This is a genomic window from Arthrobacter sp. Y-9 (genome assembly GCF_029690065.1).
GTDB lineage: Bacteria > Actinomycetota > Actinomycetes > Actinomycetales > Micrococcaceae > Arthrobacter_E.
Genome location: NZ_CP121463.1, coordinates 1,088,679 through 1,146,349, shown reverse-complemented (window position 1 = coordinate 1,146,349; position 57,671 = coordinate 1,088,679). Strand labels below are relative to the sequence as shown.

Sequence of the window (57,671 nt, the reverse complement as noted above, 5' to 3'; positions counted from 1 at the left end):
CATGTAGCGAACTCACACCACCGATAGCGGATTCAACCGGACGGACGGACGAGCGGACGAGCGAGCGATCGGCCCGACAGCTCCACGGACCCAGCCGGATCCCACCCCTCCCACGAGGCACCAACACTTCAGCGTTCCTTCATCGTCACTCTGGACGATTTAGGATGTACTCATGGATATCCGTCAGCTTCAGGTCCTGCGGGAACTCGGCGAACTCGGCAGCGTCAAGGCGGTCGCGGAGACCCTGATGGTCACGCCGTCGGCGGTGTCGCAGCAGCTCATGCTCCTGCAGCGCAGCGTGAAGGTGCCCCTCACGCGCAAGGACGGCCGCACCCTGGTGCTCACCGAGGCCGGGGAGGTGCTCGCCGACGCCGGGGCCGCCGTCGTCGCGGCGATGGCACAGGCCCGCGCGGCGATCGACGCGTTCCAGGAGGCGCCCGACGCGTCCGTGACCGTGAGCGGCTTCCACTCCGCGGGCCAGGCGCTGTTCGCCCCGCTGGCGCGGGCGCTGTCCGGCGAGGGCCAGCCTCGGGTCCGGTTCACCGACGAGGACGTGGCGCAGCAGGACTTCCCCGCTCTGACCGCCCGGCACGACCTGGTCCTGGCCCACCGCATGGAGCACAGTCCCCCGTGGCCGCGGGACCGGGTCGCGGTGATCGAGCTGACGCGTGAGCCCCTAGATGTCGCGCTGCCGGCGGGTCACTCTCTGGCCGGCCGTGCGGAGCTCACCGCCGCCGACGTGGCGGGGGAACCGTGGGTCACGAGTCGCCCGGGCTACTCCCCCGACGACGTCCTCACCGCCGTGGCGGCGCTGGCTAGCAAGCCCCTGGAGATCGTGCACCGCATCAACGACTACTCGACCGTCGCGGCCCTGGTCGCCGACGGCGGCGTGCTGGGCCTGCTCCCCCGGTACACCTCGCGCGCGGCGCTGGGGCAGTCGCTGCCGGAGGGCATCGTGCTGCGGCCATTGCAGGGCCTCGACACCCGGCGGTGCATCGATCTCCTGGCCCGGCCCGAAGCGCTGGAACGCCGCAGCGTCCGACGCGTGGCCGACGCGTTCCGCGAAGTCATGGGAGCGCTGGTCGGCTGAGGGCGGGCCGCGAACGAGCCGCCCACCCTCGAGAGCTTGCGTGCTCAGTTGTTGCGGGTGTTCAGGGAAAACACCCGCAACAACTGAGCACACAACGCCTCCAGGGAGAACGTCAGGCCGTCTGGCCCCGCTCGAAGTACTCCACCAGCTCGGGGTCGAGCGGCGGGACCGGCAACGCGGAACCGTCACCGCGCAGCGATTCGGCCGCGAGGATTCCCGCCGCCACCGCCTGACGTGCCGCCACCGGGGAGGTCTGCGTCTGACCGCCGTCGCGCACGAACCGCAGGAACTCCCCGATCAGGAGCGGATCCGCGCCGCCGTGGCCGCCGTCGCCGTCGAGGATCTCCACCTCGAGGTCCGGCTCCGCGAATCCATAGCTGGAGCGCGTGTTCCAGACCTTGATGGTCTCCCCCGGCCCGTCGCCGAAGTTCTCCAGGCGCCCCTCCGTGCCGATCACGGTGTAACTGCGCCAGTAGTCCGGCGTGAAGTGGCACTGCTCATAGGAGGCCAGCACGCCGTTGTCGAGCACCATGTTCATCATGGAGATGTCCTCGACGTCGATCTCCTCGGCGAGGTCCGTCTGCGCCGCGGGCGGCCAGTTGTCCACCGAGAACCAGTCCCCCATGCGCCGGTCCGAATTGTCCCGTCGGCTCGTGACCTCGCCGTAGACCGCGAGCTTGCCGATCGCCGACACCCGCGCGGTGTACCCGCCGGCGAGCCAGTGGATCACGTCCAGGTCATGGGCGCCCTTCTGGAGCAGGAGCGTGTTCACATTTCGGCGCTGGGCGTGCCAGTCCTTGAAGTAGTAATCGCCGCCGTTGCCCACGAAGTGCCGGCACCACACGGCCTTGACCTCGCCGATCAGACCCTGCTTGATGAGGTCCCGCATCTGCGTGACCACCGGCATGTGCCGCATGTTGTGGCCGACGTACAACCGGGTGCCGGTCTCACGCGCCGTCGTGAGGATCGAGTCGGCCGCCTCCAGCGAGATGTCCAGCGGCTTCTCGCAGAACGTCGCGATCCCGGCCTTCAGCGTCTGCACCGCGACGGCGGCATGCTGGCTGTCCGGGGTGAGGACCAGGACGGCGTCGACGCCGGAGTCCAGCACGTCCTGGAGGTCACCGGTCACCGTCACGTCGGGAAGCGCCTTGGCGGCGTCCGCCCGGCCACGTTCGCTCGTGTCGCAGACGAGGGTGACGCGCGATCCTTCGCCGGGCTTATGGGCGTGACGCCACAGGCCGGAGCGCAGACCGAAGCCGACGACGGCTACGGAGAGATCCATGAGGGTAGTTCCTTTGCTGTTGTCCCGCCGCCCTCAGGAGGCGGCGGGTGATGTCGCCGGTCCGTTCAGACCGGCTTTCCTGTTGATGCGCGTTCCCAGACTTCCCAGGGGAAGTCGTGCAGCTCCCCCACGGGGCGCTGATCCGTGGCGAGCTGCACCATGAGTTCGGCCACGCGGCCCAGCAGATTCCGGGGCCCCACGCTGGTGAGGGCCGGGCTGAGCCGTTCGCCGGCCAGGGTGTTGCCCACCCCGGCGATGGCGATGTCCTTGCCGACCACGAGTCCCAGGCTCTGGGCCGCGTGGACGGCGCTGATGGCGATGTAGTCACTGGTGGCGTAGACGGCGCGGGGCCGGTCCTCCGGAGTCAGGAGCTTCAAGGCTCCTGCGTACGCCGACTCCGGGGAGCCGTCGATGTCCGCCATCCGGTTCTCCGGCGCGGTCCTGCCGCGGTCCGCGAGCGCCGAGTGGAACGCGGCAGCACGGCCGCGGTCCGTTCGCGAGGCGCCGGGGCCGAGGCAGGCGACGTCGTCCCACCCGTCGAGCAGGTGGTCCACCAGCTCCCGACAGCCCTGCAGATCATCCGAGCGGACCACGTCGAACCCGTCCGGTTCCACGGTGCTGTCGAAGACCACGAGCTTGAGCCCGCGGCTCGCCAGACCGGCGAGTGCGCTGCGCTGAGCCGGCTTCACGGCGTCGATGAACACCGCGTCCGCCTGGGTGCGTTCCAGCGCGACGTTCCAGTCGTCGTCCGCCATGATGAGCGGCGTCAGACCGTGACTGCGCGCCTGGGCGCTGACCGCCTCGACGACTTCCAGCGACCACGGGTCCTGGAGCATCGTCATGGAGAGCAGCACCGTCTGCGTCTTGCCGGTCCGCACCGCCCGGGCCGCCTGATTGGGACGGTATCCGAGTTCCTCGGCCGCATCCCGCACCCGTCGGGTGGTCTCCTCCTTCACGCCCGGACCCTTGGAGCCGGAGCCCCTGCCGGAGAGGACGTAGGAGACGGTCGCCGTGGAGACACCGGCCAGATCGGCCACCATGCGGATGGTGGGGCGGACCGCCGTCTGCGGAGCGTTTCCGGTTCCCGAAGAGGTGTCCGTTCCTGCCGCTGTGCGTTCGCTCATGATCTGACCTCTTCCCCCGGATGTCCCGGAACCGACTCGCCCAGCCCGTGCGGTGGACCTGCGGCAACTCTAGCCACAGGGTCCACCGCCCGGGTGTCACGCCATGCCTAGCGCCGGAAGACCGGCACGTCGGACGGCAGCTGGGACTGGTACTCGTCCCGGATCTTGTCGCCGCCGTCGTTCTTCCAGCGCTTCACCGCGTCCTGCAGATCGCCCACCTTGGCGCGGCCGGTGATGATGTCCACCACCTTGTCCCGGAACTGCTTGGTGATCTTCGCACCCACCTTGGAGTTGGTGTCCGAGTAGGTCCCGTTGGTCGGGTTGCGCCAGGCCAGCTCCAGCAGCTTCTTCTCCTGCTGGTAGATGTACTTGGTGTCGTCGTCGAAGCCGGGGTTGAAGACCACGTTCTCCGGGCTGGACATGATGTTCAGCGCCGAGGCAAGCCCCGGGATGTTCGTGCTGCCGGACGACGTGAAGACCGGGTTGCCCTCGCCGTCGACCGTGAAGTCCTGGCCCTCGGTGCCGAAGTTCTTCTGCATGTACTCGGCCGTGCCGAACGGCGCGGACAGGTAGTTGATGAGGGAGAGCAGTTCGCGGATCTTTCCCTCGTCGGCCTTCTTGAACGGCGTGAAGCCCACGGTGCCGTAGCCCATGTCGTACGTCGGCTTGACCTTGCCGTCCGCGCTGAACGGCACCAGGATGTCGAACGCCTGGTCCTTGTTGAAGGCGCGGTAGGCCTTGAGATCGTGCGGCCCCACCAGGACCTGCGCGGCGACGCTGCCGTTGGCGACGCGGTTGCGGATGTCCGGGACGTTGACGTCCGGGTAGAAGACCCCGGCCGCGAACATCTTCGCCACGAACTCCACGCCGGCCTGGTACTCGTCCGTCTCATAGAGGTGGGTCAGGGTGCGGTCCTTGTTCACCGCCCAGCTGTTCGGAGCGCCGAACCACTCCGTGACCATGTGGAGCACGTTCACGTAGGCGGGTTCGAGGGCGTACTTCTTCTCGCCCGGACGGGTGAGCTCCTTGGCCTTCTCGAGGAATTCGTCCGCCGACGCCGCGGTCAGGCCGCCGACCTTGCCCCAGACGTCACGGCGGCCGGCCATGATCTGGCCGAAGGGGGTGCTGGGGATCGGAGCGCCCCAGATCTTGCCGTTGACGACGGCGGTCTTCCAGGAGTCCGGCTTGAGGGCCGCGAGATTGGGGTACTCGAGCACGGCGTCGCCGGAGAGGTACTTGGTGAGGTCCTGGAACTTCGCCTCGAGCATGGGGCCGACGTTCGGGATGCCCTGGTTCGGCGGGACCCACATCATGTCCGGCAGATCGTCGCTGGCCAGCACCGTGGCGAACTTGGCCGGGTACCCGTCGCCGATGTCCTCGGCGATCTGCAGTTCCAGCTCACCGCCCAGCGCCTGGTTGAGGCGCTGCCAGAACGCATTGTCCTTCATGCCGGGGCTCATGGTCTCGAAGGTTTCGGTGAGACCCGTGACCTTGCCCTTGAGAGGCTTGTCCTTCACGGACACCACGGACTTGGGCAGCTTGAAGAACGCCGCCTGCAGGCCCTTGGCGTCACCGGCCAGGTCGGGGGTGACACCGGTGAATTCCTTGTAGGTGGGGAGCTTGACCCCGGCGGAGGCGGCCGCGCCGCCGCTTCCGCTGGAGCTGCCGCCGCCACAGGCCGAGAGGCCCACGGTGGCGACGGCCAGGCCCGCCAGGCCCAGGAAGCCACGGCGGCTGACGCCGTGGGATGCGAGAGTGCTCATAGGAGTGCCTTTCATTGACAGGTGAGCTGGAGAGGGAGGTCGGTCAGCCCTTCACCGCGCCCGTGAGGACGCCCTTGGTGAAGTGCTTCTGCAGGAAGGGGTAGACCAGGAGGATGGGCACGAGCGCCACCACCACCACGGCCATCTGGATCGACTGGCTCGGCGGGACGGAGGAGACCCCCAGCCCGTCCGCGGCCCCGGACCCCTGGACCACGAAGTTGCGGAGCAGGAGCTGGATGGGCCACTTGGCGTGGTCGTTGATGTAGAGCAGGGCGTTGAAGAAGGAGTTCCAGAACGCCACCGCGTAGAAGAGCCCGACGACGGCGATCACGGCCTTCGAGAGCGGCAGCACGATGCGCCACAGGATCTGCCAGTCGCTCGCGCCGTCGATCCGCGCGCTTTCGATGAGTTCCGCGGGGATGTTCATGAAGAAGGAGCGCATCACCACGAAGTTGAAGGCGCCGAAGATGCCGGGCAGGATGAGCGACCACAGCGAGTCCAGCAGGCCCAGCTGCCGGATCATGAGGAAGCTCGGGATCAGGCCCGGGGCGAAGAGCAGGGTGAAGAGCACACCCAGGATCACCGGGCGGCCGAACAGGACGGAACGGCTCGTGGCGTAGGCCATGGTGATGGTCACGAAGAGCGCCAGCGCCGTGCCCACCACCGTGATGAACGCGCTGACTCCGAGCGAACCGATCACCATGGGTCCGGCGAAGATCGTCTCGTAGGCCTTGATGGTGGGGCGTTCGGGCCAGAGGACGAACCCTCCGGCCTGGGCCAGCTGCTGGTCATCGGCCAGGGACGTGGACACGACCAGCAGGATGGGGATCAGGATCGAGGCGCTGAACAGCACCAGGATGACGGCTTTGACGATCTGGTAGAGCGCCGAGGGGCGCTCCTTCCAGGCGGGGCGGCGGGTGTCGCGTTCCGCGGCGGCCCGTGAGCGGGCGGCACGGCGCACCGCGAGACTGCCGCGTGTCCCGGCGTCGTCCTGCGTCTCGGTCTTCTGCGAGGTGAGCGTGGTCATCAGCCGACCTTCCTGGCGAAGATCCCGTCCTCGCCGAACTTATGGGCCAGGGAGTTGGCGCCCCAGATGAGCAGGAGGCTGACCAGCCCCTTGGCGAGGCCCGCGGCGGCGCCGGAGCTCCAGCCGCCGCCCACCACGCCGGTGTAGTAGGTGAAGGTGTCCAGCACTTCGGCGGCGCCCGCGCCGACGGCGTCGCGCTGGAGGATGAACTGCTCGAAGCCGACCGAGAGGATGTCACCGATCCGGAGGATGAGCAGCAGGACGATCACGGGCCTGAGGCCCGGCAGCGTGATGTGCCACATCCGGCGCCACCGTCCGGCGCCGTCCGCAGCGGCCGCCTCGTAGAGGGAGACGTCGATGCTCGCGAGAGCCGCCAGGAAGATGATCATGGCCCAGCCGGCGTCCTTCCAGATCATCTGGGCGACCACCAGCACGGGGAACGTGTCCGGATTCGTCATGAACGGGATGGGGTCCATGCCGAACTGGCGCAGCGTGTTGTTCACGAAGCCCGCGCCACCCAGCATCTGCTGGAACAGGGCGATCACCAGGACCCAGGACAGGAAGTGCGGCAAGTACGCGATGCTCTGGAAGATGCGGCGGACCCTCATGCTCATGAGCGAGTCCACGATCAGCGCGAGCACGAGCGGCACCGGGAAGAGGAACACCAGCTGCCAGGCGGCGAGGTAGAGCGTGTTCCAGAGGGCGTGCAGGAAGTCCGGGTTGTGGAACAGGTCCACGAAGTTCTGCCAGCCGACCCACTCGCTGTCCGGGATGCCGAGATACGGCTGGTAGTCCTGGAAGGCGATCACGTTGCCGAAGATCGGGATGTAGAAGAACAGCAGCAGGAAGACGATGCCGGGCACCATCATCAGCAGCATCTGCCGGTCCTGCCGGAGGCGGACGCGGAACGGCTTCTTGCCGCCGCGGTCCGGGGTCGACGACGGCGGCGGACCCTTCCGCTGGGCTGCGAGTGTCATGGGGCTCCTCGTGAGTCCAGGGCTGCCGGGGGCGCAGCCTGCGCTCTCAAAACGTTGTTAATCGATTAAGTCCTTAATCGATTAACTGATCGTATGTGACGCAGGTCTCAGGCGCAAGAGATGCCGGGAAGAAGGTGGAAAAGACGCCGCAGCGCCTTGTAATCAGCTTGTGTGCTCAGCAGGTGCGGGTATCACAGGACAGCATCCGCACCTGCTGAGCACGCAAGGTGGGGAGGACCGGAATCACAGCCTCCCGGCGAGGTCCCGCCCGGCCTTCAGGCCCGTGAAAATGCAGCCGCCCAGGAAGGTGCCCTCGAGGGCGTTGTAGCCATGAGCGCCTCCACCTCCGAATCCGGCAGCCTCCCCCACGGCGTACAGGCCGGGCACGGGATGACCGTCCTCGCCGAGCACGCGGGAGGCGAGATCCGTCTGCAGCCCGCCCAGGCTCTTCCGGGTCAAAATGTGCAGCTTCACGGCCACGAGCCCGTCCCGCGGATGACCCGCCTCATCGAGGAAGAGATGCGGCCTGGCCACCCGGACCAGCCGGTCACCGAGGTACCGTCGCGCGTTGTGGACGCTCTGGGCCTGGGCATCCTTGGAGAACGCGTTGCGGAACTCCGCGTCGCGCTGCCGGATGACGTCCAGGAGCGCGTCCTCACGCACGGGCGCCTCGGGAGCGATCCGGTTCATGCCCCGCGCGAGCGCCGCCACCGAATCCGCGGACACGAAATCCGGCCCGTGGTCGACGAACGCCTGCACCGGGCCGGGGATCCCGCCACCCAGGCGGGTCTTGAGCAGCAGCTTGCGGTCCCGATGGGTGATGTCCGGGTTCTGCTCCGATCCGGACAGCGCGAATTCCTTCGCCAGGATGCTTCGGCTGACGATGAACCAGGAGTGGTCGTGCTCGGCGAGGTCCGGGGTGCTGCGCAACAAACGGAGCGTGCCGAGCGTGTCATGCCCGGGGAGGCCCGGCGCCGGGAGTCGGCGTCCGAGCGCGTCGAGCCAGAGCGGTGACGGCCCGGGCAGGATCCGGATGCCGTGAGCGGGCCACACCGGGTCCCAGTTCCGGATGCCCTCCGTGTAATGCCACATCCGGTCCCGGTTCACGAGGCGGGCCCCGGCGGCTTCGGCCGGCCCGTACATGCTGCCGTCCACATACGCGGGAACCCCCGTGATCATCTCGCGCGGCGGGGTGCCCAGCCGTGCGGGCCAGAACTGGCGCACCAGCCGGTGATTCCCGCCGATCCCGCCGCTCGCGAGCACGACCGCCTGCGCCCTCAGCTCGAAGGCCCCCCTCGTCCCGTCCGGGCTGACCGCCCCGCGCGGCCCGGCGTCGTCGGCCAGAAGATCCCCTTCCACCCCGACGACGGCGCCGCCCTCCACGAGCAGCCCGCGCACTTTGTGGCGGTGCAGCAGTGTCGTGGCGCCGTCCTCGACGGCGGCGTGGGCTGCCGCTGCGAACGGCGACACGATGCCGGTCCCCGTGCCCCAGGCGATGTGGAAGCGTGGCACGGAATTCCCGTGGCCTCCCACCCGGCCATCGCCCCGCTCGGCCCAGCCCACGACGGGGGTGAGCTCGATGCCGGCCTCACGGAGCCACGCGCGCTTCTCACCCGTGGCGAACTCGACGTAGGCGCGGCCCCAGCGCTGGGCCCAGGCATCCTGGTCGCCAGGACCGTCCGTCCTGTCCCACGCGGCACTCCCCTGCCAGTCCGCCCAGGCGAGATCGAAGGAGTCCTTGACGCGGAGTCTGCGCTGCTCGGGGCTGTCCACCAGGAAGAGACCGCCGAAGGACCACCAGGCCTGTCCCCCGAGGTCCTGTGGCCCTTGCTGGTCCAGGATGATCACGCGCTTCCCGGCCCGCGCGAGTTCCCGCGCCGCGACCAGTCCGGACAATCCGTGGCCCACCACGATGACGTCAGCGTCCATGCTGGCAGTCTACGCCGGGCCCACACCCCCGCGAAGGAACAGTTGGCGCCCCGAAACCGTGCGGAGGAGGGTCTGACGTGTTCCCTCGCGGCGGAAGGAGCGGGGCTCAGTCCAGGGCGGCCGGGCGAAGGACGAGGACCGTGGCGTCGTCCGCCACTTCGCCGATCCGGGCCTGTTCGCGCCGCAGTTCCGTCAGGAGTTCCAGCGCCTCGACGGGGGTGCTGACGCGGCGAAGGAACTCCTCCGCGGAATCCACGAGCCCCAGGTCGACGGCACGCCAGGCGCCGTCGCTGACGAGCGCCACGAGCGCGGGACGCGGCAGTCGCACCAGTTCGGCGTGCTGCGCGGCTTCCGGCTCACGCCGCGCCACCCAGAGATTGCCGTCGGTGTTGCGCAACTCCCGGTCACGGCGCAGCAGGCGGAGGCGGTCTTCGGGGTCCGGGTCCTGTGTGGCCAGCTCCGCGTCGACCCGGCGGTCCGCCTGCTCGGCGAGCACCACGGTCACGCCACCCTCCGGATCCTGGACCAGGACGCGGCAGTCGGCGAGGGAGGCGATCTGCACGCCGTCGTCGTCCAGATGGGCGAGCGAGACGGCCGCGCTCGGGAAGCGAAGCCGCTCCCCGCCGACGAGGGGCTGCGCGACGGCGTCGATCCTCCGCAGTGCCGCGGCGAGCCGGTCCCGGGCGCTCAGCGAGCCGGACATCTCCCCCGTCCCGACCCGGGCGAGTGCCGTGGTCAGGGCCTGCGTGAGCCATTGAGGATCGGTGGCGGCCGGCAGGCCGAGAGGTTCCAGGAGCGTGGTGGCGCCGTCGATGATCCAGGCGTCCGGCCCGGCGAATCCGCAGCCGTCCTCCTGGGGATGGGCGTCGCCCTCCGACTGGACGCGCGTCACGATCTCCCAGGAATGCCTCATGGGTCCATTAAAGGCCTGAGCGGCGCGGCCCCCAGGGGTGCCGCGCCGCTCAGGCCCGCATCAGCCGGCCCGCTTCCGCCGGCCCGCCTCAGCCCTTGACGAGGTCAGGGTGCTGGGCGGCGACGACGTTCGGGTGCGCCCGCACGCGGTAGCGCAGGGCGTTGTCGCCGTAGGTCTCGAGGATCGGGCTGTCGTTGGGGTCCACCGAGAGGCCGCGGGCCTTCTCCTGGAACTCGGGGCTGACGGCGAGCTGCGGCATCCGCGCGTCGAGCGCCGGGTTGTAGAAGAACGGCACCGAGATGCGGTCCGTCCCGCGCAGCGGCGAGATGACCCGGTGCAGCGTGGCCTTGAGGTAGCCGTTGGTGGCGAGCTCGAGCATTTCGCCGATGTTGACCACGAAGCTCCCCGGCACCTGCGGCGCGTCGATCCACGCGCCGTCGTGCTCCACCTGGAGACCGCCCTTGCCCGGCTCCACGAGCAGGAGGGTCAGCACACCGCCGTCGCGGTGGGAACCGACACCCTGCTTGGGGTCCGGGTCGGACTCGCCGGGGTAGCGGACGATCTTGAGGACCGGGAAGGCCCGGGAGGCGAAGGCCTCGTCGAAGGTGTCCTCGGGCGCGCCGAGGGAGAGTGCCAGGGCACGGAGGAGTTCGAGGGAGATCTCGCTCAGACGATCCATCCACTCGGTGACGATGCCGCGCATCTCGGGGAGTGCGTCGGGCCAGAGGTTCGGCCCTTCCAGTCGCCAGTAGTCGGCGACGCCCTCGCCCGCGGGGACCGCTTCACGGTCGACGCCGACGTCGATCTGCTCGCGCCAATCGACCTCGCCGGCGGTCAGTTCGCCGCCCATGCGGGTGTAGCCGCGGAACTGCGGGCTGTGGATGTTCTCCAGCGCGAGCTTCTGCTCTTCCGGCAGCTCGAAGAAACGCCGCGAGATGTCGAGGATGGCGTCCGTCAGCTCCTGCGGGACGCCGTGGCCGGAGAGGTAGAGGAATCCCACCTCATGCATCGCGTCGCGGAGGTCATCGCGGAAGCGGGCAGCCTCCTCCGGTCCAGCGCTCAGACGGGAGAAATCGAGGATGGGCAAAGTTTCGAGGGCCACCACATAATCCTTTTCGCGTTACATTGCAAGCCGAAGCTTGTATTGGCTCCAATATTACGCTCGCTCCAGAAGCCCGCCCATCGGCACGTCACGCAAGGTCATGAAGTTCGCCGCACTCCACCGAAGCTGATCTCGCCAGTTCTTGTTAAACGATTGACAAGCGAGTGACGCGCATGACGATAATTCCTCGACAGGCCGAGAACGGTCCGTCTCCTCGACAGCACACAGGGAGAAGACATGCGGTTACCCCTCCACCAACGTCTCAGTGCAGTGATCGCGATCGGCCTCACCGCCGTCGCCGCCGGCCCCGGAATCCCCGCCCACGCCCAGACCTTCGGCGGCAACGAGCTGCTGTCCTGGTCGGTCAGCTCGGCGCCGGCCGCGGGGCTGAGTTCCGTCACGTTCCCCATCACCGTGGCCCCGGCGACGGCCCGCCGCGCGGGCACCTATTTCGCCATGCAGTACGGTTTCACCGGCCAGAGCGACGTCGGCTACACCGGCCTGCAGCCCCGGCCGGACTCGCAGGGCTCGGGCCGCCTGCGCGGCGTCTTCTCCTCGTTCATCTCCGGGACGACGTCGACCGATCCCAACTGCACCCCCGGCGCCGACGGCGGCCCGGGAGTCAGCTGCGGACTGGAGTTCAACGCCGTCTACGGCCACACCTACAACATGGTGGTGCGTCAGACCGGCACTGACACCTGGAGCGGCACGGCCGTGGACACCACCACGGGGCAGAGCACCCACATCGGCAGTTACAAGCTTCCGGCGGGGTCCGGCAACCTCAAGCCGTCCCAGTCAGGTTTCGTGGAGTATTACGACGTGCCGAGCTGCACCCAGCAGCAGAAATATGACGTCACCTTCGGGGCGCCGTCCTCCGGATCCCTGAGCGGCAAGGTCGCGTGGGTCAAGGAATACGGCGACTGCCTCGGACAGGGCGACACCACGGTGACCACGGTCGGCACCGGCGTGCGGATCACCCGCGGCACGGTCGGCTGAGCGGACCGTTTGCGGGGAGGCGTCCCGGGCAGGCCAACAGTCCCGGGAACGCCGACAGCTGGGAACACCGGCGGCTGGGAACGCAAACGGCCGGTGGCCGGAGATCGGATCTCCGGCCACCGGCCGTCGGCGGTCAGGAAGGGACTAGCCCTCCACGCCCAGCTTCTCGAGGATCAGCTCGCGGACGCGGCCGGCGTCGGCCTGGCCACGAGTGGCCTTCATGACGCCGCCGACGATCGCGCCGATCGCCTGCACCTTGCCGCCACGGATCTTCTCCGCGACGTCGGGCTGAGCAGCCAGGGCGGCGTCGATGGCTTCCAGCAGGGGCCCGTCATCGGAGACCACGACCAGACCGCGGGCGGCCACGACCTCCTCCGGAGTGCCCTCGCCGGCCAGGACGCCGTCCAGGACCTGGGAGGCCATCTTGTTGTTGATCTTGCCGGCTTCGACCAGGCCGTTGACCTGCACGATCACCTCAGGGGTGATGCCCAGCTCGCCCGGGTCCACCTCGGCGGCCTTGGCACGGCCCACCACTTCGCCCATCCACCACTTACGGGCGGCGGCGGGCTTGAGGCCGGCGGCCACGGTCTCCTCGATCAGGTCCATGACGCCGGCGTTCACCACGTCGCGGAATTCGAGATCCGAGTAGCCCCAGGCGGTCTTGAGGCGCTTGCGGTGTTCGGCCGGGGGCTCCGGCAGGGTCGCACGCAGCTCCTCCACCCACTCACGGGACGCGACGACGGGAACGAGGTCGGGCTCCGGGAAGTAGCGGTAGTCGTCAGCGTCGCTCTTGGGGCGGCCCGACGTCGTCGTGCGCGTGTCCTCGTGCCAGTGGCGCGTCTCCTGCACGACCTTCTCGCCCGACTCCAGGACGGCGCCGTGGCGCTGGATCTCGAAGCGGACCGCGTGCTCGACGGCGCGCAGCGAGTTCACGTTCTTGGTCTCGGACCGCGTGCCGAACTTCTCCTGGCCGATCGGCTTGAGGGAGACGTTGGCGTCGCAGCGGACGTTGCCGCGCTCCATGCGGGCGTCGGAGACACCGAGGTTCTTCACGATCTCGCGGACGGCCGCCACATACGCCTTGGCCAGCTCCGGGGCGCGCTTGCCCGCACCGACGATCGGCTTGGTGACGATCTCCACGAGCGGCACACCGGCACGGTTGTAGTCCACGAGCGAGTAGTCGGCGCCCTGGATGCGGCCCGCCGCGCCACCCATGTGGGTCAGCTTGCCGGCGTCCTCCTCCATGTGTGCGCGCTCGATCTCCACGCGGAACACCTCGCCGTCCTCCAGCTCGATGTCGAGGTACCCGTCGAAGGCGATGGGCTCGTCATACTGCGAGGTCTGGAAGTTCTTGGGGGTGTCCGGGTAGAAGTAGTTCTTCCGGGCGAAGCGGCACGTCTCGGCGATCTGGCAGTTCAGGGCCAGGCCGATCTTGATGGAGGACTCCACGGCGGCCTTGTTGACCACGGGCAGGACGCCGGGCAGGCCCAGGTCCACCTCGTTGACGTTCGTGTTGGGATCGTCCCCGAACTCGTTGGGGGCGGAGGAGAACATCTTGGTCTTGGTGTTCAGCTCGACGTGCACTTCGAAGCCGAGCACGGGCTCGTACTTCTCGAAGACGGAGTCGTAGTCCAGGATCTCGTCGGCGGACATTACTTGGCACCTCCCAGTACCGGGGCCTGCGCCAGCAGCGGGCCGCCCCACTTCTCTTCCAGCAGCTTCTCCAGGGCGCCGGCGGCGCGGTACAGGCGGACGTCCTGACGGGCCGGGGCGAGGAACTGGATGCCCACGGGCAGGCCGTCCTCGTCCGCGAGACCACCGGGGATGGAGATGCCCGGGACACCGGCCATGTTCGCCGGGATCGTCGCGACGTCGTTGAGGTACATCGCCAGCGGGTCGTCGACCTTCTCACCGAGCTTGAACGCCGTCGTGGGCGCCGTCGGGGAGATCAGCACATCGGCCTGGGCGAACGCGGCGTCGAAGTCACGCTGGATGAGCGTGCGGACCTTCTGGGCCGAGCCGTAGTAGGCGTCGTAGTAGCCGGCGGACAGGGCGTAGGTGCCGAGGATGATGCGGCGCTTGACCTCGTCACCGAAGCCGGCGGCGCGGGTGGCGCCCATGACGCGCTCGATGGTCAGCGGGCCCTCTTCGGGGAGGACGCGCAGGCCGAAGCGCACGCCGTCGAACTTCGCCAGGTTGCTGGAGACCTCGGACGGCATGATCAGGTAGTAGGCGCCCAGCGCGTACTCGAAGTTGGGGCAGGAGACCTCGACGATCTCGGCGCCCGCGGCCTTGAGCAGCTCCAGGGACTCGTTGAAACGGTTCTCGACGCCGGCCTGGTAGCCCTCGCCGTGGAGTTCCTTGATGATGCCGATCCGCATGCCCTTGACGTCGCCGCTCGCAGCGGCGGCGGCCAGGCCGGTCCAGGATTCCTGCAGGGAGGTGGAGTCGTACGGGTCGTGCCCGCTGATGACCTCGTGCAGCAGTGCGGAGTCGAGCACGGTGCGGGACACCGGGCCGATCTGGTCCAGTGAGGACGCCATGGCGATGGCGCCGTAGCGGGACACACCACCGTAGGTGGGCTTCACGCCGACCGAACCGGTCACCGAGGCGGGCTGACGGATGGAGCCACCGGTGTCCGTGCCGAGGGCCAGCGGCGCCTCGAACGCGGAGACGGCGGCGGCGGAACCGCCACCGGAACCGCCGGGGATGCGGTCCAGGTCCCACGGGTTGCGGGTGGAACCGTACGCGGAGTGCTCCGTGGAGGAGCCCATGGCGAACTCGTCCAGGTTGGTCTTGCCGAGGATCGGCATCTTCGCGGCGCGCAGCTTCTTGATGACGGTGGCGTCATACGGGCTGTGCCAGCCTTCGAGGATCTTGGACCCGGCGGTGGTGGGCTGGCCCACGGTCACGATCAGGTCCTTGACGGCGATCGGCACACCGGCGAGCGCGTGGAGGTCCTCGCCGTTGGCGCGGGCGGAATCCACCTCGGCCGCGACGGAGAGCGCTTCCTCCGTGTTGACGTGCAGGAACGCGTTCACCTCGCCGTCGACGGCGGCGATGCGGTCCAGGTGAGCCTGAGTGACCTCGACGGCGGACAGTTCCTTGGCGGCGAGCTTCTCGGCGAGCTGCGCGGCGGTGGAGTGGATGATCTCCTGGGTCATGGCTTACTCCTCATCCAGGATTGCGGGGACCTTGAAACGGTTCTCGTCGGCGTCGGGCGCACCGGAGAGGGCCTGCTCCGCGGTCAGCACATGCCCCACCACGTCCTCGCGGAACACATTGCTCAGCGGGATGGGGTGCGAGGTGGCGGGCACATCGGCGCCGGCGACCTCACTGACGGACTTGACGGAGTCGACGATGACGGCCAGTTCGCCGGCCATACGATCGAGCTCCTCATTGCTCATCTCAATGTGAGCGAGACGCGCCAGATGCGCGACGTCGTCACGATTGATCGCAGCCATGGATCTCCCCTGCAATTGGTGAAAAGGTTTCTGGTCCAGTTTAGTCACTCCGCCGCGGCCCGTCCGACCGCGGCGGCGGTCCGGTGCGGGCGCGGCGTCGTCGTCGCGTCTGACCGCGCCCGAGTTCGCGTTCTGCGCCCCCCTTGAAGAGCAGAACGCGAACTCGGGCGCGGAACAGGGATGAGGAGCCCGGGATGGATCTGGCGCACCTAGGATGTGGACCATGCTGCCTGTGTCGGATGACATCACCCTCCGCGTCCCGACCTCGGACGACGTCGGCCGCGTCCATGAGCTCTACAGCGACCCGGCCGTCTGGCGGCACGCGCCCCACGGACGGCACGTCTCGCTGGAGACCACGCGACGGCTGGTCGCACGGTGGGTGTCGGACTGGGAGGACCACGGGCTCGGCTCGTGGCTGGTGGAGGACGCCGGGACCGGCGAATTGCTCGGCAACGCCGGCTGCTCACTGAGGAACGACGCTCACTGGAACCTCGGATACCGCTTCGCGCCCGCCGCCCAGGGCCGGGGGCTCGCGACCCGCGTGGCACGCCTCGCCCTGGAGGCGGCTTCGGAGAAGGACGCTTCACTCCCCCGGGTCGCGTCGATCTTGGAACACAACGCCGCTTCCGCGGCGGTGGCGGTCCGGGTGGGACTCACCCTCCGGTTCCGCGGTCCGGACACGGGGAATCCCGACCCGTCCGCGGTCCGTCTGCTGTTCGCCGACCGGCCGCTGGACCCGGTCTCGGTCGCCCTCATCCTGGGGCACTGAGCTGCTGCCTGGCTGGCTCGCCGGCGTCGTCACGTCTGACCGCGCCCGAATTCACGTTCTGCGCCCCACATGGGGCGCAGAACGTGAAAGTGAACGCAGAACCCGGGAGAAGCGCGGGCCGTCAGGCCCTCTGCGCGCGGCGGGACGTGCGCAGGACCACCAGCACGACGGCGGCCAGCGTGAGCGCCGTCGCCGCCCACTGCCCGGGCGACGGCCACGGTCCGAGTCCGGCGAGCGCCGCGGCGACCCCGACCACGGGCGGGACCGCGAGACCCAGCAGCGCCGAATAGGTGGCGCCGGCCGCGACGAGGATGCGGTGCTGCAGCAGGTACGCCGGCACGTACACCACCACGCCGAGGATCACGAGGGAGAGCAAGGCACCCGGGGAGATCGCCCCTCCGCCCAGGAGGTCCGCCCCGGCCCACACGAGCAACGGAAGGCACCCGAGTCCGAAGATCGGGAGGATCCGGGGCGCCATCGGCCCGGAGTACCCGGCGTTGGCGCGGGCGAAGTGGACACCGTACCAGGCCATGGACAGCATTCCCGCGACGCCGGCGGCGATGCCGAGCCCGAGCGATTCCCCGTGCTGTCCGGGCGGTTTCTGCAGGACATACAGCGCCGCGCCCGCCACCGCGAGCAGCGCGACGCCGAGGAACCACACGCCCGGAGACCGGCGGTTCAGCACCGCCTCGATCACCATGACCGTCAGCGGCGTGCCGACCATGATGAGAGCCGGGACCGCGGCCCCGGCGAAGTGGATCGCCGCGGTGGAGAAGATCGTGTAGGCGCTCACCCCCGTGAGGGCCAGGATGACGGTGGCGCCTCGTCCCATCCTCGGGACGGCCGCACCGCCGGCTGAGGCTCTGCCCCGGGTCACGAACGCGCTCAGCAAGGCCAGTCCGCCGACGGTGAAGATGGTCCGCCCGGCCGACGCCACGGCCACCGAGGTCCCGGTCAGGGTGAAGGCCACGAGGATCCAGGTCGAGGCGAGGAGGAGCACCAGCAGGACGGAATCGACGGCCAGACGCCACGGCTTCGTCGGGTTCTCCGATTCCTGATCAGCCACGCGCCCTCCCCTGACGTCCCGCACATCATCTTCGACGGCTTCCACCGGCCCGCCCAGTCAATCACGAGAGGCCGCCCGATCACTGGACGCCGCCGTCGTGGAGGATGCGCCGTCGCGGCGAGAGGGAAACGAAGTTACCGGTAGTCCGCGGCCCGTTCCCGGGCGACCTCGAGGAGCGTCCCATGGAAGGCGACCTCGGCCGGGGCATAGACCTTGTCCTGACGCTGCGCCAGGAAGACCCGGCGGGACGGGGCGCCTGGGCCGAGGCTGATCACCTTGACGTCCGGGTGCTGAAGCGCGACGGCGGTCTTCGGCACCATCGCCACACCCATCCCGACGCTGACCATCGCCTGAGCCTCCTGGTAATCGTTCGCCAGGAACCCGATGGTGGGCTCGAACCCGGCGTCGTGGGCCGAACGCTGGAGGACCTCCACCACCGGATGCGACTCGGCGCGGACGATCCAGGACTCCTTGCGCAGTTCCTCCATGGAGAGGACGTCCCGGTCGGCGAGCGGGTGGCTGCGGGAGACGAGGAGCACGGTGCTTTCGTCGAAGACCTCGGTGATCCGGATCGAATCATCCTCGAAGCGGTTCCACGGATAATCCCACAAGAGGCACAGTCCCATGGACCCTGAGTGCAGGCCCTTCAGCAGTTCGTCGAAGCGGGCGCTCCGCACGGACAGGCTGATGGCCGGATAGCGCTTCTTGAAGATCCGGAGGACCACCGGCAGGAACGACCCGGCGAGCGTGGGAAAGGTGCCGATGGTCAGCGATCCCCGCTTCAGGCCCGCGAGCTCGGCCAGATCCGCCTGCGCCGCCTGCATCTGCGCCATGATCTTCCGCGCGTGGCCCGCCAGGAGCTGCCCCGCCTCCGTCGGCACCACTCCGCGGGACTTCCGGTTCAGGAGAGGCTGACCGACCTCCTGCTCCAGTTTGCGCAGTTGCTGCGAGACGGCGGAGGGCGTGTACATCATGGCCTCGGCCGCGGCGGTCACCGATCCCTGCTCGACCACCTCCACCAGGAGCGCCAGCCGGCGGATATCGAACAATTCCTGAGCCTCATCGTTCAGCATCGCTTCACCCTCCTTCAAGATCGGTTCATTCTATACAGCGGGCGCGCCACCGAAGCGCCGAACCGCCCCACTTAGCCCCGATTCCGGCCATCGGAAGCGGTTCACGGTGCTTGTCCCACCAGTGAATGAAGCATCACTACATCACCCTCCAACTATCCAACATTGTCTTCACATGTGATCTGCGTCAATCTCGAATCACCCGGGATTTCACTGACCATCACTGAAGGCAAGGACCATCTCATGAAGATCGAAGCAGAGTGGATGCGCGGAGGCACCAGCAAATGCTGGGTCTTCGAGAGCGCACAGCTCGGCGCGGCTCCGGCCGGACCGGACGTGCTGCTTCCACGACTGTTCGGCAGCCCGGACAGCCGCCAGATCGACGGGGTCGGCGGCGCCACGTCGACCACCAGCAAGGCCGTCATCCTGAATCGCCCCATCGAGGGCGACGTGGACGTCGAGTTCACGTTCGCCCAGGTCGGCATCGAGGAGGCCGCGGTCGACTGGGGCAGCAACTGCGGCAACTGCTCCGCCGTCGTCGGGCTGTACGCCATCGAAAAGGGCTGGGTGGTGCCCACCGGGGACGTCACCCGGATCGTCACCCGCAACACCAACACCGGGCAGATCATCGTCCAGGACGTGTCCACCCCGTCCGGCGCCCTCCCGATCGTCCCGCAGGCCGAGATGCCCGGCGTCCCGTTCCCGGGCTACCGCGTAGGCCTCGGCTTCCGCGACCCCGCCGGGAAGACGACCGGCGCGCTGCTGCCGACAGGCTCCCCCGTGGACACGCTGTCGGCGGCGGGCGCCTCCTGGACCGTGTCGATGGTCGACGCCGGCGCACCGCTCGTGATCCTCCGCGCCGAGGACCTCGGCCTGGACCCGGAGCGCCACGAGGACTGGAGCGACGCGGTCGTCCCGCACCTGGCCGTCCTGGACGCCGTCCGACGTGAGGCCGCGGTGCGCATGGGCATGGCCCGCACCCCGGAGGAGGCGGCACGCGCCGTGCCCAAGCTCGCCGTCGTCGCAGCGCCGGCGTCCTCGGATCCGGACAGCGACCTCAGCGTGCTGATGCTGTCGATGGGCAAGCCCCACCCGGCCCTGGCCATCACCGGCAGCATCGCCCTGACCCTCGCGGCCCGGACGCCCGGCACCGTGCCCGCCGCGGCGGTCCGCGCGGCCCCCGCCGCCACTCTCCGGCTGCGCACGCCGGCCGGGGTCATCGAAACGTGGTCCGAGGAACGGAACGGTTCGCTGCTCATCGGCGTCGACCGCACCGCCCGCACCATCGCCAGCACCGTCATCCACCTTCCGGAGGTCCTCGGCAGCGCCGTCGACACCTCCTTCGCCGGCGCCACTCAATGAGGAGAAAGCCATGAGCAACACCGCAGAAAAGACCAGACCCACCTCCACCGGGGACTCCCCGTCCACCCGACCCGACCGGCGTCGCCGTATCCTTCAGGTGACGGTGGCCGCGATCGCGGCGGTGGGCCTGCTCGCCCTCCTGTTCGGAGGTGTCCTCTCCGGCCCCGCGGCGGCCACGGGATCGGAGAAGACCATGACCGCGACGCAGATCATCCCGCTTGTCATCCTGGTGGTGATGTTCGTCGTCGCCACCAAATGGCCCCTGAACATCGGCGTGATGGGGCTGGTGGCGTCGTTCGGCGTCGGCTACTTCATGCTCGGCATGAGCGATAAGGAGATCCTCGCCGAGTTCCCCGCCAACATCGTCCTGACGATCATCGGCGTCACCTACTTCTTCAGCATGGCCCAGCGGAACGGGACCATCGACATCATCGTCCAGGCCTGCGTCCGGATGGTCCGCGGCAAGACCATGCTCATGCCGTGGGTCTTCTTCCTCATGGCCGCCGCGCTGACGTCGCTCGGCACCTTCTCCCCCGCCGCCGTCGCGCTGCTGGCGCCCGCGGCCCTGGGTCTCGCGTATGAGTCGCGCATCCACCCCGTGGTCATGGGCGCGTTCGTCATCAACGGCGCCCACGCCGGAGGCTTCTCGCCCCTGTCCGTGGCGGGAGTCCTGGTCCACGACATCGCCTTGAAGAACGGCTTCCCCGTCTCCCAGGAGGCGCTGTTCCTGGCGAGCTTCGCCGTCAACATCATCCTCTCCGCCCTGACGCTCGTGGCCTTCACGCTGATGGGCAAGCTGCGGGACCACCACGCCAACGGCTACACGGGTCCGGAGACCGGCGAGCGCACTCGCCCGCACGGCCAGCAGATCCTGACCCTCGTCCTGATCTTCGCCATCCTGGTGTGCACGCTGGGCTTCCACCTGCCGATCGGTTTCGTCGCGCTGTCCGCCGGCCTGCTGCTGGCCTTCGTGAACATCAAGGAGCACACCACGTTCATCGGCGGTGTCTCCTGGTCCACGGTCCTCCTCGTGGCCGGCATGATCACCTACGTCTCGCTGCTGCAGCACCTTGGAGTCATCGACACCCTCGCCGAACTGGCCCTGGCGGTGGGAGCGCCGCTCCTGGTGGCCCTGGTGCTCTGCTACGTGATCGGCGTCGGCTCGGCCTTCGCCTCCTCCACGGCTCTGCTGACCGCGTTCATCCCGCTGGCCGGGCCGCTCCTGGCCACGAGCTCCCTGAGCGCCTCCGGCACGGTGGCCGCGCTCGCCATCGCCGCCACCGTCGTGGACGTGTCGCCCTTCTCGACCGACGGCGCCCTCGTGGTGGCCAACGCCCGGGAAGACGACCGGCAGCGGGTCTACCGCCAGCTCATGATGTACGCGGGGGCGATCGTCCTCGCCGGGCCCGCCCTCGCCTGGGCACTCCTGGTCCCCACCGGCATCATGTGATCCAGCAGGTCCTCCAGACCGCAGGACGGCGAGCGCATCATCGCGCTCGCCGTCCTGTGGTGTTCCTGGAGGAGCCTCAGAGAACCTTGCCCTGGGCCGCCAGGAGCATCCGTGCGCGGTACTCCGGGGAGTCCGCCGGTTCGCTGGTGCCGAAGACCGCCCGGATCCAGTGGCCGTCCGTGTTGTTCGGGAAGAGGATGAAGTCACGGCCGAAACGCTCGGCGTCCTCGGCGGCCAGGGTGCGGCGCTCCTGGACCGACTTCACGTAATAACGACGGCGGAAATCGTTCAGGTTGTCGCCCAGGAACGCGATGACCTGGTACTTGTCCGCGATGGCCTGCTGGGCCGGTTCCTTGTTGGAGGACTCGCGCTGGAACACAGCGTGCTCGTCATCGGCGAAGGCGAGGCCCGCGTGCCGCAGGTTCGCGACGCCGATCTGCTGGGTGTCCGGGCCCTGATCGCGCTGGGAGACGTAGAAGATCTCCACGCCGCGGCTTTCCGCGTACCGGGAGAATTCGACGGCGCCGGGCGTCGCGGTGGGGCCGTTCTCCCGGACCCAGGCGTCCCACAGGTCGTCGTCGAACGCCTGCTTGCCGGCGGCGATCAGCATCTCCCAGTAGCGGTTGGAGGACAGGACGGTGTCGTCGACGTCGGAGATGAAGGCGAGCGGTTTGGCGCCCCGACGCCGCTGACCGACGCCGCGGAGGACGTTGTCGAGGCGATCACGGGCGATGTTGAACGCCTGCCGGTACAGCATCTCGCGCTCGGCGGCGGTGACCCGCCATGCCACGGCCGCGGACAGGATGTTCTGCACCTCCGGCGACGCCTCCGCCTGGGCGGGTCCGGCGGTGAACAGCGCCAGGCCTCCTGCCACTCCGCTGGCGCCCAGCCCCTTCAGCATGGTCCGGCGTTCAATTCCCATGGGTCCTCCTCGATCACAGTGACGCACGTCACGTCGGCTAGTAAACCAATGTTTATCGTGAGGCACCAGAATCCGCCAGAATATGTCTCGGGCCAGGCCCGGACCGACGAATGCGGGGTCACTTCAGGCCGGATGACGACGGTTCATCCGGCCTGAAGTGACCCCGCATTCGCGGGTGGAAGCGGCAGGCTAGTGGCCGATGCCGATGGCCCCGGTCAGGACGCCGACCAGCAGCATCACGAGAGACACGACCGCTGCGCGCCACAGGACCTTCTTGTGGTGATCGCCCAGCTCCACCTTGGCCAGGGAGACCAGCAGGAGGATGGCCGGGACCAGCGGGGACTGCATGTGGAACGGCTGACCGGTGATGGAGGCCCGCGCCATGTCCGCGGCGCTCAGGCCGTAGTGACCGGCGGTCTCGCTCAGGATCGGCAGCACGCCGAAGTAGAAGGCGTCGTTGCTCATGAAGAACGTCATCGGGATGCTCAGCAGGCCGGTGATGACCGCCATGAACGGGCCCATGCTGGACGGGATGATCGCGACGAGCCACTCGGACATGGCCTTGACCATGCCCGTGCCGTTCAGCACACCGGTCAGGACAGCGGCCGCCATGACCATGCTGACCACGGCCACGATCGACTGACCGTGCGCCACGAGGGCCTTCGCCTGGTCCTTGACGTGCGGGAAGTTCACCAGGAGGGCGATGCCCGCGCCGACCATGAAGATGTACGGCAGCGGCAGCACGTCCATGACGAGCAGGACCATGATGGCCAGCGTCAGGGCGAAGTTGAACCAGATCAGCTTGGGACGCAGCGTCTCGCGGGTCGGATCCAGGGCGGTCTCGGCCAGGGTGCCGGAGCCGTCGGACGAGCCACCGGCGGAGCCGCCGCTCGGGGCGATCTTCTGCAGGAGGGCCGTGCGGGTGCCGATGCGGCCGCCGCTCGCCTTGGACAGGGCCGAGCCGTTCTTGACGTCGGCGACGTCGAGGGCGGTGCCGCCGTCGTAGGACGCCGCGGCGCCCCAGCGCTCCGGCTCGGCGACCATGAGGCGCTTGCGCTCCATGAGGCCGAGGCTCCAGGAGAACACCAGCACGACGACGAGACCGGCCAGCAGGCCCGGGACCATCGGGACGAAGACGTCGGAGACGTTGATCTTCAGGGCCGATGCGGCGCGGGCGGTCGGACCGCCCCACGGCAGGATGTTCATGGTGCCGTTGGCGAGGCCGGCGACACAGGTCAGGACGACCGGGCTCATCTTCAGGCGCAGGTAGACCGGCAGCATCGCGGCCGTGGTGAGGATGAAGGTGGTGGAACCGTCACCGTCCAGGGAGACCGCCATCGCCAGGACCGCGGTGCCCAGGACGACCTTGGCCGGGTCGTTGCCCAGCTTGCGGAGGATGAACCGGACCAGCGGGTCGAACAACCCCACGTCGATCATGGTGCCGAAGTAGATGATGGCGAACATGAGCAGTGCGGCCGTGGAGGTCATGGACTTCATGGACGTCATGACCATGTCCCCGATGCCCAGACCGGCGCCGGCGAAGAGGCCGAAGATGGTGGGCACCAGGATGAGCGCCAGCACTGGCGTCATCTTCTTGGTCATGATCAGAACCATGAAGACTGCGATCATGGCGAAGCCGAGCAGGACTAGCATCGCTGCGCTCCTTAGGTGAAAAGTGTCGGGTGCGTCACACCGATGTGACGCTCGCCATAGACGCTAAGGTGGCGCGCGTCACGCACCGGTCTTAAGCGCGCTTGATCCCGCTTGTGCTTGTTGAGCGCGTTCTGCTCATTTAGCTCAGGGCGCTTTTGGGGTAGGCTCGCCGCCGAAGGGAGTGCGATGCGAACACTGAAGTTCTCCACGCAGACGCTGCTGCTGCAGATCGCAGTGGTGCTGCTGACCGTCCTCCTCTTCGCCCTGGCCTTCGGCACGATCATGGTGGAGCGGATCACCCAGGAAGCCGAGCAGCGCGCCCTCACTCTCGCCCGTACGATCTCGTCCCAGCCTCAGGTGCGGCAGGAGGTGGCCCGGATCAGCGCAGCCACCGGCACTCCCCCGTCCACCGTCCTGGACCGCGGCCCCCTGGAGTCCATCGCCGAATCGGCGCGGCAGAGGACGTCCGCCCTGTTCGTCGTCATCACGGACGAGACCGGCGTCCGGCTGGCCCATCCCGACCCGCAGCGTCTCGCCGAGAAAGTCAGCACCGACCCTTCCGAGGCCCTCGCGGGCAAGGAGGTCGTCACGCGCAACACCGGGACGCTCGGACCGTCAGCAGGGGCCAAGGTGCCCGTCTACGCTCCGGACACGACGGCGGGCGGGGGCTCCGCCGTCGTCGGCGTGGTGAGCGTCGGCTTCGCCCGGGAACCGCTGGGCAGCGCCCTGCTCGGAGCGTCCGGACCGGTGATCGTGACGGCGTGCGGCGCCCTCGCCGCGGGAGTGGGCGCCTCGATGCTCCTGCGCAAGCGGCTGCGGCGGCTCACCCTCGGCATGGAGCCGGAGGAACTTACCACCCTGGTCCAGGACCAGGTCGCGGTCCTGGAGACCACGCATGAAGGCGTGATCGGGGTGTCCACGAGCGGCCGGGTGACGGTGGTCAATGCGACGGCGCAGGAGCTTCTCGGGCTTCCCGATCTGCAGGGCACCCCCTGGGCCGACGCCCCCGTGCCCGAGCCGCTGCGGGATCTGACGCGGCAGGAAGCCGCCGAAGACGAGGTCCTGGAACTCGTGGCCGGCGCGCGGGTCCTGCTCGCCACCGCCCGGAAGGCCGTGCACGACGGCGAGGACCTGGGCTGGGTGGTCTTCCTCCGGGACCGCACGGAGCTGGCCCAGCTCACCCGCCAGTTGGAGTCGGTCAGCACCATGAGCTCGGCCCTCCGCGCGCAACGCCATGAGTTCGCCAACCAGCTGCACACCATCTCCGGCCTCCTGGACCTCGGCGACACCGCACGCGCCGCCGAGTACGCGCACCGTCTCGTGGAGACCGGCCCCCTGGAGTTCCCGGTCGAGGGTCTGGAACGCCTGCCCGAACCGTACCTTCAGGCGTTCATCGGGGCGAAGGGCATCCGGGCCCGCGAGCGTGGTGTGACGCTGCGGGTCGGCGAGGACACCTTCATCCGGGGCTCCGTGAAAGCGCCGCACGACGTCACCACCGTGCTCGGAAATCTGATCGACAACGCCATCAACGCGGCCGTGTCCGGGACCCGTGTGGGGGGCCGCGCCGGCGGTGCCGACGGGGTTGGCGAGGGCGGTGCCGACGGCGCTGACGGCTCCGACGGCGAGCGGTGGGTGCGCGTGGACCTGCTGGACGAGCCCGGCCCGGAACCGCTCGACGGTTCTCCCCGGCTGGGGACGCTCCACGCCGTGGTCGCCGACTCCGGGGACGGGGTGGCCGAGCCCGACCGGCTCTTCGAGAAGGGCTACACCGCCTCCCGCGTCCCAGGGCACGGGCTGGGCCTCAAACTGGCGCTGGAACTCGCGCAGCGCCGGGGCGGCGAGGTGAGACTCCTCGACGCCGGAGGGCCGGGGTCCGGCAAGCACGACACCGGCTCCGGCGCAGTCTTCGCCGTCCGCCTGCCGACCGCCATGATGTTCACCACCACGTCCGGGGAGGACGCATGAGTCACGATTTCACCGTGCTGATCGTCGATGACGACTTCCACGTCGCCACGCTGCACTCCAACTACGTCCAGGCCGTGCCCGGGTTCTCGGTGGTGGGCCACGCCGGCAATGCGCAGCAGGCCCTGCAGGCGTTCCACTCACTGCGCCCCGACCTCGTGCTGCTGGACGTCTATCTGCCGGACGGCTCGGGGCTCGACGTGCTGCGCCAGCTGGACTGCGACGTCATGATGCTCAGCGCCGCGGCCGACGCGTTGTCCCTGCGGATGGCCTTCCGCCGCGGGGCCTTGGCCTATCTGCTCAAGCCGTTCGGCGGAGAGGAACTGGCTCAGCGCCTCCGGTCCTACGCGCGCTACCGGCGGCTGCTGGAGAAGACGACGGGCCTGGATCAGGAGGCCGTGGAGCGTGCCCGGCGGGCTCTGCTCAGCTCGGACGGACCGGCGGTGTCCTCACCGGCAAGGACCCGCAGCGCCACCGAACAGTCCATCCTCGAGGCCCTCGGCGGCGTCGAGAGCGGACCTGCCGGAGAGGCGCTGTCGGCGCTGGAGGTCGCGGAACGGGTCGGGGTGTCCCGTGCCACGGCGCAGCGGTACCTCTCCTCGCTGGCCGACGACGGCGCCGTCGAGATCCAGCTGCGCTACGGCACCACGGGGCGGCCGGAGCACCGCTACGCGCGGCGGGCGTGAGCGTCGCTCAGGCGACGTCCAGGCGGTAGACGAGCAGGCGGGCTTCCTTGTTGGGGGTCCACCAGTCACGCTCGGGGACGCGTTCGAAGCCCATCGAGCGGTAGAGGCCGTGGGCGCTCTCCCAGCTCTCGCCCGTGGTGAGGGAGACCGCGGAGATGCCGGGCCGGCGTCGCGCCTCCGCGAGGATGGCCTCGACCATGGCGCGGCCGGCGCCGCTGCGCTGCACGCCCGGGTCCACGACCAGAAGACGGAACTCGAGCTCACCCGCGCGGGCGATGTCCGACCACGCGTCGCCCTCGACCGCCAGCGTGACCGAGCCGATCACGGCGCCGTCGCGCTCCGCCACCCAGATCTCGGCCACCTCGGCACGTTCCGCGACCTTGCGGATGTGCTGGAGGTAAGGGAACTCGGGATCCGTGAAGTACCCCGCTGCGAGGTAGGCGTCCACCGTGATCCGGGCGATCTCCGGGTAGTCGGCGGGCAGGGCGGGGCGGATCAGAATCTCGGATGGCACCCATCAATGGTAGTCATTTCATGAAGTGCTCGCTTGACAACCGTGGCTAGGATGGGCCAATGGTGCCCAGTTTCACACTCCGCCCGCCCCTGCCGTCCGACGTCGAAAGCCTCGCCGCCCTTCATGTGCGCTGCTGGCGCGAGGCCTACGGGCACCTGCTCCCCGAGGAGTTCTTCACTGACGACCGCCTTGAGAGCCGACGCCGGCTCTGGACGATGCTGACCGCCTCGGCGGCCGCCGCACCGCAGTCGGCGCAGCCGGTCCAGTCAACCCAGACCAAGCCGGTCCAGACCATCAGGGTGGCCGAGGCGGCCGGCGAAGTGGTCGGGTTCGCGGGTGGGGGTGCGCCCCTCGACCCCGAGGAGGCCGCCCTCGGCCAGAACCTTTCGATGCTGTATCTGCGGCAGGACTTTCACGGCAGCGGCGCAGGTCAGGCCCTGTTCGACGCCGTGCTCCCGTCCGGCCCGGCCTTCCTGTGGGTGGCGAAGGACAACCCCCGCGCCCAGGCGTTCTACCGCCGGAACGGCTTCGTGCTGGATGGCACGGAGGACGTGCTGGAGGACTTCGGCGGGATCACGGAAGCGCGCATGGTCCGGCGCTGAAAACCCACGGTTCCGTGGTCCACCCACAGAAATTTCCGGGGGTGAACCACAGAACCGTGGGTCGGACGGCGGTGGGCCGGTCTAGAGCGGGAAGCGGGTCGCGTCCTCCAGGGCCCCGGCGCACGTCCAGGCTTCGAGCCGCTCCTCATCCGAGGGACCACCGTCGAGAGGGCTGCGGAGGTTCGGACGCCGCACCCAGCACCCGGCTTCCTCGGCCACGAGGGCTCCGGCGGACCAGTCGTGCTCGTTGAGGCCGCGTTCGCCGTAGCAGTCGTGGGTCCCGTCGGCCACGAGACAGAGGTCCAGCGCGGCCGAACCCAGCCTCCGCAGGTCCGCGAGACCGTCCATCAGCTGCGGGAGGGACGCGGCCTGCTCGGTGCGCACGCCGGCGTCGTACGAGAATCCGCTGGCCAGGATGCGGCCGCGGTGGCCCTCCGGCGGTCCGGTGAGGCGGCGCGGTTCCGGATTCCCGCTCGCGGCGTCCAGGAGCCACGCTCCCCCGCCGCGCGTCGCCCAGTACACCCGCCGCAGTGCCGGAGCGTCGACCACGCCGGCGACCCAGCTCCCGTCCGGGGCCGCGACGGCGACGCTCGTGGCGAAGTACACGATGTTGCGGATGAAGTTGGTGGTGCCGTCCAGCGGGTCGATGGACCAGCGGTAGCCGCTCGGGCTGTCCGGAGCCGTGGTGCCGTGCTCCTCCCCGGTGATGACGTCATGAGGCCGGTGCCGCGTGATGACGGCGCGCACGGCGTCCTCCGCCTGCCGGTCGAACTCGGTGACCCAGTCGTTGTCACTGGTCTTGTTGTCCGCGACGCCGGTCACGTCCTCCTGGCACAGCGTGGCCCGCTGTGCCAGGACGGCTGCACCGGCTGCGGCGGCTTCCCGCGCGACGGCGAGCAGTTCTTGCGTGGACGGCTGCTCGTGAGGGACGCCGCTCGGGACGTGCCGCTCACTCATCCCCGGACTCCTCCTGAAGATCCCCGGACGGCGTCTCCGCGGCGGCGGCCGTCTCCTCGGAGCCCGGCGTCTCCTCGGCCCCCTCGGCCTCTCCCCCATCCAGGCCCGCCGGGCCCTTCTCCAGGAGGATCCGGAACGCGTCCTCGTCCAGGACCGGGACCCCCAATTGCTCAGCCTTCTCCAGCTTGGAGCCCGCGGCCTCTCCGGCCACCACGTACGAGGTGTTCTTCGAGACCGATCCCGCGGCCTTGCCGCCACGGATGATGATGGCCTCCTTCGCCTGATCCCGGCTCAGGGTGGGCAGCGTGCCCGTGACCACGACGGTCAGACCTTCGAGGGTCTTCGGCATGGACTCGTCCACCTCGTCGGCCATCCGCACTCCTGCGGCGGCCCAGGCGTCCACGATGTTGACGTGCCAGTCGTCGGCGAACCACTCCTTGACCGCGGCGGCGATGGTGGGACCTACCCCATCCACGTTGGCCAGTTGCTCCTCTGAGGCCTCGCGGATCGCGTCCATGGAGCCGAAGGCAGTGGCCAGAGCACGGCTCGCCGTCGGGCCCACGTGCCGGATCGACAGCGCCACGAGGACGCGCCAGAGCGGCTGCGACTTGGCCTTCTCCAGCTCGGTGAAGAGCTTCTTGGTGTTGGCGCTCGGGCCGGCCGGCGACTTCGCCGTGCCTTGGGTCCAGAAGTACGGCTTCAGCTCCCAGACTCCGGTGCCCGCGCCCTTCACACGCTTCTCCCGCCAGACCTTCACCTCGCCCAGGGCGGCCCGCAGATCGGCGCCCGCCGTCTCCGAGGCGAGGTCGAACACGCGCGACTCGTCCGTCAGAACGCCAGGCCCGGTCGGCTGGACCAGTCCGCCGGTCCCCGCAGGGTCCGGTCCCGGGCCGGCCGTCAGGGCGAGCGCGGCTTCGTCGCCCAGGGCCTCGATGTCGAAGGCTCCACGCCCAGCCAGATGCGCCACCCGCTGGCGGAGCTGGGCCGGGCAGGAACGGGCATTGGGGCAGCGGAGGTCGACGTCGCCCTCCTTGCCCGGCGCCAGAGGCGTGCCACAGGACGGGCAGGTCTCCGGCATGACGAAGGCGTGCTCGGTGCCATCGCGCAGGGCGAGGACGGGGCCGACGATCTCCGGGATGACGTCACCGGCCTTGCGGAGCACCACGGTGTCACCGATCAGGACGCCCTTGGCCTTCACGACGTCCTGGTTGTGCAGGGTGGCCATCTCGACGGTGGAGCCCGCCACCTTCACCGGCTCCATGACGCCGTACGGGGTGACACGGCCCGTGCGGCCGACGTTCACCCGGATGTCCAGGAGTTTGGTGTGCACTTCCTCGGGCGGGTACTTGTACGCGACCGCCCAGCGCGGCACGCGGGAGGTGTGGCCGAGCTGGCGCTGCACGGCGAGCTGATCGACCTTGACCACGATGCCGTCGATCTCGTGGATGAGACTGTGACGCTTCTCCCCGTACTCGGCGATGAACCCGAGGACCTCCTCCAGCGTGTCCAGCACCTTGAAGTACGGGCTGGTGGGCAGGCCCCATTCCTGGAGCAGGGCGTAGAAGTCGGACTGGGACGCCAGGTCCAGACCTTCGTGGCGGCCGATGCCGTGCACGTACATGGACAGCGGGCGCTTGGCGGTCTCGGCGGGGTCTTTCTGGCGGAGCGAGCCGGCGGCCGCGTTCCGGGGATTGGCCAGCGGCGCCTTGCCCTGCGCGATGAGGATCTCGTTGTACTCATCGAACGCCTTGGACGGGATGAACACCTCGCCGCGGATCTCCACCTCGGCCGGGTGCCCCGTGCCGGAAAGCTCCCGCGGGATCTCCTTGATGGTCAGGACGTTGTGCGTGATGTCCTCGCCCGTGGTGCCGTCGCCACGGGTCGCCGCACGGACCAGCTTGCCGTCGCGGTACAGCAGGTTCACGGCGAGGCCGTCGATCTTCAGCTCGGTGAGCCAGCGCGGCGTCGCCAGTCCGAGGGTCTGCGTGCTGGCGAGCGTCTTCTCGACCCACGCCGTCAGCTCCTCGAGGGAGAACACGTCCTCCAGGCTGTACATGCGGCTCAGATGCTCGACGGCGGCGAACGCCGAGGACACCTCCCCGCCGACCTCCTGCGTGGGCGAGTCGTTCGACACCAGTTCGGGATGCAGCGCCTCGAAGCGCTCGAGGCGCAGATACAGCTCGTCGAACTCGGCGTCGCTGATGAGGGGCTCGTCCTCCTGGTAGTAGGCGTGCCGGTACCGGCGGACCTCATCCGCCAGGTGCTGGTACTCCTCACGGAGGGCCTCCGCCGGGGTGCCGCCGGAAGGCTCCACGACGTCGTCTTTCATCACGGGTGCCACGGGATTCTCGCTCACCCCTCCATCCTGCCACGCGGCACTGACATCGGAGGAGGGTGAAGTGCGGAGGGGACGGGAGACCCTTCGGCGCCTGCGCTCGAACGCCCGCGCCCCATCGCCGGCCTTCCGGTCTGCGAGGGGGCGCGGGCGTGCTCACGCAACAACGGCGCTGTCAGGGTCTCCCGTCCCCTCCACCCTTGCGTTCTCCAGGTTCAGGCCTCCGGGGGCAGCGCCACCTGGACCTTGCGGACCTTGCCGCGGGCGATGACGTATCCGCGGCCCGGGATGAACTGGTCCTTGATCCGGCCGAGGCTCGTGCTCAGGAGCGAGTCGCCGTCCATGTCGCCCGGGTTGAGCAGGATGCCGCGGCGGCCGGACTTGAACGGCTGTGCCAGCTGCCAGGCCGAGGACCAGGTGGACGTCTCGGACTCGGCCACCACCCACTGGCCCGACTTCACGGACTCGGTGACCAGACGGGCGAGGCCCGGTTCCGCCATGGAGTCCGTGAACTCGGTGAGGCCCTCGATGAAGAAGGCGACCCGGCCCGGCCGTTCCTGCGCGAACTCAAGCAGTTCGTCCACGCCCATCTCGACGTCGTCGGTCCCCACGAACGCCTTGTCCCACACCTTGAGCGAGCCGACGGCGGAGCGCCGGGAACCGAGGTAGACGGCGGTGCCGCCGGGATTGGCCTTCTTGTACGCATGCGCCAGGGTGACCAGGGCCGTGGTGCGGCCCGAGCCGGGAGGGCCGGACACCATGAGCGCGCCTTCGGTCGGCACCTGGGCCGAGGTGAGGGTCTCGTTGTCCACGCCGAAGGCCGCCATACCGGGGCTCGCCACCGGCAGGATGCCGAGATCGACCGACTCCGGCAGACGCTGGATCCCCGGCGCCTGCGGGATGCCGCGGCGGAGCATCGCCTCGCGGAGCTTCTGCACACCACGGGCCTGCAGCGCGAGGTTCGGGGTGCCGCCCAGCACGGCCAGCTGCACTTCCAGGCCGTCCAGCATGCCGCGGCCCGGAGGGGACGAGGCGTCGAGGACATCCTTCGGGGCATCCAGGGTGATGTAGTCGTCGACGGCGGACAGGCGCAGGATCAGCCGCTTCTGGATCGAGGCCAGCAGTGCGGTGGGCACGGACCCCGGACGGTCACCGGTCACCACCAGGTGGATGCCGAGCGGGCGTCCGTCCGTGGCGAGCTGGAGGAAGATCTCCCAGATCCCGGCGCTGCTGGAGTACTCGTACGAGTCCCGGAAAGCGCTGATGCCGTCCACCAGGACGAAGATCCGCGGCTCGTCCGGTCGTTCGGCGAGCTTCCGGTACTCCACGATCGTGGACGCCTTGACCTCGGAGTAGCGGCGCGCCCGCTCCTCCGAGACGTCCCGGAGCCAGCGGAGCAGACGGCCCACGCGTTCCTCGTCATCGCCGTCGATCACGGCGCCGACGTGGGGCAGGACTTCGAGCATCGTCAGACCGGCGGAGCCGCAGTCGATCCCGTAGACGTGCACGGGACCGCCGCGCGGCGTCACGGCGGCGGCCACGGCGATGCTGCGCAGCGCCGACGACTTGCCGGAACCGCCGGTGCCGAAGATCGCCATGTTGCCATCGCGGTCCGGCCGGTAGAAGACGAGCGGCTGGCTCTGGTGCGCCGCGTCGTCCCCGACGCCGAGCAGCAGTTCCTCATCGGTGAGCGGACCCTGGAGCTCGGAGAAGTCGTAGGCCGACTGGAGCACGGGCAGCCACGGCTTGCGGGGCGGCTCGATCGCGAGCAGATCCGCCGCTGCCTTGATGGTCTCCGTCATCCGGGCGATGTCGTTCGGGCCCGTGGGCTCCGGCTCCGGCTCGCGCAGTCCGGCGTCGACCTCCCACACGGCTCCCGCGCCGAAGTTCATCTCCACGATGTCGATCTGCGGGCGCGGCGGACGTTCCGTGGTCCAGCCGCCGGCGTAGCCGGTCTGGAAGCTCTGGAGCCGGCCGGGACCGGTCTTGGCGGCGGCACGGCCCGGGATCGCGGGGTCGAAGTACGCGGCCAGCGGCGTGCCGATCACGTCCGTGGCGTCGTCCTCGTCCGCCATGCGCAGCGCGACGCGGAGGTTGGTGTTGGCGCGCAGGCTGCCGCGGATCACACCGGAGGGCTGCTGCGTGGCGAGGATCAGATGCACGCCGAGCGAACGGCCACGCGCGGCGACGTCCACGACGCCGTCCACGAACTCCGGCATCTCATTGGCCAGGGCCGCGAACTCGTCCACGATGATGACCAGATACGGCGGCGCATCCGGGTCGGCCTCGCGCTGCATCGCCAGGAGGTCCTTGGCCTTCTTCCGGTTCAGCAGGTGCTCGCGGTAGTGCAGTTCGGCCCGGAGCGAGGTCAGGGCACGGCGCACCAAGTGGGGCGAGAGGTCGGTGACCAGGCCCACCGTGTGGGGCAACTGGACACAGTCGGCGAACGCGCTGCCGCCCTTGTAATCCACCAGGAGGAAACTGAGACGGTCGGGGCTGTAGGCCGAGGCCATGCCCATGATCCAGGACTGCAGGAACTCGGACTTGCCGGCGCCCGTCGTGCCGCCGACCAGGGCGTGCGGGCCCTCGTTCTTCAGGTCCAGGAACATCGGCTCGGAACCGGTGGAGCCCACCAGCGCGCGCAGCGTCCCGTTGTCCTTGCGGTTGGGGATCGCGGTGCTGTGGATGGAGTTGTTCTCCTTCCACCGCTCCCCCACGGCGTTCGCGGAATCCAGCAGCTCGCGGCCGAGGAGGTTCACGAAACTCACGCTGCGCGGCAGGTTCGAGTCGTCTTCGAGCGGCCGGCCGACGTCGACGACGGACGTCAGCATGCGGGCCAGCTGGGTCGCCAGCTCCTCATCGACGCTCTCGCAGCTCACGGGGTAGCTGTGCCGCCCCAGCCGGACCTGGCCGGTGGTGGCGCCCTGACCGCCGTCGACCACCATGAAGTCGCGGCAGGCCGCGGGCAGGGACTGCACGTCCGCGGCGAGCCACATGATGTGCACGCCGGTGTCAGCGCCGCGCTCCACCAGACGGGTCAGACGGCCACGGTCCACGGGGGCGTCGTCCTCGACGACCACCAGGACCTCGGGGACCACGGGTGCGGGCGGATCGACCAGATCGTCCTTGAGCTCGCCGCGCGGGGACGGGACCGGTTCCTTACGGCCCGCGGCCCGCTCGTCCACCAGGGCCTCCAGACGCTCCAGGAGAGCGGTTCCGGCGGCCTGACCGGCGGCGAGGTGATCGCCCGGGAGCGGGCTGTGACCCGAACCCACGTGCGGCAGCCACTTGAGCCACGCCCAGCGGTCCTTCGACCGCGTGGAGGTCATCGCCGCGATCACGACTTCGGCGGGCGAATGCAGGCCCACCAGCTGGACGACCAGGCCGCGGGCGACGTCGTCCATCACGTGGCGTTCGCCGGCCACGCCGAACGAGCCGGAGTGCCGGAGCTGGGAGACGAGCGGGACGCCGTCGATCGTGGAGTAGTACGCGATCGCCTCCTGGATCTCCCGGGCGTAGACCGCTTCGGTGTCCCGGTCCTGGGGCTCCTCGATCTCGACGCGTGACGGCGCCGTGCCCAGCCCCAGGCGCAGGGAGAGGAAGCCGCGGTGCTCGGTGCGGTGGGTCCAGAGCAGTGGGCCCAGACGGTAGATCGCGTCCACCGTGTCCGCGACGGAGGGCGTCTCCTGCAGGCGGACCGAACGCTCCACCTTCTGCAGTTCCGTCATCTCCGAACGGAACTGGTCCATCCCCTCACGGAACTGCCGCAGCTGTTCCTTGAAGCGCTTTCCGGAATGCCGCTTCTGCTCCCACCAGTGCCCGATGGCGAAGAGCGGCATGAGCGCCATGAAGACCACGCTCGTGATGTTCTGCGTGATGGCGAAGAGCGCCGCGCCCATGAACAGCGGCAGCATCATCATGAGGATGGGGAACGGTTCCTTCTCCCGCGGCTGCGGACCCTTGGGCGGGACCTTCTTCCGCACGGGGAAGCGCGCCACGACGCGCGGGGACCGGTTGAAGTCCACCATGGGCTGGGTGGCGACGGCTGCCTGGTTCCGCTGCACCGTGATGATGGAGATGGTCGTGTCGCCCAGGGTGATCGTGTCCGAGGACCCCAGGACGGCACGCGTGACGGGCAGCCCGTCCATGAGCAGGCCGTTGGCGGAGTTGGTGTCCACCACTTCCACGGTCTCGCCCACCAGGATGCGGGCGTGGCGCTTGGAGGTCAGCGGGTCGCTCAGTCGGATGTCGCTGTCGCGTCCCCGGCCGATGTAGCTGGTGCCGGACGGCAGCGGGAACTCGCGTCCGGCGTCGGGCCCGGACAGGACACGCAGGGTCGCGACGGCGGGACCGCCGGCCTGCTGATGGGTCGCGAAGGCCTGGCTGACCGGGGCGATCGAGACGGCGGAGCCGGGCCTCAGACCCGACTCGAGCAGCTTGGCGTCCGGGTCCAGGACCTGCCCGCGCATGGCGCCGCCCACATAGGACTCCTCGACCAGCAGGCTCATCCGTCCGGGGTCGGACGGGTTGGGCCGGTCAGGGTCGGCGAGCCAGAGTTCACGGGCGATGTCCGAGACGGTCGCGCTGCCGTCGACGGTGACGGCCAGGTCCTTGCTGTCGAGGTCTCCGCGTCGGAGTGTCAGGCGGAGTTTCACTCGCCGGCCTCACCTTTCATCTGTTCGAGCAGGGGCAGGTCCGCGGCGGTCACCAGGTGCGAGGTGACCGCGTGCTCCACGAGGCGCGCGCGGCGGTTCATGGCGAGTTTGCCGCCGCCGCCCCGCAGCCCGGCGACTCCCACGCGGTCGAGTTTGTCGCACACGTTGTCGAGCTTGCGGTTGAAGCGTGTGAGCGCCCATCCGAGCCGACGGGCGGCTTCGGCCGAGCTGGGGATGGCGCTGAACCCGGTGCCCTCGCGGCGCAGCATCGGCTCGGCGAGCGCGACGATGATGGCCTTCTGGGAGTCCGTGAACACCACCGGGCCGATCGTCGTCTCACCGTCGGCCTCCGGGTCCTTGGCCTGGTGCCGGAAGGCCGGGCTGTTCTGATGCACGGAGAACTCGTAGGTGGTGGGACCGGCGGTGAAGACCACCGTGGTCAGTCCGAACACCAGCGGGATCCGCGCCCCGGGCGCGAGCCAGGCCTGCATGCCGCCCGACCCGTCCGCGATGGTCGCCGAGATCATGGAGCCCACGTTGCTGAGCCACCAGATCCCGTCGTAACGGGCCACCTCCAGGAAACGGCGGTGCAGGTACGGGTTGTCATCGATCGCGAGGTCGCCCTCACGCCCGATCACGAACACCTCCTCCGGAACCGGTTCGAACCACTCCCCGCAGTAATCGATGGAGAGTTCCCTCACGGGCTCCTGCCCTGCCTCGATCATCCTGTACTCCTCACGCTTTCAGTCCCCCGCTGCACGTTCATTCGGGCCCCGCATTCCTGCCCCGTATTCCGGCCCCGTATTCAGGCCCCCGCTCAGGGGACGCAGACCTTCGCCGAGTCGGAATCCCCGCTGGAACTGGAGCCGTCGGTGCGGACCACGATCACCTGGATGCAGGTGGGCTGCCCCGCCGTCGGCTTCACCCGGACGTTGTTCTGTTCGGCTTTCACCCAATCCCCCTGTTTGGTGGCGGAAATGGTGCGCCACTTATAGGTGTCGCCCGCTCTCGGGTCCGGGTTGCTCCAGGAGAAGAAGAGCTTTCCCGAGCCGTCCGGACTGCCGCTGAGGTTCCGCACATCGGCCACCGTGCCGTCGCCCAGAGGGTCCACCGGCTTGGCCGTCGACCCGCCGGAGAGCCCGGAGGTGCTCGACTGGCTGGCAGCGTCCGTGGAGCGGTCGCGGCCCTTGCCGCCGCCCTGGTTCAGCACCACCACGAGCACGACGGCGAGCCCCAGCAGGAGCGCGCCGGCCACCACGCTGATCCACAGCTTGGCGCGGCTGCCGCCCTGGCCGGCGTCGTGCGGCTGCGGCGAACCGGTCCACTGCTGGCCGGTGTCCTGGCCAGCGGTGTTCAGCTGGCCCGTGTGCTGCTGGCCGGTGGTCCCTGACCCCTGCATGCCGCGGAGCAGGGTGGCGCTCGTGGCGTCGTCCTCGCGGGTCCGTTCCCAGGCCGCAGGGCCCACGGGTCCCGCCGTGCCACCCGACGGTGTGGCGGGCGTGCCCCCGTGGTAGCCGTAGGGAGCACTCCCCGGGGCGGCGCCGCCCTGCGCCGCCGGGCCGCCGGACGTGCCGGGGACCGTGCCCGTGGACCGCATCATGGTGGGGTCCTCGGGCAGCGTCTGGTTCGGCGCCGTGTAGTTCGGGGTGGTCCGGTTCGGTGCCGTCCCGTCCCCCGAGGTGCCCGTGCTGCCCGTCCTGCCACTGGAGCTGTCCGGATCGATCACGGAGATCCCGCGGAGCCGGGTCGCCTCGACCTCCTCGTCCGAGTGGGAGTCGTCCTGGATGGGATCGCCCATCACCTCGAACGCGGTGACGGACAGGCTCAGTTCGGCCTGGATGCGCTGCAGCGCCAGACCGAACGCATACGCCGAGGGGTACCGGGCGGCCGGGTTCTTGGCCATGGCCGTCGCGAGCGCCAGTTGCAGGGCCTCCGGCACATCGGCGCGTCCCAGCCGCGGCAGAGGCGTGTTGCTGATCCGGTTGATCATCTCCGCGTTGGAGTTGTCGGCGCCGGGGACGGCGAACGGAGAATGCCCTGCCAGGAGGGTGTACACGGTGGCGCCGAGCGCCCACACGTCCACGAGCACCCCGTCGGTGGAGCTGGAGGCGAAGCTCTCCGGCGGCGACCACGGCACGGACATGGCGCCGTCGTTGCCATCCTCCTCCGGATCCCCGCCGATGATGCCGGAGATGCCGAAGTCGGTGAGGGCGGGACGGTTGTAGTCCGTGACCAGGATGTTGGCGGGCTTGATGTCCCGGTGTGCGATGCCGGCCCGGTGGGCCGTCTCCACGGCCGAGGCCACCTGGATGCCGATGGCGAGAGCCTCCTGCAGACGGAAGCGCTCCTTCCGGTAGCGGAGGTCCAGGCTCGGCCGGGAGCAGTACTCCATGGCCAGGTAGGAGTGTCCGTCCGGCGTGATGTCCGCTTCGTAGATCGTGACGATGTACGGGTGCGTGGACAGCTGTGCCATCAGGTTGGCTTCGGACTCGAAGGCGCGCCGGGCGCCTTCGGTCTTCAGACCGGCGTGGAGGACCTTGACGGCCACCTGCCGGCGCGGCCTGTCCTGCTGGTACAGGTAGACGTCGGCAAAGCCACCGGATCCGAGGACCCGGACGTAGTTGAACCCGTCGATCCGGGGCGGCGGGGCAGCGGGGCGTTTACGGCTCACGGGAGATCCTCGAAGACGATGTAGACCTGGTCACCGAGCTCGGCGACGTCGCCGCTCAGCACGAGCGCCGTCTCCGCCTGGCCGAGGCGGCGCGGGGACTGTCCGTCCCGCAGCAGCACCGTGCCGTTGCTCGAGTTCAGATCGCACAGCACCACGTTCCAGCCTTCCAGCCGGACCTCGGCGTGCGAACGGGAGATGTCCCTCTTGGGACTGTCCACCTGCACGAGGTGGGGCATGTCCCCGCCGGAGACCCGGGAGACGGACGGCTGACGGCCCAGGATCACGTTGCGGTCCAGCACCACGGTCTCGCCGCTGGGCAGCCGCAGCCGGCCGAGCGCCGGGCGCGGAACGCTCGCGGCGTCGCCGGCGATCTGCTCCTCGCAGATCATGCAGTGCGTCCGGGTTGGCGGGTTGGCGTGACCCCGGAGGCACATCCGCGCCAGGACCCGGGGTCCGTTGGCGGGCGCTTCCGGAGCGGCTTGGGGGGCGGCCTGAGGAACGCCCGCGGGCAGTTCACTGCGGAACACCGTGTGCCCGTCGTGATCCGGATCGTCGCCTTGCGGCGCTCCCGGAGGGAACGACGGCGGCGTCGGCGGCAATGGAGGCGGTGAGGCCACTCCGCCGGGAGACTGCGCCGGAGTTGGGACCGCAACCGGCGCCACGACCGGGGCCGGACCTCCGGAACGCGCCCAGGGCACCTCGTCGATGAGGGATTCCTCGGCCTCCGCGGACGGCAGGAGGGTGTTCTGGGACTCGTCCTGGCCGGCCGGACCGGAGGAAGGCTCCGGGGTCTCCGCCGGCGCCGGGTCCTGGTCGGCGCCGTGGCCGTCCGGGGCGGCGTTGCTGGACCCGGTGCCGGTTCCGTTGGCGTCCGCCGTGGCGTCCGGTTTCTTCACGCCGTCTGACGCCTCTGCGCCGTCTGACGATTCCGCGCCGTCCGGCGTCGACAGGAACTGATCCCAGAGGTGATCGTAGGTGGTGGTGAGGTCGTTGGGCGCGTCGGCATCATGATGGTGCGCCGGAACGTCGCCGGAATGCTGCCCGGAGGCAGCCTCCGGGCCCTCGCCCGCGTCCCCGTCGCCCGTTGCCTGGGCTTCCTCGTCCGAGACCACGACGGCACCGTCCAACGAGGCACCGTCCGCCTGGGCGTCATCCAACGGCGCGCCGTCGCCCTGGCCGGGCTCGTCCCCGGCCTCGTCTTCCGACGCGTCCTGGTCGGCCTCGGCGTCCACGGAGTCTCCCGCGTCCGAGTCCTCGCGCGCCGCCCGCGCCCCCAGAAGCTCCGTGGCCAGGCTGTCCGTCTGGCCGTCGAGGCTGTAGGAGGGCTCGTCGTCGTCCTCGTCCGACGAGGGGTCCCAGGAGACGGCCGACTGCGGCGCGGGTGAGACACTCGCCGACGGGTTCCACGACGGCGCGGGCGCGGCGAAGAGCGGCGCGTCCACCGTGTCCTCGTGCGCCGTCGCGGGCAGATCCTCCGCGGCAACATCGCCGGAAGCTTCACCCGGCTCCTCGGCCACCGGAAGTTCGCCGACCACCAGGACGGACGCCGTCACGACGCCCGCGTCGAGCGGCATCCACGGATCGTCGTCCTCGTCCGACGGCTCACCGGCGCGGATCTCGAAGGTGTCGCTGGACGGCAGGGTGCGCTCGTTCCAGGTGGTCACCCCGCGGCCGTGCACCTCGTGGCCGCTGCCGTCGAGGGTCCGGACCTGCAGATCGCCCCGGAGGAACACCCGCAGGGAGTCCCGGTGATCGACCACTGCGAAATCGGGAAGGCCGGTGACCGAGGTCCCGAACGAGCGGGTGACCTCGTTCAGCAGCTGGTCCACGGACGGGTTGCGGCCCAGGAGCTCCCAGAGCTGCTGGATCCTCTCGGTGCCGGAGTCCGGGGACACCACCACCGCGATCCCATTGCGCAGGACGTAGAGCCACGGCCCCTGCCGGTAATGATTGGTGTTCATTCTTCCTCCCCTGACGCCGCGGCGGGCGCGGCGCTCTCCTCGCGGAGCGCCAGGAGCTCCCGCGGCAAAGTGTCCTCAGTCTCCGCGTCGATGCGGGGAGAGGTGGTCAGTTCGCCGTCGTGGGCGAAAGCGTCGACCACCACCACGCTGACATTGTCGCGGCCGCCGTTGCGGAGTGCGGCCTGGATCAAGGCGTCCGCGGCTTCCTGCGGGTCGAAGGTGCTCTGCAGGACGCGCCGGATGAACTCGTCGGAGACCTCGCCGGTCAGCCCATCCGAACACACCATGACCCGGTCGCCGTCCTCGATCGGCAGGAGCCAGTAATCCGGTGCGCCGCCGTCGCCGCTGCCGAGTGCACGGGTCACCACGTGACGGCGCGGATGCCGTAGGGCCTGCGTGGCGGAGATGGAGCCGTTGTCGATCAGTTCCTGAACCTCGGAATGATCCACCGTCACGCGCTCGAACGTGCCCCGGCTGAGCCGGTACGTCCGGGCGTCTCCGACGTTGAACACCAGCCAGTACGGCTTCTGGTTCTGTTCCACCACCGCGACGCCGCTCAGCGTCGTCCCGGCGCGACCGGAACCCTGCTGGCGGATCGCCAGATCGGCTTCCTGGAGAGCCTCCTGCAGACGGGTCACGTCCACGTCGCGGTTGCCTTCCGGGGTGGCCAGGCGCTGGGCGAGCGTGCGGACGCAGATGCCGCTGGCGATCTCCCCCGCTTCGTGCCCGCCCATGCCGTCCGCCACGGCGTAGACGGGGTCCTGCGCGATGAGCGAATCCTCGTTCAGCTCGCGGCGGAGACCCCGGTCCGTGCCGAAGCCGGCGGTGAGGGTGAGAGGCCCGGCGTCGTGGGCCGAGGCGAAATCAGAGGGGACTTCAGAGATCATGGTGTGCTCAGCTTAAAAGTCCGGTCCCCGAATTTCACAGTTGACCCGGGCCGGACGAAACGTGCCTCGCCCGCCACGAGGCGGACCAGGGTGCCGTCGGCCAGCATTTCACCACTGCCGTTGGTCGACTGGCGGTCCGTGACCCAGGCGCCGCCCGAGGCCGGGACCACCAGGAGGTGGGTCTTCGAAATGGACCGGCCGGCATCGTCGAGTGCCAGCAGACGCAGACGCTCCTCCCCGGCCCGGGCGGTCGGGTTGCGCCCGATCAGGACGCCCTCCTCGAGCGGGACCTGCGCGCCGTCGTCGAGCAGAAGGACCAGGGAGTCCTGCTGACCGGCGGCGCCGGACGGCAGGTGGGCGCGGAGCATCGTCTCCCCGTGGTCGGCGGGCGCCGCCGGAGGGGCGAACTGCTGCTGCGGCGGGGCGAACGGCGCCGGCTGGCCGTACTGGGGCTGACCGTACTGCTGCTGACCGTACTGCTGGGGGTCGGGCTGCTCGGGCTGCGCGGGTTCCCCGAACTGTGCCGGGAACGGCGCCTGCGGCACCGGCGGGACCTGACGGCCCTGCGGCTGCGGGGCGGCCGGACCAGGCTGAGGAACGACGACGGGCGTGACCGCCTGCTGCTGTGCCGGCTGCTGCTGCGCCTGCTGAGGGGTCTGCTGAGCCTGGCCGTGCGCGGCCAGCGGCGACACCACGGGGCGGACGGCGGGCAGGTCGAGCGTCGGGTAACTGTGCGTTCCCGCGATGCCCTCGGTGGTCACGGGGTTGCGTCCGGCACGGACGTCGAAGACCAGCGTGCGGGCGACCTTGTCATGCCAGCCCTGCTGGCGTTCATTCGGATCCCAGGCGTTGGACACACCCGCCACGATCAGCCACACGAAGGACACGATCGAGCCGATGCCTCCGACGACCTGCACCACTCCGGCCGGTGCGAAGAACGACATGATGCCGCCCACCAGGGCGAACAGGATGTTGGGCGCCAGCAGGACGAGCCACCGCAGGAACACCGCTCCCGCGCCCGGGGCATATCCCTCGAGCTCGGTGGTGCGGATGCCGAAGATGGCGTTGCCGAGCGAGTTGCCGCTCCGGGCCTCCATGATCCACATGGTCACCACATACGCCAGCCAGATCAGCACCGCGAGGCCGGACATGATGACGGCGAAGATCACGTCCTCCTGGCTCGGCCCGAGATTGGCGGAGCCGGCCAGACCGTTCTTCAGGAGTGCTGCCGTGCCCACCGAGAGCAGGACGCCCGCGATGATGCCCGGCACCGCCAGGTCGATCAGCTTGGAGAAGAGCCGCTTCGCCGCACCCGCGCGGACCACGGGCTGCGTGGCCGGAAGCTGGTCAGGATGCTGGGCGACGATCCCCGGGCTCGAGGACTGCCACGGACCGCCCTGCGGGGCGCCGCCCGGCTGCTGAGGGTGCTGCACGCCGTTCCTCAGCGCCGCCCGGTTGCTCAGGGACGTGCCGCAGGCGAGGCAGAACCCCGCTCCGGGGGTGAGCTGTTGCTGACACTGGGGGCAGCGTTCAACATTGATGCTCATTGCCCTTCTCCTTTACTGCGTCGTACCTTCTCCAGGAGGCCCCGAGGGCCGGATTCCAGGACCGTGCGTGCTTCCACCAGCAGCGAGCGAGGCGAGAACCTGGCCCGCTGGCGGCGCCAGAAGCCCATCCCCTCGGTCATGCTCGTCAGGGACTGGTCCACATTCTCCCAGTACGCCCGCACTTCCTCCTCGGCCGGTTCCCCGGCGCCGAACACGGCCGCGTCCGCACGCTGAGCGAGCAGCACCGTGCCGGGCGCCGCACTCGGGAAGGACTCGCCCACCAGGGAGGACGTTTCACGGCGCGTGGCCTTCGGGTCGACGGGCGCGCCGAGATCCGTGGCCAGGCTGACCACCTCGCTCCAGCCTCCCGAGAACCGCTGGGCCGGCGGCCCTTCGAGCGCCCGCTTCTTGCGCCGGCGGCTCTTGAGGACGGCGATCACCACCAGGGGCAGCGCCAGGATCAGCACCGGGATGGCCGCGAGGCCGATCGTGGCGAGGATGGGGCCGAGGACGGACCAGAAATCGTTCTTCTTCTGGTCGGCGTCGGCGGCCTCGGGCTGGGAGTCCGGCGGCAGCTCGGCCGGCTCCTGCGGCGGGGGCGGCGGCTGCAGGACCTGCGGCTTCGGCTTGGAGTTCTTCTCCGGGTCCGGCGGAATCGGGACGTTGTCCTTCGGCGGCGTCGGATCGAACGGGATCCAGCCGGCGCGGTCGAAGTTGACCTCGACCCAGGCGTGCACGTCCTTGCCCTTGATCTGGATGTCCCCACCGCCGTTCTGCGGGCTCTTGGGGTCCGGGTAGAAACCCATCACCACGCGGGCGGGGAGACCCAGCTGACGGCAGATCAGCGCCATCGCGGAAGCGTACTGCTCGTCGTCGCCCAGCATCTGCTTGGCCGTGAAGAGCGTCGTCAGACGAGCCGCACCATGGCCGGACAGGCTGGGGACCTGGCCCTCCGTGACGAGCCCGTTGCTGAACGCGCCCTTGGTCCGGAAGTATGCCTCGATCTGACGCACCCGGTCGATGTCCGTGGGCGCGTCCCCGGCGATCTGGTCCGCCTTCTGTGCGAGCGCCTGCGGGACCCCCTGCGGCCTCGGCAGCGTGTCCGCCGCCACGCGGTACTGCGTCAGCTGGCCGTGGCTGAGCGTGGGAGGGACCTGCACCTGCACGGTGTAGTGGTCCCCCTTGCCCAGGCCGAGCGTGCTGATCGCGGTGTCCGAGCCGGAATTGAAGTACAGGCCGCTGCCGGCCGCGCTTGAGACCGGGAAGTCGAACCCGACCGTCCGGGTGCCGCCCGGCACGAAGTACCCCTGGTACTCCCCCACCGTCACATCGATCGTGTAATCGGAGGTGCCGTCGCCCGTGGGCGCTTGGGGGTTCAGCGCGCGGGCGTCACCGACCTTGCTGAAGTTGCCGGTGCCGTTCGGGTCCACGTTGTAAACCGTGCCGTTGTAGCTGTCCAGGGCTGCGAGGCGCACCCTGCCGTCCTTCGGCAGGCCTTTGACCTCGAAGAGCGTCTTGTCCTTCTGGTCCTTGACCATGGTGCGGAAGCTCGCCAGCGGCGTGATGTAGTTGCGCGGGTCGAACGGCGGGACCACGACGTCGCGCAGCACCTTCCGCTCGGTGGTCGCCGTCACGGCCGGGGACGCCAGAGCCGTGACGACCACGGCGCCGGCCACCACCGCGGCGCCCAGCGCCAGACGGTTGAATCGCGCCCGGCGCACGGCGCCGGCGTCGTGCTCGGCTCCCTTGGCGACGATCCGCGCCTCCACGCTGCGCAGGCGGGAGCGGCGCCAGGAAGCCCAGATGAGGGCCCCGACGCCGAGTGCGACGCCGCGCGGCACGGTCAGGAAGCTCGCATTGGTGCTGAAGGCCACTCCGACCACGAAGAGCGCGAGGACGGGCAGCAGGGGCCAGAGCGCGCTGCGGAGCCGCCAGGTCAGCAGACCGGCCGCCACGGCGCAGAGGAGCCCGGCGAGGAACGGGACGACCAGCATGTCATCGGCCACGCCGACCGGGACGCCGACGGTCAGCATGTCCTTCCACGAGAACACGATGCCGAGCAGCAGCGTGCGCAGGGAATCCAGGCTCGGCAGGACACCGAACAGGGCCTGCGTGGGGGTCGCGAGGGCGCTGCCGAAGAGGAAGTAGACCAGGACGCCGGAGCCCGCCGTCGCCAGCAGACCCATCTTCAGGCGATGGCTCAGGACCGCGACGCCGAGACCCAGCGCGACACCGCCCAGGCCGGCCACGAGGTACCGCGGGTCTCCGCCGTAGCTGAGGTGCAGGCCGAGGACGCCCAGACCCAGCAGCAGGAACAGGGCCGCTGCGTCGACGAGGTCCTGCCAGGAGGGGAGCCCCTGCCGGCCGAGGATGCGAGTGGTGGACGCGGTGCTCATGCGACCGCCTTTCGCAGAACGAGAGCCAGATCGTCGAGACCGCCCAGGGTGAGCACGGTCAGATCGGCGATGATGGCGCGGGACGGCGCGGCCCCGGGCTGGATGCGGATCGCCATGGCGCGGACCCCGGGCAGGACGGACGCCGCGCAGGAGCGCAGCTGAGCCGGGGTCACATGGCTGCCGACCACGAAGAAGACGACCGATGCGTTCGGCACCCGGTCGGCCAGTCGGCGGGCGAGGTCCACGGCGTCCCGGCGGCCGGTCATGCTCTGGAGCCTGGTCGCGTCATCCAGCATGGTCCGCCCGGTGGCACAGCGGAGCGGCCCGCGCTGGGTGAGGATGTCCAGTTCGCGCTGTTCCACGAGCGCCTGCCGGCCCACGGAGCAGGCCACGGAGATGGCGAGTTCGAACTCGAGTTCGGTGGCGTATTCGTCGAGGTTGGCCGAGAGGGCGATCGCCAGATGCGCGCGGCGGGTCTCCTCGAACTGGCGGACCATGAGGGTTCCCAGGCGGGCCACGGTCTTCCAGTGGATGTGGCGGCGGTCATCGCCCGGGGCGTACTCCCGCAGGGCGTGGAAGGACACGTCCGTGTTGGAGAGCTCCTTGGTGGTCATGCCCTCCAGGTCGCGGATGAAGCCGGCGGCCGGACTGCCCAGCGCCACCGTGCGCGGGTGCACGAAGAGCTCCACCGGGTCGGTCCAGCGAATCTGGCGCTTGAGGAGGTGGAAGGGATCCGCCCGGACGGAGACGGCCGGTCCGACCATGATCACCTGACGGCGGTTCGTGGGGATGCTGAACAGGTCCTCGTGCAGTTCCTGGGGACGGAGCCGCGGGATCGGGAAGCTGGCCACCGCACGGCCCACAGGAAGTTCGAGGGTCGAGTGCATGACCGGCCGCGGAGCCGTGTTGATCACGGAGATGCCGCCCACGGCGTTGTCCCCCACTGCCACGCGGGTGCGTGTCAGATCGAGCGTCACCTGGTAGGAGGACCGTCCCACGATGAACGCGCAGCTCGCCACGAGCAGCACGCCCAGGAGGAGCCCGAGCGCGGCGGCCTCCTGCCAGCCGAAGGAGATCGCGAACCACGCCATGCACGCGACGAGCGCCAGGCAGGCCCAGCCCAGGGGCGTGATGACCGAGACCACGGGACCCACGCGGCGGACCAGGACGTCACGGACCCGGCCGACCACGGGACCGCAGACGTCCACGATCACCCGCCAGGCCTGCCGGAGGACGGACACGGGACGGGCGGTGACGGTCCGGAACCCGGCGAGTGCCTCCGCGGTGGTGTCCTTGCCCGCAGGCCGGTTCGGGCGCGGCGCTTTGGCGGCGCCGGAGGCCTTACCGGCGCGAGCGGCTTTCCCCGGGCGCCGGGCACCACGGGGCGGGCGCGACGGCGACGGGCCGGATCCGCCGGCCTGTGCCGGATTTCCAGAAGCCTGCGCCGCTGCTCCAGGACCCTGCGCCGGCGGGGCGGAGGGCTGAGGCGGCCTTGTGCCGGCCGCGGGCCTCCGAATGGTCCGGTCGTCCCCCGGGGGCGGCGGGGCGCCCTGATCCTGGGCGCGCCGGGCCTCCCGCGCTGCGCGCCGCGATGTGGGGGCGTTCTCGCTCATCTGTGGTGTGCCTTCAACTCCGTAGGGGCGGTCATGTCGTGGCCGTGGGAACGGCGGAGGGTCAGGCCCTCTGCTGCGGCGCGGCGATCTCGGTCAGAACGCGGGAGATCACCTGCTCCTGGGTCGCCCCGGAGAATTCGGCCTCCGGGTCCATGACCAGACGGTGGGTCCACACCACGGGGGCCAGTTCCTTGACGTCGTCCGGGAGCACGAAGTTGCGGCCCTGCGCGGCGGCCCAGACCTTGGCCGCCCGTACCATCGCGAGGGCGCCACGTACGGACACTCCCAGACGGGTCTGCGGGGCGTTGCGGGTCTCCTCAGTCAGCCGCGAGATGTAGCCGAGGACTGCCGGATCCACGTGGTTGGTGGAGGCCAGATCGGCCATGTCCGCGATCGCCTTGGTGGTGATGATCGGGGTGAGGGCCTTGGACCGGTCCTTGAGGCTCGCGCCGCTCAGCAGTTCCACGGTGGAGTTGTGGTCCGGGTAGCCGATGCTCGTCTTGATCAGGAAGCGGTCCAGCTGGGCTTCGGGGAGACGGTACGTGCCGGCCTGCTCGATCGGGTTCTGCGTGGCCAGCACCATGAACGGGCGCTTGGCCTCGTAGGTGACGCCGTCCACGGTGACGCGGGACTCCTCCATGACCTCGAGGAGCGCGGACTGCGTCTTCGGGGAGGCACGGTTGATCTCATCGGCCAGCACGATGTTGGCGAAGACCGGACCCTCGTGGAAGTTGAACTGCTGCGTCTTCTGGTCGTAGATGTTCACGCCCGTCACATCGGATGGCAGCAGGTCCGGGGTGAACTGGATGCGGTTGTGCGTCCCCTGGACACTCGCGGCGAGAGCGCGCGCCAGGGAGGTCTTGCCCGTCCCCGGGGCATCCTCGAAGAGCACGTGGCCCTCCGCGAGCATGCTCATGACCGTCAGCCGGATGACGTGCTGCTTGCCCAGCACCGCCTGGCCGACGTTGGCCACGAGTTTCTCGAAGGTCCCTGCGAACCACGTGGCCTGCTCGGTGGTCATCGTCATGATGCTGTGTTCCTTTGTGTCGAGTGAATCTGTTGGGGAGTGTAGCGGGCCTGGGCGTTTTCCCGATGGACGGTGCAGGCCAGGTGGACAGAGACTAGCAACGCACGTTTCCGGACACCACCCGCACGGTGTCGGCGCGGACCCAGCGGTCCGCGTAGCCGTTGCCGGTGATGTGGTACCAGCCGGAGCCTCCGAAGGGGCTGCCACAGCGGTCCACCGGAACGTCATTACCGGTGTGCAGCCACGGCCACGGGGCATCGGTGCCGCCACCGCTGGCCCGGCCGTAGCAGGACTTGGGCGGCCCGGCGCTGTACCCGGTGCGTCCGTTCTGGCCACCGGTCGCCTCCGTGCAGCTGTTCACGGACGAGGCGGTCACGGAGACTTTGTTCTGCGGCGGCGGGGTGGGATCGGCGCCGGAGGTCGCCGAGTCGCTGCCCCAGGCTCCGCAGTCGTTGTTGCCGTCGGTGCCGTTGCAGGCGATGACCCGTAGCGTCCAGGTCTTGGCGAAGCCACCGGTGTTGATGTCGAAGCGGTTGGTGAGCCCCACGTTCTGCCAGGCTCCCCCGTTCACGCTGACGTGGTAGCGGTTGATCACGCGGCCATTGTCGTTGGGCGTGGTCCACGTCCAGTGTGCCGACGTGTCCCCCACCTTGGACGTCCTGCCGGTGACGGTGGGCGCCGCAGGCGGACCGTACACCACCGCGTGACCGACATTCTGCGCGTCGCCCGCGATGGCGCTCTTCGTGGAGTGCGCGATGATGTTCACCGTCACGTCCTTGCCGGTGGGCTGTCCGTGGATGACGCCACCACCCGCGGGGATGGGTCCGCTGCCGTACGCCGTCCGCCATTCGTAGCTGATCTCCGAGGAGGTCGAGCCGTTACGGGCGGCAGGCGTCAGCGGGCTGAAGGTCACCTTGAGGTCGTCCCCATTGCCCGGAGCCGTCACGGAACCGTTCGTGACGGTGCCCGGCTTGCCGGCGGCCCGGACGGCGTTGGACTGGGGGCTCGTGGCTCCCTTGCCGGCCTTGTTCGTGGCGCTGACCGTGAAGCTGTAGTCCGCCTCGGAGTTCTGCATGGTGACGTTCGCGCTCGTCTGGTTGCCGGGCACGCTGAGCGTCTTCACCACGGCGCCGCCCTGATAGGTGGTGAGGGTGTACGCGGTGATGGCGGCGCCGTTCGTGTCCGGAGCGGTCCACTCCACGCTCAGCTGGCTCTGGCTGCCCACGGAATCCGTGGAGCTCGCGCGGGGCGCCAGTGGCTGGGCGGGAACGCCCGCGGGTGTCTCGGCCGTGGAGTAGGCGCTGAACTCGCTGGGCTCGGGCGCCTGGTTGGAGGCCCGCACCCGGAACTTGTAGGCGACGCCGTTCTTCAGGCCGGTCCAGACGGTGCTGGTGCCCTTCAGACCCGGCTTGCTGGAGACCCCGTCCAGGGCGGGCGGGGAGATCTCGAGCTCGTAAGAGCTGACCGGCGACCCCTTGGTCACGGCCGGCTGCCAGGCGACGGAGATCTGCTTGTCGCCGAACTTCGTGGTCGGCGGGTTCGGCTGCTCGGGACGGGTGTCCGGACGCACCTCGGCCGACGGCGCGGACGCCTGGGATTCGCCCACCGCGTTGGTGGCCGTCACGGTGAAGTGGTACTTCACATTGTTGGTCAGGCCGTTCAGGGTGCAGCTGTTCGCCGGGCACTGCTGGGTGAAGCCACCCTCGCCCTTGACCGTGTAGTGCTCGATGGGAGCACCACGGTCCGCCGGCGGACGCCACGTCAGCAGCGCGGTCCGGTCCCCGACATTGCTGGCGCTCGGGGTGCCGGGGACATCCGGCTTGTCCCGGACGGTCAGCCGGATGCGGGCCGTGGCCGTGCGGCTCGGATCGTCCTTCTTGTCCCGGACCGTGTACGCCACCACCATGGTGCCGCTGAAGTTCTGGGCCGGGGTCACCTGCACCTGGTCACCCTGCACGAGCGCCGAGCCGTTGCCCGTCTCCACGACGGCGGTGCTGATCTTCAGCGGTGTCTCCGGGTACGGGTTGACGTCGTTCGCGAGCACCGGGACCGAGCGGGGCTTGCCCGCGTCCGCATTCGCCACCGTGTCGTCGTTCGCCACCGGAAGCGGGCGGACCGAGGCCTTGGCCACGAGGGTGAACGTCGCGACGGCGGTGCCGCCCCGCCCGTCGTCGGCCTTCAGCCGCAGGACGCCGCGCGTGCCCGGCTTGGTGTCGCCCTTGAGCGAGGTCTTCAGAGTCGCGCCGTCGACGCCGGCCTGGAAGCCGGTGGGCGCGTCGCCCTCCACGGAGAAGCGCAGCTGGTCCCGGCTGTCCGGGTCGCTGGCCAGCTTCGACAGGTCGACCGTCGCGCCGCCGTCCTCCGCGACCTCCACGGTGCTGCCGAGGAAGCGCGGCGGGTGGTTGCGGTCGGGGTCGGCGAGGACCTTCGTGCGGATGGTCAGCGTGGCCTTCAGGCCCTTGGCATCGTCCGGGCCGTCGCCGTCGGTGACTTCGAAGCTCAGTGAGCCGGGGCCCACGTAGTCCCGGTTCGCCGCGTAGCGCAGGGTGCCGCCGTTGTCGCGCACGGCGTCCTGGACACCGGCGCCGATCATGGTGACGCGGTCCACCTGGGTGATCCGCGGGGTGCGGCCGTCGCGGACCTTCACCCATTCCTTGAGCTGGTAGTCCAGGCTGCTGCCGGCCTTGACCTCGAGCACATCGTCCTTGGCGAGGACGGGGATCTGCTCCCCGACACCGGGCACCCAGACGATGGCCGTGGCCTTGAGACCGTCCACGTCCTCGACGGTGTACGGCACGAGCTGCGCGTCCTTGGTCAGGTTGACGGCGAGGCCGCCCTTGCCGTTCGGACGCGCGTTGGGGTTCTCGCTGGAGATCTTGAGCTTCTCCCCCACACCGTCGGGGTCCTCGTCGTTCTCAAGCACGGGCACGTCGACGCTCGTCTTGCCCAGGGTCTGCGCCTGGGTGACGCGATCATCGCGCGCGATCGGGGCCTTGAGGGGCACGTCCTTGCGCGCGATGATCCGCACGGAGGCGTCCGCCGTCGCGCCGCGGGAGTCGGCGATCGTGTACCGCAGGCTGGCGGTCCCCTCCTCCTGCGGAGCGGTGGCGAGGATGCGGTGACTCGTGTCGCTCACGGAGGCTTTCAGCGCGGGATTGGCGTCGAGGCGGTCCTTGAGGATGCCGATGGTGTCGCCGTCCGGGTCCGAGTCGTTGGCCAGGGCCGCGACGGCGACCTCACGGCCGGGACGGACCGTGACCGCGTCGTCCACGGCGGACGGGCTCTGGTTGACTTCGGGCAGCGGCGCCACGCCGACGGTCACGAGGGCCGTCGCGACGGCGCCCTGCCGGTCCTGGATCCGGTACTGGAACGTGTCGGTGCCGGAGGCGTCGGTGGCCGCCGTGTAGTCGATGTAGTTGCTGCCGAGCTGGACCGTGCCCTTCTTCGGGGCGCTCTCCACGCCCACGAGCTGCACCGAGTCGCCGTCGGGGTCCACCGCGTCCATGGGGATCGCGATGCGCACCGTCCCGCCCGCGATGACCCGGCTGGTCACGCTCTTGGCCTGGGGGCGGGAGTTCTCCCGGCCCTCGATGGGCAGGATGTGGATGGTCACCGGCGCAGCACTCTTCTGACCCTGCGGATCCACGGCGTTGTAGACGACGCGCACGGTCTTCGGGGTGGGGCCGGCCAGGAAACGCACCGACTTCTCGGAGACCCAGGCCTTTCCGTCCGCGGCGTCGGGCATCTCCGTGAGCTTCTGATCGACGCTGAGCTCCTCGCCCTGCGGGTGCGTGTCATTGGCCAGGACGGGGATGGTCACCACATCGTTCACGCGGACGTTGACTTCGTCCGGCTTCGGCTCGGGCGCCTGGATGACGGCCGGCGCGGGCACGGGGATCACCGAGATGGTGCCCGTGGCCGACTTGCTGCCATTGGAGATGGTGTACCGGATGGTGCTCGGCGCGTTGGCGCCCCGGACATCGGTGATCCGCAGGACCTCGTGGTTGAGGATCGTCGCGGAGACGCCCGAATCAGGGTCGACCGTGATCGACTGCAGCACCAGGACTCCCCCGGCGGGGTCGTCGTCGTTCTCCAGCGGGGCCACGAGCGCCTGGCCTCCCGTGGGCAGGAGCGCGACATCGTGCACGGCAGAGGGCGCGCCCTCCTCGCGGCCGGACACCACGTCGACGCGGATCAGTCCCACATTGCTCTGGGGGCCGTTGCTGACGACGTAGCTGACGTAGTAAGTGCCGGAGGCTCTCGCCAGGAAGGTGAAGGTCCCCGCGTCGGTCACCGGGCCCAGCTGCGCCTTGCCCTGGGCGTCGACGCTGGCGAGGCGGAGATTGCCGCCGTTGGGGTCGACGTCGTTCTTCAGTGGGGAGATGGTGGTCGGCTGACCGGCCACGGCGTTCACGTGGTCCGCGTTGACCTGGGGCACCAGCGCGCCGTTCGGGCGCACGTCCACCGTGACGCGGCCGGTCGTGCTCTCCCGGCCGTCCCACACGGTGACGGTGACGGTCTTGCGGCCTGGACCCGTGCCGGCGTCCTGGAACGTGAGCAGTCCGTCGCGGCGCACCTTCACCTGGTCCTGGGGGTTCTCGGCCTTGGCGTCCATGAGCACGAGCTCATCGCCGTCCGGGTCCATCCAGTCGAGCAGGACGTTCTGGCTGACCTGCTTGCCGTTCTCCACCACCAGGGTGGTCCTGCGATCGGGTTTCTGCCGCGGCGCCGTGTTCTCCTTCGGGCCCACCACCCGCAGTGTCACCTCGGCGGAGTTCGATCCGCTCCGGCCGTCATCGGCGGTGTAGCGGAAGGTCTCGGTGCCGGGCGTGGCGGACGCGGGCACCGCGATCTGGAAGGCCGTGCCACCGTAGATCGTCTCCACAGTTCCCGTCTTCGGCCCGCCGCCGTCGACGGCGGCGGTGAGCACGTCGCCGTCGGGGTCCGAGTCGTTCTCCAGCACTGGGAGGATGGTCGTCTGCCCGGGCCGGACTCCGAAGGTGTCCGGCTTGGCCTGGGGCGGCCTGTTCGGCTTGGTGCGGTCCGGGAGGACGTTCCGGGCCGTGGTGTCCGACGAGTTGTCGTCCTGGTTCGAGTTGTGGTTCTTGGGCGGAATGACCTCGTCCCAGTTGTCCACGAGCAGCATGTCCTGGTTGACCAGCCAGACGACGCCCGAGTTCACGTCATTGAGGACCACGTTGTCCCGGTTGACGCGGAACACGTACTGCGGGCTCTTGCTGGCCTGCGGGATGTCCTGCTTCTTGTCATCGGCGGGATCACCGCACTTCCGCAGGTACTTGTTGATGCCGGCCCACGCCGCGTAGGTGCAGCCGTTCAGCTGGACCGGAGCCGCCGGATCGCCCGAGCCGTCCACCGCGGTCTTGGTGGCCTCGCCGCCGGCGAGCGGCACCTTCCAGAGGGCCGTGGCGGTCGAGAGCATGACGGCGTCTCCCCCGGCGCTGGGCTGCTGCAGCTTCGCGTCGCGGGAGTCCGGGACGGTGATGCTGGAGCCGTCTTCCCGGATCACGCGGCCGCTCGTCGCTTCGAACGCGACGACGGCGCTGCCCACCGTGGTGAGCTGAAGGTCGCCCGTGTCCTTGAGCGCGTTCACCGTCCGGGTCTGACGGTCGACCCCGCCGCCTTCGGTGGCCTGCCGCAGCTCCGTCAGCTCACCCTTGGAACGGTTGAGGCTGTGGACCGTCCCATCCAGGCCGGTGACCGTGTTCTGCCCATTGGCGCCCTGAAGGGTGACGGGGGTGTTCTCCGGGTTGAAACCGGAGAGTTCGTCCGGGGTCGTCACCCAGACCTTGCCGCTGGAGACCTCGGTCAGGGCGACCGTCTGGCCTCCCAGGGACACGGAGGTGGTGGGCGGCAGCTTGTAATCGGGTCCAAGACGGACGATCGAGGGGTCCACCGTGTTCAGGCTGCTGCCGGCGCCGTCCTGGACCAGGATGCGGCCGGCGTTCTGCTGGATGTCGAATTTGTTGCTCGCCGGTGTGACAGCTCCGTCAAGCACGCGGGAGGCGTAGTTGAGGCGGCCCACCGCGTTGCGCGCGTTCGAGGTCACCCAGACGCCGCCGTCGTTGAGGTCCACATCCGCGGTCTTGAAACCGGGGTACGCGATCGCGGCAGCCGCCAGGGAGACCGACACCGCCGTCACGGAGGTCACCGCGATGACGCGGCGCCCTTTCCTGCCGATCCTGGGGACTCTGCCGCCTGGGCTCACGATCCTGATCCTCCGCTTACTCTCTGCCGGTGCTGATGGACGGTGACCTATGACGTGCCCCCGCCGCCTGTGACACCGCTCTGAGTGTTCCATGTGAACACGCCGACTCAAAAGTAACTTCGGGTGAATAACCGGCGCAAGCGTCCGCCATGGGGACTGCTCCCCATGGCAGACGCTTGATCAGGGCCTGATGTGACCTCAGCAGTGCGGCACGTCGTTGCCGCCGGGTTCGCCCAGGGTGGTGTGACCAGTGATGATGTACCGTCCCGCGTTCTTGGATCCGTTCGCGACCAAGTACCAGTTGTAGCTGCCCTTATTGCCGATTCCGCCGCCCTTGGCTTGGTACCGGTTATCGAAGGTCACCCAGCACTTCACCGCGAACGAATCACCCGGGCCGAACCAAGGCGCGTTGTAACCGCTCTGACCATCACACGTATGGTTAGCGTCGCTCCAGTTCACCCCGTTATAGGTGTAACTACAGCTCCGCTCCACGACCGCTGGGTTCAACGCGGTCTGCCATTCGGTCTTATGCGCCCCCGACGTCGCACTCGCCGAAGCCGTGCCGCCGGGCTTTCCGAGCGAGTTGAAGGTCTGGACCTGGATGCGGACGGTCTTGCTGTACCCGCCCGTGTTGTAGCTCCGGCTGCCGCTGGGGGCGACCACCTCCCAGCCGCCGCCATTGATGTTGATCTTCGTCTGTGCCACATCGTTGGTGGACGTGGACGGCGACGACCAGCTGAACGACACATTCGTGCTGTTGAGTGAACCGTCCTGGCCCTTCGCATCCGGCGTGCCGGGCGAGCCGTATGGGGTGGCGTTGGCGGGGAGACTGCTGTCCGAACTCTCGGCCACGGTGGAATCGGCCCTGATTTTGACCGCCGCGGACGCCCCGTTCGGGACCCCTCCGATCGTTCCGCCACCTGCGGGGATGGGACCCGAATCCGTGTACGAACCCGACGTCACGATGTACTGGTAACTCACCTCTGACGTCGAGGAGCCGTTGCGGCCCGCCTGGTCCAACGGAGTGAAGCTGACCTGCAGTTGGTGGCCGTTGCCCCCGGTGTTCGCCGGCGTCGCCCGCACGTTCTGCGGCATGCCCAGCTTGCCGGTGGCACGGCGGGGAGCGCTCGGCGCCGAGACCGGACTCTTGCCGGCCTTGTTCTCCGCCTGCACGGTGAAGGTGTATTCGGCCTCCTGATTCGAGACCTCGAACTCCGTGCTGAGCGCACTCCCGGACACCGTCTTGGTCAGATCGGCCTGGCCACCGCCGCGGCGCGTCACGAAGTAGTTCTTCACGGGATCGCCGTGCGGGTCCGGTGCGACCCAGTCGACGGCGACCTGGTTCGTGCTGCCCACGGCGGAGAGCACCCGGGTGGTGGGAGCTGCCGGCTGGGCCGGCGGCGCGGCCGGGTGGTCGGACGCCGAGTATGAACTCCACTCGGAGGGGGTCGGGGCCTTGTTCACGGCCTGGACACGGACCCGGTACTCGGTGCCGTTGGTCAGCCCGGTCCAGGTGTACTTGAGGCCGGTGACGCCGGTCTTGGTGCCGACGCCGCTGGCGGGCGGCGGCGAGATCTCCAGGTTGTAGCTTTCCACCGGCGACCCCTCGGTCTTGGCAGGGGCCCAGGAGATCGCCATGTCCTGGTTGCCGGCCTTCACCGTCGGCGCGTCCGGCTGATTCGGCTTCACATCCGGGCGCACCTCATTGGACTCGGCCGACGGCTTCGAATCGCCCACCTCATTCGTGGCGATCACGGTGAAGCGGTACGGCACGTTGTTGGTGAGACCCGTCAAGGTGCACGTGGTGGTGGTGCACTCCTGGTTGAAGCCGCTGCTGGAGCGCACCGTGTACTTCGTGATGGGCGCGCCGTTGTCCGACGGCGGCGACCAGTGCAGCACGGCCGTCTTGTTCCGCACATCCGTGGCGGTCGGGGCGGACGGAGCGTCCGGCGCGGCACGCACGGTGATCTTCACACGGCCCGTCGCGCGGCGCGACGGATCCTGGGTCTTGTCCTCCAGGGAGTACCGCACCACGAGCACGCCGCGGTAGTCGGCCGACGGGGTCACCGTGAGCGACTCCCCGTTGATGACGGGCGAACCACTCGCGCTGCCGGTCTCCACCTGGGCGTCGACCACCTTGAGCGGGCTTCCGGGGAACGGGTTGACGTCGTTCTCGGTGACCTTGACCGTGACCGGCTTCCCGGCGTCGGCCTTGTCCACCACATCGTCGTTGGCCACGGGCAGCGGGCGCGTGGAGGCGACGGCCTGCAGCGAGATCTCGGCACGGACCGGATCGGACCGTCCGTCGGTCACCGTCACGCCGACCACCTGGCGGGCGCCGGCGGCCGTTCCGGGCTTTCCGGTCACCTTGAGCTGGGACCCTTCGAGGGCGATGCCGAAGCGCTCGCCCGAGGGCGTGCCATCCAGGGCGAAGCGGAGCTTCTCCTGATCGCCCTGGTCCACGTCCTTCGCCAGGCGCCCGAGATCCAGGGTGACGGTCTCCCCATCCGGCACATCCAGGGGGCTTCCGAGGAAGGTGGGCGGATGGTTGGCGTTGGGATCCGGTTTGACCTTCGTGAGGATCGTCAGCGTGGACTTGAGGCCGTCGGCGTCGTCCGGGCTGTTGCCGTCGGTCACTTCGAACGTCACCGAACCGGGTCCGACGAAGTCCTTCAGGGCCGCGTAGTGGAGGGTGGCGCCGTCGGACCCCACGACCTTGTCCGCCGAGGCGCCCAGGACCCTGACCTTCTCCGCCACGGTGATGCGGGGCGTCCGGCCGGACCGCACCGCCACGTAGTCGGACAGCTTGAGGTCGACGCTCTGGCCCGCGGTCACCTCGACCACCTGGCCGTTCTTCAGAGCCGGCGGCATCTTGCCCTGGCCCGGCACGTGCATGATCGCGGTGGCCGTGAGGCCGTCGAGGTCCGTCACCGTGTACGGGATGAGCTGGGCGTTCTCCGCGAGTTTCACGCGGACCTTGCCGTCGGGGCCCAGGCTCGCGTTCGGGTTGCCGTCCGGGAACGTGATCTTCAGATCCTCGGTCACCCCGTCCGGATCCGAGTCGTTCTTCAGCACGGGGATGTCCACCGCCGTCTTGCCGAGGGTTTCGGCAAGGGTCACGTGATCGTCGTTGGCGATGGGCGCCTTCGGCACCGCCCGCGGATTGACCTTGAGCACGACGACGGCGCTCGCCTGAGCGCCCTTGTCATCGACGATCGAGTAGCGGATGTTGTGGGTGCCTTCCGTGCCCGGCGCGGTCAGCAGGACCCGGCCGTTCTCGGTGGCGGAGGCGTTGAGGCCGGACTCGCTCTCGAAACGGTCCTTGACGAGTGCGATCGGATCCCCGTCGGGATCGGAGTCGTTCGCCAGGGCGTCCACCGCGATCCGGCGGCCCGGCTTGACCTCGGCGAAGTCATCCACGGCCAGCGGTTTCTGATTGACCGTGGCCGCCGGCGCGACGCCCACGATCACGGTGCCGGTGTTCTCCGCTCCGATGCGGTCCCGCACGCGGTACGTGAACGTGTCCGTCCCTGCGGAGGCGGCGCCGGCGATGTACTCGATGACGCCCTCCCCCACGACGGCGGTGCCCAGGGTGGGGGCCTTGTCCACGCCCACCAGTTCCACCGAGTCGCCGTCCGGGTCGATGCCGTCCAGAGGGATGGCGATCTTGATC

The 57,671-nt window shown here is 69.4% G+C and carries 37 protein-coding genes (1 of these 37 only partly in view); 8 read left to right on the top strand and 29 right to left on the bottom strand.

Annotation, left to right across the window (positions count from 1 at the left end; genetic code table 11):
- The first annotated feature begins 172 nt into the window (after positions 1-172).
- Entirely contained in the window at positions 173-1,090 is a 918-nt protein-coding gene (locus P9849_RS04960) for a LysR family transcriptional regulator (protein ID WP_278268569.1), read from the top strand.
- 112 nt (positions 1,091-1,202) lie between these two features.
- On the opposite strand, the gene P9849_RS04955 is transcribed toward P9849_RS04960, so the two are convergent.
- The 8 genes from P9849_RS04955 to P9849_RS04920 all read right to left on the bottom strand — a co-directional run bounded on the left by P9849_RS04955 (position 1,203) and on the right by P9849_RS04920 (position 11,207).
- Complete coding sequence (locus P9849_RS04955; protein ID WP_278268568.1) at positions 1,203-2,372, bottom strand: Gfo/Idh/MocA family oxidoreductase; 1,170 nt, start codon at positions 2,370-2,372, stop codon at positions 1,203-1,205.
- Between the two features lie 65 nt (positions 2,373-2,437).
- Entirely contained in the window at positions 2,438-3,496 is a 1,059-nt protein-coding gene (locus P9849_RS04950) for a LacI family DNA-binding transcriptional regulator (protein WP_278268567.1), read from the bottom strand.
- Positions 3,497-3,603: 107 nt separating this feature from the next.
- Positions 3,604-5,259, bottom strand: a complete 1,656-nt coding sequence (locus tag P9849_RS04945; RefSeq protein ID WP_278268566.1) for a sugar ABC transporter substrate-binding protein — start codon at positions 5,257-5,259, stop codon at positions 3,604-3,606.
- Positions 5,260-5,302: 43 nt separating this feature from the next.
- The gene (locus P9849_RS04940) at positions 5,303-6,286 is read right to left on the bottom strand and encodes a carbohydrate ABC transporter permease (protein WP_278268565.1); all 984 of its coding nucleotides are present in this window, start codon (positions 6,284-6,286) and stop codon (positions 5,303-5,305) included.
- A complete protein-coding gene (locus P9849_RS04935) occupies positions 6,286-7,164 on the bottom strand; it encodes an ABC transporter permease subunit (RefSeq protein ID WP_066215370.1) in 879 nt (292 codons plus the stop codon). Before P9849_RS04935 ends, P9849_RS04940 begins: the two co-directional genes overlap by 1 nt.
- Before the next feature lie 342 nt (positions 7,165-7,506).
- Positions 7,507-9,192: an FAD-binding dehydrogenase gene (locus P9849_RS04930; RefSeq protein ID WP_278268564.1), complete on the bottom strand. Its 1,686-nt coding sequence runs from the start codon at positions 9,190-9,192 to the stop codon at positions 7,507-7,509.
- Positions 9,193-9,298: 106 nt separating this feature from the next.
- Positions 9,299-10,105, bottom strand: a complete 807-nt coding sequence (locus P9849_RS04925) for a protein phosphatase 2C domain-containing protein (RefSeq protein ID WP_278268563.1) — start codon at positions 10,103-10,105, stop codon at positions 9,299-9,301.
- An 88-nt stretch (positions 10,106-10,193) separates the two neighbouring features.
- Positions 10,194-11,207: a 2-oxoglutarate and iron-dependent oxygenase domain-containing protein gene (locus P9849_RS04920; RefSeq protein WP_278268562.1), complete on the bottom strand. Its 1,014-nt coding sequence runs from the start codon at positions 11,205-11,207 to the stop codon at positions 10,194-10,196.
- A gap of 237 nt (positions 11,208-11,444) precedes the next feature.
- Here P9849_RS04920 and P9849_RS04915 point away from each other — a divergent pair, with 237 nt between their 5' ends.
- On the top strand, positions 11,445-12,203 hold the full coding sequence (locus tag P9849_RS04915) for a DUF3472 domain-containing protein (protein ID WP_278268561.1): 759 nt from the start codon (positions 11,445-11,447) through the stop codon (positions 12,201-12,203).
- Between the two features lie 144 nt (positions 12,204-12,347).
- On the opposite strand, the gene gatB is transcribed toward P9849_RS04915, so the two are convergent.
- Genes gatB through gatC form a run of 3 tightly spaced genes read right to left on the bottom strand, consistent with a single transcriptional unit; the run spans position 12,348 to position 15,667 of the window.
- A complete protein-coding gene (gene gatB, locus P9849_RS04910) occupies positions 12,348-13,856 on the bottom strand; it encodes an Asp-tRNA(Asn)/Glu-tRNA(Gln) amidotransferase subunit GatB (RefSeq protein ID WP_278268560.1) in 1,509 nt (502 codons plus the stop codon).
- Positions 13,856-15,367 carry an Asp-tRNA(Asn)/Glu-tRNA(Gln) amidotransferase subunit GatA gene (gene gatA / locus P9849_RS04905; RefSeq protein ID WP_107002105.1) on the bottom strand — a complete coding sequence of 504 codons (1,512 nt, stop codon included), beginning with the start codon at positions 15,365-15,367 and terminating at the stop codon, positions 13,856-13,858. Before gatA ends, gatB begins: the two co-directional genes overlap by 1 nt.
- Before the next feature lie 3 nt (positions 15,368-15,370).
- Positions 15,371-15,667 (bottom strand): Asp-tRNA(Asn)/Glu-tRNA(Gln) amidotransferase subunit GatC, encoded by a 297-nt coding sequence (gene gatC / locus P9849_RS04900; RefSeq protein ID WP_107002106.1) that lies wholly within the window; start codon positions 15,665-15,667, stop codon positions 15,371-15,373.
- 223 nt (positions 15,668-15,890) lie between these two features.
- On the opposite strand from gatC, the gene P9849_RS04895 reads away from it, so the two are divergent.
- Positions 15,891-16,436 (top strand): GNAT family N-acetyltransferase, encoded by a 546-nt coding sequence (locus tag P9849_RS04895; RefSeq protein WP_278268559.1) that lies wholly within the window; start codon positions 15,891-15,893, stop codon positions 16,434-16,436.
- Positions 16,437-16,557: 121 nt separating this feature from the next.
- Here P9849_RS04895 and P9849_RS04890 read toward each other — a convergent pair whose 3' ends face one another.
- Together P9849_RS04890 and P9849_RS04885 are read right to left on the bottom strand one after the other, a co-directional pair.
- Entirely contained in the window at positions 16,558-17,502 is a 945-nt protein-coding gene (locus P9849_RS04890; RefSeq protein ID WP_278268558.1) for a hypothetical protein, read from the bottom strand.
- 134 nt (positions 17,503-17,636) lie between these two features.
- The gene (locus tag P9849_RS04885) at positions 17,637-18,575 is read right to left on the bottom strand and encodes a LysR family transcriptional regulator (protein ID WP_278268557.1); all 939 of its coding nucleotides are present in this window, start codon (positions 18,573-18,575) and stop codon (positions 17,637-17,639) included.
- A gap of 240 nt (positions 18,576-18,815) precedes the next feature.
- Here P9849_RS04885 and P9849_RS04880 point away from each other — a divergent pair, with 240 nt between their 5' ends.
- Both P9849_RS04880 and P9849_RS04875 read left to right on the top strand, forming a co-directional pair.
- The gene (locus tag P9849_RS04880) at positions 18,816-19,934 is read left to right on the top strand and encodes a PrpF domain-containing protein (RefSeq protein ID WP_278268556.1); all 1,119 of its coding nucleotides are present in this window, start codon (positions 18,816-18,818) and stop codon (positions 19,932-19,934) included.
- Positions 19,935-19,944: 10 nt separating this feature from the next.
- Positions 19,945-21,384, top strand: a complete 1,440-nt coding sequence (locus P9849_RS04875) for an SLC13 family permease (RefSeq protein ID WP_278268555.1) — start codon at positions 19,945-19,947, stop codon at positions 21,382-21,384.
- A 76-nt stretch (positions 21,385-21,460) separates the two neighbouring features.
- Here the strand turns inward: P9849_RS04875 and P9849_RS04870 are convergent, their stop codons facing one another.
- Both P9849_RS04870 and P9849_RS04865 read right to left on the bottom strand, forming a co-directional pair.
- Positions 21,461-22,306, bottom strand: coding sequence for an HAD family acid phosphatase (locus P9849_RS04870; RefSeq protein WP_278268554.1), 846 nt, complete (start codon positions 22,304-22,306; stop codon positions 21,461-21,463).
- A 189-nt stretch (positions 22,307-22,495) separates the two neighbouring features.
- Positions 22,496-23,959, bottom strand: a complete 1,464-nt coding sequence (locus P9849_RS04865) for an SLC13 family permease (RefSeq protein ID WP_278268553.1) — start codon at positions 23,957-23,959, stop codon at positions 22,496-22,498.
- 186 nt (positions 23,960-24,145) lie between these two features.
- On the opposite strand from P9849_RS04865, the gene P9849_RS04860 reads away from it, so the two are divergent.
- Together P9849_RS04860 and P9849_RS04855 are read left to right on the top strand one after the other, a co-directional pair.
- Positions 24,146-25,924, top strand: coding sequence for a sensor histidine kinase (locus P9849_RS04860; RefSeq protein ID WP_278268552.1), 1,779 nt, complete (start codon positions 24,146-24,148; stop codon positions 25,922-25,924).
- On the top strand, positions 25,921-26,607 hold the full coding sequence (locus P9849_RS04855) for a response regulator (protein WP_278268551.1): 687 nt from the start codon (positions 25,921-25,923) through the stop codon (positions 26,605-26,607). Before P9849_RS04860 ends, P9849_RS04855 begins: the two co-directional genes overlap by 4 nt.
- 7 nt (positions 26,608-26,614) lie before the next feature.
- Here the strand turns inward: P9849_RS04855 and P9849_RS04850 are convergent, their stop codons facing one another.
- Positions 26,615-27,121 carry a GNAT family N-acetyltransferase gene (locus P9849_RS04850; RefSeq protein WP_278268550.1) on the bottom strand — a complete coding sequence of 169 codons (507 nt, stop codon included), beginning with the start codon at positions 27,119-27,121 and terminating at the stop codon, positions 26,615-26,617.
- Positions 27,122-27,180: 59 nt separating this feature from the next.
- Between P9849_RS04850 and P9849_RS04845 the strand changes: the two genes are divergently transcribed.
- Positions 27,181-27,723 (top strand): GNAT family N-acetyltransferase, encoded by a 543-nt coding sequence (locus P9849_RS04845; protein ID WP_278268549.1) that lies wholly within the window; start codon positions 27,181-27,183, stop codon positions 27,721-27,723.
- A gap of 81 nt (positions 27,724-27,804) precedes the next feature.
- Here the strand turns inward: P9849_RS04845 and P9849_RS04840 are convergent, their stop codons facing one another.
- From P9849_RS04840 to P9849_RS04780, 13 genes are all read right to left on the bottom strand, one after another.
- Positions 27,805-28,680 (bottom strand): inositol monophosphatase family protein, encoded by an 876-nt coding sequence (locus tag P9849_RS04840; protein WP_278268548.1) that lies wholly within the window; start codon positions 28,678-28,680, stop codon positions 27,805-27,807.
- Positions 28,673-31,009: an NAD-dependent DNA ligase LigA gene (gene ligA, locus P9849_RS04835; protein ID WP_278269098.1), complete on the bottom strand. Its 2,337-nt coding sequence runs from the start codon at positions 31,007-31,009 to the stop codon at positions 28,673-28,675. The genes P9849_RS04840 and ligA overlap by 8 nt, the downstream gene beginning before the upstream one ends.
- 221 nt (positions 31,010-31,230) lie before the next feature.
- The gene (locus P9849_RS04830) at positions 31,231-35,670 is read right to left on the bottom strand and encodes an FtsK/SpoIIIE domain-containing protein (protein ID WP_278268547.1); all 4,440 of its coding nucleotides are present in this window, start codon (positions 35,668-35,670) and stop codon (positions 31,231-31,233) included.
- Positions 35,667-36,371 carry a hypothetical protein gene (locus tag P9849_RS04825; protein WP_278269097.1) on the bottom strand — a complete coding sequence of 235 codons (705 nt, stop codon included), beginning with the start codon at positions 36,369-36,371 and terminating at the stop codon, positions 35,667-35,669. The genes P9849_RS04830 and P9849_RS04825 overlap by 4 nt, the downstream gene beginning before the upstream one ends.
- Before the next feature lie 116 nt (positions 36,372-36,487).
- Positions 36,488-38,341 carry a serine/threonine-protein kinase gene (locus tag P9849_RS04820; protein WP_278268546.1) on the bottom strand — a complete coding sequence of 618 codons (1,854 nt, stop codon included), beginning with the start codon at positions 38,339-38,341 and terminating at the stop codon, positions 36,488-36,490.
- Positions 38,338-40,302 carry an FHA domain-containing protein gene (locus P9849_RS04815; protein WP_278268545.1) on the bottom strand — a complete coding sequence of 655 codons (1,965 nt, stop codon included), beginning with the start codon at positions 40,300-40,302 and terminating at the stop codon, positions 38,338-38,340. The genes P9849_RS04820 and P9849_RS04815 overlap by 4 nt, the downstream gene beginning before the upstream one ends.
- Entirely contained in the window at positions 40,299-41,189 is an 891-nt protein-coding gene (locus P9849_RS04810; RefSeq protein ID WP_278268544.1) for a protein phosphatase 2C domain-containing protein, read from the bottom strand. Before P9849_RS04810 ends, P9849_RS04815 begins: the two co-directional genes overlap by 4 nt.
- On the bottom strand, positions 41,186-42,736 hold the full coding sequence (locus P9849_RS04805) for an RDD family protein (RefSeq protein ID WP_278268543.1): 1,551 nt from the start codon (positions 42,734-42,736) through the stop codon (positions 41,186-41,188). Before P9849_RS04805 ends, P9849_RS04810 begins: the two co-directional genes overlap by 4 nt.
- Positions 42,733-45,132, bottom strand: coding sequence for a transglutaminase domain-containing protein (locus P9849_RS04800; protein ID WP_278268542.1), 2,400 nt, complete (start codon positions 45,130-45,132; stop codon positions 42,733-42,735). Before P9849_RS04800 ends, P9849_RS04805 begins: the two co-directional genes overlap by 4 nt.
- Complete coding sequence (locus P9849_RS04795; RefSeq protein ID WP_278269096.1) at positions 45,129-46,340, bottom strand: DUF58 domain-containing protein; 1,212 nt, start codon at positions 46,338-46,340, stop codon at positions 45,129-45,131. Before P9849_RS04795 ends, P9849_RS04800 begins: the two co-directional genes overlap by 4 nt.
- 466 nt (positions 46,341-46,806) lie before the next feature.
- Positions 46,807-47,772, bottom strand: coding sequence for a MoxR family ATPase (locus tag P9849_RS04790; RefSeq protein ID WP_066216929.1), 966 nt, complete (start codon positions 47,770-47,772; stop codon positions 46,807-46,809).
- Between the two features lie 94 nt (positions 47,773-47,866).
- Positions 47,867-53,998, bottom strand: a complete 6,132-nt coding sequence (locus P9849_RS04785) for an Ig-like domain-containing protein (protein WP_278268541.1) — start codon at positions 53,996-53,998, stop codon at positions 47,867-47,869.
- A gap of 198 nt (positions 53,999-54,196) precedes the next feature.
- Positions 54,197-57,671: the 3' portion of an Ig-like domain-containing protein gene (locus P9849_RS04780; RefSeq protein WP_347567916.1), read on the bottom strand. It continues 2,741 nt past the right edge of the window; the window shows 3,475 of its 6,216 coding nt (coding positions 2,742-6,216); its start codon lies off the right edge, out of view; its stop codon occupies positions 54,197-54,199.

What these genes read in the sequence shown, in the direction of transcription:
- P9849_RS04960 (WP_278268569.1), top strand. Translation starts at nt 173, where the DNA reads ATGGATATCCGTCAGCTTCAGGTCCTGCGGGAACTCGGCGAACTCGGC.
- P9849_RS04955 (WP_278268568.1), bottom strand. Translation starts at nt 2,372, where the DNA reads ATGGATCTCTCCGTAGCCGTCGTCGGCTTCGGTCTGCGCTCCGGCCTG.
- P9849_RS04950 (WP_278268567.1), bottom strand. Translation starts at nt 3,496, where the DNA reads ATGAGCGAACGCACAGCGGCAGGAACGGACACCTCTTCGGGAACCGGA.
- P9849_RS04945 (WP_278268566.1), bottom strand. Translation starts at nt 5,259, where the DNA reads ATGAGCACTCTCGCATCCCACGGCGTCAGCCGCCGTGGCTTCCTGGGC.
- P9849_RS04940 (WP_278268565.1), bottom strand. Translation starts at nt 6,286, where the DNA reads ATGACCACGCTCACCTCGCAGAAGACCGAGACGCAGGACGACGCCGGG.
- P9849_RS04935 (WP_066215370.1), bottom strand. Translation starts at nt 7,164, where the DNA reads ATGCTGCTGATGATGGTGCCCGGCATCGTCTTCCTGCTGCTGTTCTTC.
- P9849_RS04930 (WP_278268564.1), bottom strand. Translation starts at nt 9,192, where the DNA reads ATGGACGCTGACGTCATCGTGGTGGGCCACGGATTGTCCGGACTGGTC.
- P9849_RS04925 (WP_278268563.1), bottom strand. Translation starts at nt 10,105, where the DNA reads ATGAGGCATTCCTGGGAGATCGTGACGCGCGTCCAGTCGGAGGGCGAC.
- P9849_RS04915 (WP_278268561.1), top strand. Translation starts at nt 11,445, where the DNA reads ATGCGGTTACCCCTCCACCAACGTCTCAGTGCAGTGATCGCGATCGGC.
- gatB (WP_278268560.1), bottom strand. Translation starts at nt 13,856, where the DNA reads ATGTCCGCCGACGAGATCCTGGACTACGACTCCGTCTTCGAGAAGTAC.
- gatA (WP_107002105.1), bottom strand. Translation starts at nt 15,367, where the DNA reads ATGACCCAGGAGATCATCCACTCCACCGCCGCGCAGCTCGCCGAGAAG.
- gatC (WP_107002106.1), bottom strand. Translation starts at nt 15,667, where the DNA reads ATGGCTGCGATCAATCGTGACGACGTCGCGCATCTGGCGCGTCTCGCT.
- P9849_RS04895 (WP_278268559.1), top strand. Translation starts at nt 15,891, where the DNA reads ATGCTGCCTGTGTCGGATGACATCACCCTCCGCGTCCCGACCTCGGAC.
- P9849_RS04885 (WP_278268557.1), bottom strand. Translation starts at nt 18,575, where the DNA reads ATGCTGAACGATGAGGCTCAGGAATTGTTCGATATCCGCCGGCTGGCG.
- P9849_RS04880 (WP_278268556.1), top strand. Translation starts at nt 18,816, where the DNA reads ATGAAGATCGAAGCAGAGTGGATGCGCGGAGGCACCAGCAAATGCTGG.
- P9849_RS04875 (WP_278268555.1), top strand. Translation starts at nt 19,945, where the DNA reads ATGAGCAACACCGCAGAAAAGACCAGACCCACCTCCACCGGGGACTCC.
- P9849_RS04870 (WP_278268554.1), bottom strand. Translation starts at nt 22,306, where the DNA reads ATGGGAATTGAACGCCGGACCATGCTGAAGGGGCTGGGCGCCAGCGGA.
- P9849_RS04865 (WP_278268553.1), bottom strand. Translation starts at nt 23,959, where the DNA reads ATGCTAGTCCTGCTCGGCTTCGCCATGATCGCAGTCTTCATGGTTCTG.
- P9849_RS04860 (WP_278268552.1), top strand. Translation starts at nt 24,146, where the DNA reads ATGCGAACACTGAAGTTCTCCACGCAGACGCTGCTGCTGCAGATCGCA.
- P9849_RS04855 (WP_278268551.1), top strand. Translation starts at nt 25,921, where the DNA reads ATGAGTCACGATTTCACCGTGCTGATCGTCGATGACGACTTCCACGTC.
- P9849_RS04845 (WP_278268549.1), top strand. Translation starts at nt 27,181, where the DNA reads ATGGTGCCCAGTTTCACACTCCGCCCGCCCCTGCCGTCCGACGTCGAA.
- P9849_RS04840 (WP_278268548.1), bottom strand. Translation starts at nt 28,680, where the DNA reads ATGAGTGAGCGGCACGTCCCGAGCGGCGTCCCTCACGAGCAGCCGTCC.
- ligA (WP_278269098.1), bottom strand. Translation starts at nt 31,009, where the DNA reads ATGAAAGACGACGTCGTGGAGCCTTCCGGCGGCACCCCGGCGGAGGCC.
- P9849_RS04815 (WP_278268545.1), bottom strand. Translation starts at nt 40,302, where the DNA reads ATGAACACCAATCATTACCGGCAGGGGCCGTGGCTCTACGTCCTGCGC.
- P9849_RS04810 (WP_278268544.1), bottom strand. Translation starts at nt 41,189, where the DNA reads ATGATCTCTGAAGTCCCCTCTGATTTCGCCTCGGCCCACGACGCCGGG.
- P9849_RS04805 (WP_278268543.1), bottom strand. Translation starts at nt 42,736, where the DNA reads ATGAGCATCAATGTTGAACGCTGCCCCCAGTGTCAGCAACAGCTCACC.
- P9849_RS04800 (WP_278268542.1), bottom strand. Translation starts at nt 45,132, where the DNA reads ATGAGCACCGCGTCCACCACTCGCATCCTCGGCCGGCAGGGGCTCCCC.
- P9849_RS04790 (WP_066216929.1), bottom strand. Translation starts at nt 47,772, where the DNA reads ATGACGATGACCACCGAGCAGGCCACGTGGTTCGCAGGGACCTTCGAG.